Raw genomic sequence first — 57,671 nt, forward strand, 5'->3', positions numbered from 1 at the left:
ACGCCCGGTTACATTCCGAACCCGGAAGCTAAGCCTTTCAGCGCCGATGGTACTGCAGGGGGGACCCTGTGGGAGAGTAGGACGCCGCCGAACAACCCGCCCTTTTAGCTCAGTCGGTAGAGCGTCTCCATGGTAAGGAGAAGGTCAACGGTTCGATTCCGTTAAAGGGCTCCAAAGAAAAGGCCCCCGCCTCATGGCGGGGGCCTTTTTGCGTTTCCGGGAGTTGGCTCGACCGCTGGACGGGCGGGCTGCACCACCACTCTCTAACATGGGCGGCAAGGGTGGACAAGGCACGACCGGCAGCTTCGAGGTGCCCCTGAGGGGCGCCCGGAAGGCCTGGGAGGCGTGATGACCGTACCCTCTGACGCGGCACCGCAGCACACGCAGAGCGACCCCGAGGACGTCCTCAAGCAGGTCGGAAGCACCTGGCACTGGGCACTCGGCTTCGCCCTCGCGACCCTGATTCCCGGCATCCTGGTACTCGTCTGGCCCGACGAGACGCTGCACATCCTGGCCGTCATCATCGGTCTGCAGCTCCTCGTGGCGGGTGTCTTCCGTTTCGTCACGGCCTTCTCGCAAAGCAGCGACGGCGGCGGCAGACTCGCGGGCGTCCTGGTCGCCATGCTGGCGTTCCTGGCGGGCGTCCTGGTACTGCGGCATCCGATGCAGACGATCGGCGCGCTGTCCCTGATCATCGGGGTGTTCTGGTTGCTGACCGGAGTGCTCACGGCATACACGGCGATCGCAGATCGTGCGCTCCTGCACCGGGGTCTGCTCTTCGGCCTGGGAGTTCTCGGCACCATCGCCGGAATCGTCGTGCTCTGCTTCCCGGTGGATTCCGCGGTCGCGCTGACACGGCTGCTGGGACTCTGGCTCGTCCTGCTGGGTGTGTTCGAAGTGGTGATGGCCTTCGCACTGCGCTCCTCCACCCGCCACACGAGGCCCGGCTAGTCGCCCTCGCGCTGGTGGGGGACGCGGAAGGCCAGGATGGCCATGTCGTCCGAGGCGGGTTCGGCCGCGAAGCGTTCCACCGCACGCAGGACACGGGAGGCGACGGCGCCGGCGGTCAGGCCGGTGCACGTCGTGAGGACCTCCGCGAGGCCGTCGTCGCCCAGCATGCGGGTGCCCTCGCGGCGTTCCGTCACGCCGTCCGTGACGCAGAGGAGGACGTCGCCCGGATCCAGGGTGAGGGTCTGCTCGTAGAGGTCGAGGTCGTCGATCACGCCGAGCAGGGGCTGCGGGTCCGCGGCCGGGGTGACTTGGCCGTCCGGGCGCAGCCGGAGCGGCAGCGGGTGGCCTGCGCAGACGACCTTCATCAGGGCGCCGCCGTCCGGCTGGGGGTGGAGCTCGCCGTACAGGAGGGTGAGGAAGCGGCTGCGGGCGCCCTCGTCGAGGATCGCCGCGTTCAGCCGTTCCAGTACCGCCGGGCCGCCGAGGCCCTCGCGGGCCAGGAGGCGCAGGGCGTGGCGTGCGAGGCCGGTGACGGCGGCCGCCTCGGGACCCGTACCGCAGACGTCCCCGATGGCGAAGCCGTACGCTCCGTCGCGGATCGGGAAGACGTCGTAGAAGTCGCCCCCCACCTCGTTGCCCTCGCCGGCCGCGCGGTAGATGACCTCGACCTCCATGCCGGGGATGGCGGGGGAGCCGGGCGGGAGCAGACTGCGCTGCAGGGATCGGCTGATGGCGGTGCGCTCGGAGTAGAGGCGGGCGTTGTCGAGGGCGAGCGCGGCGCGGCGTGAGAGGTCCTCGGCGAGTTCGAGGATCTCCTGGCGGAAGTGCTCCTCGGACGGCTTCCCGAGGGTGAGCATGCCGATCACTCGGTTGCGGGCCAGGAGGGGGAGGACGACGGTCTCCCCGCCGACCGCCGAGGTCGTCGTGGGCCAGGGGCGGGCGCCGGCCTCGCGGACCGGTTCGGGCGGGCTGACACGGGAGAGCAGGGCCTTGAGGCCGTCGATGCGTTCCTCGTCCTCGTGCAGCACGTACGAGAGGTACGGATCGGAGGACTGGTCGGCGATGGTGTAGACGGCGCACCAGGTGGCCAGGGTCGGGACGGTCATCTGGGCCACTAGGGCCAGGGTCTGGTCCCGGTCGAGGGTGCCGGCGAGCAGGTCGGAGGCCTCGACGAGGAAGGACAGGGAGCCGCGGCGCAGGCGTTCCAGCTCGCCGAGGCGGGCGGATTCGACGGCCAGGGCGATGCGGTCGGCGGCGAACTGGAGGCGCAGTGCCTCGGCGTTCGAGTAGCGGCCGGGGTTCTCGGTGGCGACGCCGAGCGAACCGGTGAGCCGGCCCTCGACCTTGAGCGGGACGGTGATCACCGACCGCATGCCGGTGGCCTCCAGCAGCGGGACGGCTCCGGGGACGGCGGCGAGGTCGTCGTGGACGGCGGGCATGCGGGCTGAGCCGTACCGGTTGGTGCCGGCCTCGACGGGGACGCGGGCGAAGCGCTGGCGGGTGGAGGGGAGCCCGGTCGTGGCGCGCACCTCGAGCTCCGTCTCGTCGTCGGTGGCCAGCAGCAGGAAGGCGGAGTCGGCGTCGAGCATGTCGCGGGCGCGTTCGACGGTGCGCTGGAGGAGTCCGTCGAGGTCGTCGGGGGCGGGAGAGCCGATGAAGACCTCAAAGGGGTCCGTGGGGCGGGGCTCGGTGAGCTGGAGGCTGTCGGCGGGTGCCACCCGTACGGGGGTCTGGAGCAGGGCCCGCTCGTCGTCGTGGACCAGTAGGCAGACGATGGAGGGCTCACCGTGGGCATCGCGGACCCGCAGGTGGGAGGCGTACACGGGGATCACGCGGCCGTCGGCGCCGCGGATGCCGTAGCTGCCCTCCCAGCGGGACAGGCGCAGGGCCTCGGCGATGCCGGTGCCGGTTCCGGGGGTTTGGGGCCAGGCGGCCAGTTCGGCGAGCTGGCGGCCCACGACTTTCTCGGCGGAGTAGCCGAAGACGTGCTCGGCGTCCTCGTTCCAGGCGGAGATGGAGTCGGAGGCGTCGATCTGGAGGACGGCGACGCGGACCCGGCTGTCGGCGAGCGGGAGGAGGCGGTCCGGGACGACGGGTCCGGCGGAGCGGGTACCGACCGGCCGGTCTGGCAGGTCGAGCCGGAACCACACGTGCTTGTGCGTGGCGGTGTACTCGACGCCCCAGCGGGTGGCGAGGGCGGCGCAGAGCATCAGCCCGCGGCCGCTCTCGCGGTCGGGGTCGGCGTACGGGCGCTCGCCGGGGTGCTGGAGCGGCAGCTCGCGTTCGGGATACCGGTCGGCGATCTCGACCCGTACCCCGTCCCCGGAGCGCAGGCACAGGACCTCGGCCTTGGTGCCGGCGTGGACCACGGCGTTGGTGACGAGCTCGCTGGTGAGGACCACGGCGTCGTCGACGATGTCCGCGAAGCCCCAGCCCTGGAGGGTGTCGCGGACGAACGCTCGGGCCGCGGCGACCGAGCGCCCGAGGGGGTCGAAGCTGGCAGCCGCCCGAGCCGTGATCACGAATCTCCTTCGACGCGGTTGGACATCGGATGCCAGGTTACTTACCTTCGCGGTCGGCTTGGTGCCGTCGTCCGGGATTCCCCCCGCAGGGTGCGGCCGGTGTGCGATGGTGCCGAAGTGTTATGGCCGGGTTCGGCCAGGGTGAAACACTGGGCAGGATCGGATAGCCGGGCGTGCGACTCGCCGGGTGTCGGTGGAACAGCGGTCGACCCTTTCGGGAGGGACACGGTGGAGTCTGGCGCAGCGGTGCGGCGAACGGGAACGCGCCCGAAAGGCGGGAGGTCCCGCCGGAACGGCACGACGGAAGTCGATACCGCCGCCCTGAACCGGCTGCTCACGGCCCTGGTGTCGATGCGGGACGGGAATTTCCGCAAGCGGCTGACGGTGTCCGGCGAGGGCGTGATGGCGGAGATCGCCGCCGTCTACAACGAGGTCGCCGACCGCAATCTCCATCTGACGGGAGAGCTCTCCCGGGTGCGGCGGATGGTGGGCCGCGAGGGGAAGCTGAGCGAACGGCTGGAAACAGGCGCCTGCGAGGGCTCCTGGGCGGCCGCGATCGATGCCTCGAACCAGCTGGTGGACGATCTTGCCCGGCCGGTGTCCGAGGTGGGCCGGGTGCTGTCGGCGGTCGCCGAGGGTGATCTGGACCAGCGGATGGACCTGCGGACGCAGACGGCGGACGGGGCCGGGCATCCGCTGCGCGGCGAGTTCCTCAAGGTCGGGCGTACGGTCAACAATCTGGTCGACCAGCTGTCCGCGTTCACCGACGAGGTGACGCGCGTGGCGCTGGAGGTGGGTACCGAGGGCAAGCTCGGCGGGCAGGCCCAAGTGCGCGGAATGTCGGGTTCTTGGAAGGATCTGACCGACTCCGTCAACACGATGGCGTACCGGCTCACCGCTCAGGTGCGTGATATCGCTCTCGTCACGACGGCGGTCGCGAAGGGCGATCTGTCGCGCAAGGTCACGGTGCACGTGGCCGGCGAGATGCTCCAGCTGAAGAACACCGTGAACACGATGGTGGACCAGCTGTCGTCGTTCTCCTCGGAGGTGACGAGGGTCGCCCGTGAGGTGGGTACGGAGGGTGAGCTCGGCGGCCAGGCGAAGGTGCCCGGGGTCGCGGGCGTGTGGAAGGACCTGACCGACTCCGTCAACACGATGGCGGGCAACCTGACGGCCCAGGTCCGCGGGATCGCTCAGGTCACGACGGCCGTCGCCAATGGTGACCTGTCGCAGAAGGTACGGGTCAGCGCTCGCGGCGAGGTGGCGCAGCTGGCCGAAACGATCAACCAGATGACGGAGACGCTGCGGACCTTCGCGGACGAGGTCACGCGTGTGGCCAGCGAGGTCGGGGCGAAGGGAACGCTCGGCGGCCAGGCGCAGGTGCCGGGGGCCGCGGGTACGTGGAAGGACCTCACCGACTCGGTGAACACGGTCTTCCGCAACCTCACCACGCAGGTGCGGGACATCGCAACGGTGACGACGGCGGTGGCCAACGGCGACCTGTCGCAGAAGGTCACGGTCGACGTGGCCGGCGAGATGCTGGAGCTGAAGAACACCGTCAACACGATGGTGGACCAGCTCCAGTCCTTCGGTGCGGAAGTGACGCGTGTGGCCCGTGAGGTCGGCGTCGAGGGTGAGCTGGGCGGTCAGGCGCAGGTGCCGGGTGCGGCGGGTACGTGGAAGGACCTCACCGATTCGGTGAACACCGCCTTCCGCAACCTCACCGGCCAGGTGCGCAACATCGCGCAGGTGACGACGGCGGTGGCCAACGGCGACCTGTCGCAGAAGGTCACCGTGGACGTCTCGGGCGAGATGCTCCAGCTGAAGAACACCGTGAACACGATGGTGGACCAGCTGTCGAGCTTCGCCGACCAGGTCACGCGGATGGCGCGGGACGTGGGCACGGAGGGCCGCCTGGGCGGTCAGGCCCGGGTCGAGGGGGTGTCCGGGACGTGGAAGGAACTCACCGACTCCGTCAATTTCATGGCCGGCAACCTGACCTCGCAGGTGCGCCAGATCGCCCAGGTGACGACGGCGGTGGCCCGCGGCGACCTGTCGCAGAAGATCGACGTGGACGCGCGCGGCGAGATCCTGGAGCTGAAGAACACCATCAACACGATGGTCGACCAGCTCTCCGCCTTCGCCGAGCAGGTGACCCGGGTGGCCAGGGACGTGGGTACGGAGGGCAGGCTCGGCGGTCAGGCGCAGGTGCCCGGCGTGGCCGGTGTCTGGCGCGACCTGACAGACTCCGTGAACGGCATGGCCGGGAACCTGACCTCGCAGGTGCGCAACATCGCACAGGTCGCGACGGCGGTGGCCCGTGGTGACCTGTCGCAGAAGATCGACGTGGATGCGCGCGGCGAGATCCTGGAGCTGAAGAACACCCTCAACACGATGGTGGACCAGCTCTCGAACTTCGCGGAGCAGGTGACCCGGGTGGCCCGCGAGGTGGGCACCGAGGGCATCCTGGGCGGCCAGGCGGAGGTGAAGGGGGTCTCCGGCACCTGGAAGGACCTCACGCAGTCCGTCAACTTCATGGCGAACAACCTGACCTCTCAGGTGCGCAACATCGCCGAGGTGACGACGGCGGTCGCCATGGGCGATCTCTCCAAGAAGATCACCGTGGACGCCAAGGGCGAGATCCTCGAGCTGGTCACGACCGTCAACACGATGGTGGACCAGCTGTCCTCGTTCGCGGAGCAGGTGACGCGGGTGGCCCGCGAGGTGGGTTCCGAGGGCATCCTCGGCGGCCAGGCCCGGGTGCGCGGGGTGACGGGCATCTGGAAGGACCTGACCGACAACGTCAACCTGATGGCCAACAACCTGACCTCGCAGGTGCGCAACATCTCGCAGGTCTCGGCGGCGGTCGCCAACGGTGATCTGACGAAGAAGGTCACGGTCGAGGCGCGTGGTGAGGTCGCGCAGCTCGCCGACACGGTCAACACGATGGTGAAGACCCTGTCCTCGTTCGCCGACGAGGTGACGCGGGTGGCCCGCGAGGTGGGTACGGAGGGCCGGCTCGGCGGTCAGGCGCACGTGCCGGGGGTCTCCGGTACGTGGAAGGACCTCACCGATTCGGTGAACTTCATGGCCTCGAACCTCACCGGTCAGGTGCGGCAGATCGCCATGGTCACCACCGCCATCGCCAAGGGCGACATGACCAAGAAGATCGACATCGACGCGCGCGGCGAGATCCTGGAGCTGAAGACCACGATCAACACGATGGTCGACCAGCTGTCCTCGTTCGCCGACCAGGTGACCCGGGTGGCCCGCGAGGTGGGCACCGAGGGGATCCTGGGTGGCCAGGCGCGGGTGCGGGACGTGGACGGCACCTGGCGCGACCTCACGGAGTCCGTGAACGAGATGGCCGGGAACCTGACCCGGCAGGTGCGTGCGATCGCGGCCGTGGCCACCGCGGTGACCCGCGGCGACCTCAACCTGAAGATCGACGTGGACGCGGCGGGCGAGATCCAGGTCCTCCAGGACAACATCAACACGATGATCGCGAACCTGCGCGACACCACCCTGGCCAACAAGGAGCAGGACTGGCTGAAGGGCAACCTCGCCCGGATCTCCGCCCTGATGCAGGGCCGCCGCGAGCTGGACGACGTGGCTTCGCTGATCATGAGCGAGCTGACCCCGGTGGTCTCTGCGCAGCACGGGGCGTTCTTCCTGGCGCTTCCGTCGGGCGGCACCACCGAGATCGGGACGGAGGGCGGTCCCGACGGCGCGTACGAGCTGCGGATGCGCGGGAGTTACGCGTACGCGGGCGGTCAGATGCCCACGTCCTTCCGGCCGGGGGAGGGGCTGATCGGCACCGTCGCCGAGGAGAAGCGGACGATCCTCGTCGAGAACACCCCGCCCGGCTACCTGAAGATCTCCTCGGGTCTCGGGGAGGCGCCGCCGGCGCACGTGATCGTGCTGCCGGTGCTGTTCGAGGGGAAGGTGCTCGGCGTCATCGAGCTGGCGTCCTTCCAGCCGTTCACGCAGATCCAGAAGGACTTCCTGAGCCAGATCGCCGAGATGATCGGTACGAGCGTCAACACGATCAGCGTCAACTCCAAGACGGAGATGCTCCTCAAGCAGTCGCAGGAGATGACCGAGCAGCTGCGCGAGCGTTCCGACGAGCTGGAGAACCGGCAGAAGGCACTCCAGGCGGCCAACGCCGAACTGGAGGAGAAGGCCGAGCTGTTGGCCCAGCAGAACCGGGACATCGAGGTGAAGAACACCGAGATCGAGGAGGCCCGGCAGGTCCTCGAGGAGCGTGCCGAGCAGCTCGCGGTCTCGATGCGCTACAAGTCCGAGTTCCTGGCGAACATGTCGCACGAGCTGCGTACGCCGCTCAACTCGCTGCTGATCCTGGCCAAGCTGCTCGCCGACAACGCGGACGAGAACCTGTCGCCGAAGCAGGTGGAGTTCGCGGAGACCATCCACGGTGCGGGCTCGGATCTGTTGCAGCTGATCAACGACATCCTCGACCTGTCGAAGGTCGAGGCCGGGAAGATGGACGTCTCGCCGACCCGGATCGCGCTGGTCCAGCTCGTGGACTACGTGGAGGCCACGTTCCGGCCGCTGACCGCGGAGAAGGGCCTGGACTTCTCGGTACGGGTTTCCCCGGAGCTGCCCGCGACCCTGCACACGGACGAGCAGCGCCTCCTCCAGGTGCTGCGCAACCTGCTGTCGAACGCGGTGAAGTTCACCGACACCGGGGCGGTGGAGCTGGTGATCCGGCCCGCCGGGTCGGACGTGCCGACGGCGATCCGGGAGCAGTTGCTGGAAGCCGGTTCGCTGCGGGAGGCGGACGGGGACCTGATCGCCTTCTCGGTGACGGACACCGGGATCGGAATCGCGGCGAGCAAGATGCTGGTGATCTTCGAGGCGTTCAAGCAGGCCGACGGAACCACCAGCAGGAAGTACGGCGGTACGGGCCTGGGGCTGTCGATCAGCCGGGAGATCGCCCGGCTGCTGGGCGGGGAGATCCACGCGGCGAGCGAGCCCGGCCGCGGGTCGACGTTCACGCTGTACCTGCCGCTGCACCCGAGCGAGCTGCCGCCGCAGGGGTACGCGCCGCCCACGCCCGGCGGCGGGCGCGGTGAGGTGTACCGCAGGCAGGTCGACGGGGCGCGGCCCGCGCTGCCGGCGGCCTCGGCGGCACCCGTCACCGCAGCGCAGGTGCAGCCGCAGCACGTACGGCCCGGGGTGTCGGCCGCCGAGGCGGCCGGTCAGGGACAGGGCGGAGCCGCGCTGTTCCGGCGGCGGCGCAAGGCGCTGAGCGACCTGGAGCCGCGTACGGCGGTGCCGGGGCAGCCGAACGCGCAGGGGCCCGAGGAGGGTTGGGTCAATCCGGAAGAGGAGCTTCCGGTGGTGCCCCGGACGTATGACTTCCACGGTGAGAAGGTGCTCATCGTGGACGACGACGTCCGGAACGTCTTCGCGCTCACTAGTGTCCTGGAGCAGCACGGGCTGGCGGTGCTGTACGCGGAGAACGGCCGGGAGGGCATCGAAGTCCTGGAGCAGCACGACGATGTGACCGTCGTGCTGATGGACATCATGATGCCCGAGATGGACGGGTACGCGACGACCTCGGCGATCCGGCGGATGCCGCAGTTCGCCGGGCTGCCGATCATCGCGCTGACGGCGAAGGCGATGAAGGGGGACCGGGAGAAGGCGATCGATTCGGGCGCTTCCGACTATGTCACCAAGCCGGTCGACCCGGACTATCTGCTGTCGGTGATGGAGCAGTGGATGCGCGGCAAGTGATCGACTGCAGAGCGCTCTGATACCAATTGCTGACTGACTGTGGCGAAAACGGTGTGGAAGGGCGGGAGACGGGGAACCTTCTGCTCTCCCACACCGTTTCTGCTTCGTGCACAGTGACATCTTGGTGACAGGGTGTGGCGATCTCGGGACTGGGGCTACGATGACCGGCACAAGGACGGACGGCGTAAGGATGCCGTCCTCTTCTGGGGCGGGGCCCGGCGTACAGGCCGGTGCCAGGAGCCGGGGAGGCCCCATGCCGGGGCGAGGAGGACAGGGCATGGTGCAGAAGGCCAAGATCCTCCTGGTCGACGACCGGCCGGAGAATCTGCTGGCGCTGGAGGCCATCCTCTCCGCGCTCGATCAGACACTGGTCCGGGCGTCGTCGGGGGAGGAAGCGCTCAAGGCGCTGCTGACGGACGATTTCGCGGTCATCCTGCTGGATGTGCAGATGCCCGGGATGGATGGATTCGAGACGGCCGCGCACATCAAGCGGCGGGAACGGACCCGGGACATCCCGATCATCTTCCTCACCGCGATCAACCACGGTCCGCACCACACGTTCCGCGGCTACGCCGCCGGCGCGGTGGACTACATCTCCAAGCCCTTCGACCCGTGGGTGCTGCGGGCCAAGGTCTCGGTGTTCGTGGAGCTGTACACGAAGAACTGCCAGCTCAGGGAGCAGGCGGCGCTGCTGCGGCTCCAGCTGGAGGGTGGCGGCTCGGGCGGTGACAGCAAGGAGACGGCCAGCCTGCTGGCCGAGCTCTCCGCGCGGCTCGCGGCGGTCGAGGAGCAGGCCGAGGCGCTGACCAAGCAGCTCGGCGAGGAATCGGCCGATGCGGCGGTCGTGGCGACCGCGGCCCATCTGGAACGCAAGCTCACCGGTCTGCGGCGGGCGCTCGATGCGCTCGAGCCCGGGACCGGCGGGGGAACGCCGGTGCTGCCCGCCCAGAGCTGACCGCTTCGCGGGCCGGTGCCAGGTCTGGCGGTGCGTCAAAGCACCGACACGGCACGCGACACGAACGGGTGAAGGGGTGGGCACGCGTGTCCACCGGCGCGCGCACCGGTAACCTCGGCCCCATGGCCTCACGTACGTCCGGCAAGGGTTCCCAGAGCGCTGCGGGCACCGCGAAGGGCCGCACCGGCCGGACGACGGCGCCGGCGAAGAAGGCGGCCCCCGCCCGCAAGCCTGCCGCGAAGAAAGCCGCGGCGCCCCGGCGCGCTCCCGTCAAGAAGGTGGCGCCCAAGCCCGCGCCGTCACCGACCGGGGGCGTGGTGCGGCTGGTGCGCGCCGTGTGGCTGGGCTGTGCACACGCCGTCGGCGCGGTGTTCCGCGGGATCGGCCAGGGGGCCAAGAACCTCGACCCCGCCCACCGCAAGGACGGCGTCGCGCTGCTGCTGCTCGCCCTCGCGCTGATCGTCGCCGCCGGTACCTGGTCGAACCTGAGCGGTCCCGTCGGGGATCTGGTCACCATGCTGGTCACCGGCGCTTTCGGGCGACTGGATCTGCTCGTGCCGATCCTGCTCGGCGTCATGGCGGTACGTTTCATCCGCCATCCCGAACAGCCCGACGCCAACGGCCGGATCGGCGTCGGCCTCTCCGCGCTCGTCATCGGTGTGCTCGGCCTCGTGCACATCGCCTGCGGGGCGCCGGGCCGGGACGAGGGCACCACCGCCATGCAGAACGCGGGCGGGCTGATCGGCTGGGGCGCCTCGAAGCCGCTGATCTTCACCATGGGCGCGCCGCTGGCCGTGCCGATGCTGGTGCTGCTCACGATCTTCGGGCTGCTCGTGGTCACGGCGACCCCGGTGAACGCGATCCCGCAGCGGCTGCGGAGGCTCGGCATCCGGCTCGGGATCATCGCCCCGAACGAGTACGACGAGGGCTTCGGGGAGGACGGCGCCGCCGGCCGGCACGACCCCGAGCAGTGGCGGGCCCGCTCCGGCGCCGCCGACTCCGGTGACCCTGCCGACCTCGCCGGTCCTGCCGATTCCGCCGACACCGCCGAGGAGCAGGCGCTCGCCCGGCGGCGGCGCCCGCGGCGGACCCCGGTCCGGCCGGCCCGCGACCGGGAGATGGACGCCGTCGACGTGGCCGCGGCGGCCGCCGCCGCGCTGGACGGGGTGGTCTACGGCGGAATGCCGCCCTCCCCGCTGGTGGCCGACCTGACGCACGGCATCGCCGCCGACCGCGCGGGCGTGGAGATCACCGCTCCGGTGCCGCCCGCCCGTGAGGAGCGGCCCAAGGCCGCCGCCCCGGAGCCGGCCGAGCCGCCGCACGCCACCACCGCCGCGGCTTCCGGGACCTTGTCCGTGCCGGACCTCACCAAAGCCCCTCCGCCGCACCAGCCGCTGCCGCCCCGCGCCGAGCAGCTCCAGCTGCGGGGGGACATCACGTACGCACTGCCCTCGCTCGACCTGATGGAGAAGGGCGGGCCCGGCAAGACCCGCAGCGCCGCCAACGACGCGGTCGTCGCCTCGCTGCGCAACGTGTTCACCGAGTTCAAGGTCGACGCGGACGTCACCGGCTTCACCCGGGGGCCGACGGTCACCCGGTACGAGGTCACCCTGGGCGCGGCGGTCAAGGTCGAGCGCATCACCGCGCTGACCAAGAACATCGCGTACGCCGTGGCCTCGCCGGACGTCCGGATCATCAGCCCGATCCCGGGCAAGTCGGCGGTCGGCATCGAGATCCCGAACACCGACCGCGAGATGGTCAACCTGGGGGACGTGCTCCGCCTGGCGGACGCGGCCGAGGACGACCACCCGATGCTGGTGGCGCTCGGCAAGGACGTCGAGGGCGGCTACGTCATGGCCAACCTCGCGAAGATGCCGCACGTGCTCGTCGCCGGCGCCACCGGCTCCGGAAAGTCCTCCTGCATCAACTGCCTGATCACCTCGGTAATGGTGCGGGCCACCCCGGAGGACGTCCGGATGGTGCTCGTGGACCCCAAACGGGTGGAGCTGACGGCGTACGAGGGCATCCCGCACCTGATCACGCCGATCATCACCAACCCCAAGCGGGCCGCCGAGGCGCTCCAGTGGGTCGTCCGCGAGATGGACCTGCGCTACGACGACCTGGCCGCCTTCGGCTACCGGCACATCGACGACTTCAACCAGGCCATCCGGGACGGCAAGATCAAGCTGCCGCCGGGCAGCGAGCGGGAACTCAGCCCGTACCCGTACCTGCTGGTGATCGTCGACGAGCTCGCCGACCTGATGATGGTCGCCCCGCGCGACGTCGAGGACTCGATCGTCCGGATCACCCAGCTGGCCCGCGCGGCCGGCATCCACCTGGTGCTCGCCACCCAGCGGCCCTCGGTGGACGTGGTAACCGGCCTGATCAAGGCGAACGTGCCCTCGCGCCTCGCGTTCGCCACCTCCTCGCTCGCCGACAGCCGGGTCATCCTCGACCAGCCGGGCGCCGAGAAGCTGATCGGCAAGGGCGACGGGCTGTTCCTGCCGATGGGCGCGAACAAGCCGGTCCGCCTCCAGGGCGCCTTCGTCACCGAGGACGAGATCGCCGCGATCGTGCAGCACTGCAAGGACCAGATGGCGCCCGTCTTCCGGGACGACGTCACCGTCGGGCAGAAGCAGAAGAAGGAGATCGACGAGGAGATCGGCGACGACCTGGACCTGCTGTGCCAGGCGGCCGAGCTGGTGGTCTCCACCCAGTTCGGGTCGACCTCGATGCTCCAGCGCAAGCTCCGGGTGGGCTTCGCGAAGGCCGGCCGGCTCATGGACCTGATGGAGTCGCGGGGGATCGTCGGCCCGAGCGAGGGGTCGAAGGCGCGCGACGTGCTGGTCAAGGCGGACGAGCTGGACGGGGTCCTCGCGGTCATCCGGGGAGAGACCCAACCGTAATTCGCGGGCGGGCAACCGTTTCCCTTGGGGCCGCGTCAAGTTGAGGGAGGTGGCGGCACCGCACCTGGTGCCGGTCCGCCGCAGCACCCGGACTTCCTGCACTGTTCGGATTGCCATTCGGATGGCGTAGGAAGTCCACCCTCCGGTTGCTCCACCCTTTCGTCACCCCCCTAGACTGGACATCCAGCAGGTGGCTACACGCTCGAAAGGCGCCCTCGTGTCCATCGGCAACTCCAACTCCCCCGAAGATGAGCGGCCTTCGACCGACGACCGGTCCGAGGACCGCATCATCGAACCCACAGTCGAAGGACCGTCCATCGGGACGGCCCTGAAGAAGGCCCGGATCGCCGCCGGGCTCACTGTCGACGAGGTCAGTTCCACCACTCGCGTGCGCATCCCGATCGTGCACGCGATCGAAGCTGACGATTTCACGCGGTGCGGCGGCGACGTCTACGCCCGCGGTCACATCCGTACGCTCGCCCGCGCCGTCCACCTCGATCCGGAACCCCTGGTCGAGGCGTACGACGACGCCCATGGCGGCCGGCCGGCGCCCACGCCCGCCGCGCCGATGTTCGATGCCGAGCGGATCCGTCCCGAGCGGCAGCGGCCCAACTGGACCGCGGCCATGGTCGCCGCCATCGTCGCCGTGATCGGCTTCGTGGGCTTCACCGCCTTCGGCGGCGACGACGCGAAGGACAAGCGGCCGGTGGCGGAAGGTTCCGCCTCCCCGCAGGCCGCACCCAAGCAGTCGGCCGGCAAGCCGGCCGCCCAGCCCCCGCAGACCCCGAAGGCGCCCCAGCCGGAGCCCTCGGACAGTGCCATCGCCGCCGCGCCCAAGGACCTCGTCACGGTCGTCCTGACGGCCAACGAGGGCGAGAGCTGGATCTCCGCGAAGGACCACAGCGGCCGGCTGCTGTTCGACGGGACGCTGGCCCCGGGCGAGTCCAAGACCTTCACGGACAAGGAATCCATCGACCTCGTCCTCGGCGACGCCGGGGTCGTGAAGCTCTTCGTGAACGGCAAGGAGATCAAGGACGATTTCCAGCCGGGTCAGGTGGAACGCCTCACATACACCAAGGACGACCCCCGCCAGGGAGCCGCACAGGCGGGCTGATATGGCGCTGAATCCTTGATTCCGGGTCCCCGGGGTGCTGCGCCGCACTCCGGGGATCTTGGTTTACCGGGACTTGGGGCGGGGGGCGGCGTTTGGACAAAGTAGTCTTGAGTCCATGCCCGAACGCCGTACCGTCGCCCTTGTCACTCTTGGCTGCGCCCGTAACGAGGTGGACTCGGAGGAGCTCGCAGGCCGCTTGGCGGCGGATGGCTGGGAGCTCGTCGAGGACGCCGCCGATGCGGACGTAGCCGTCGTCAACACCTGCGGCTTCGTCGAAGCCGCCAAAAAGGACTCCGTAGACGCCCTGCTGGAAGCCAACGATCTCAAGGATCACGGCAAGACCCAGGCCGTCGTCGCCGTCGGCTGCATGGCCGAGCGCTACGGCAAGGAGCTCGCCGAGGCGCTCCCCGAGGCCGACGGTGTGCTCGGCTTCGACGACTACGCCGACATCTCCGACCGCCTGCAGACCATCCTCAACGGCGGCATCCACGCCTCCCACACCCCGCGTGACCGGCGCAAGCTGCTGCCGATCAGCCCCGCGGCGCGCCAGGACACCGAGGTGGCCCTCCCCGGCCACGCCCAGTCTGCGCCCGCCGAGGAGCCGGCCGAGGCCCCCGCAGACCTGCCCGACGGGCTCGCGCCCGCCTCCGGGCCGCGCGCGCCGCTGCGCCGCCGCCTGGACAAGAGCCCCGTCGCCTCGGTCAAGCTGGCCTCCGGCTGTGACCGGCGCTGCTCCTTCTGCGCCATCCCGTCCTTCCGCGGCTCCTTCATCTCCCGCCGCCCCGGCGACGTGCTGGGCGAGACCCGCTGGCTGGCCGAGCAGGGCGTCAAGGAGATCATGCTGGTCTCCGAGAACAACACCTCGTACGGCAAGGACCTCGGCGACATCCGGCTGCTGGAGACCCTGCTGCCCGAGCTGGCCGAGGTGGACGGGATCGAGCGCGTCCGCGTCAGCTACCTCCAGCCCGCCGAGATGCGGCCCGGCCTGATCGACGTACTCACCTCGACCCCCAAGGTCGTGCCGTACTTCGACCTGTCGTTCCAGCACTCGGCCCCCGACGTGCTGCGCTCCATGCGCCGCTTCGGTGACACCGACCGCTTCCTGGAGCTGCTGGACACCATCCGCAGCAAGGCCCCGCAGGCCGGTGTCCGGTCCAACTTCATCGTCGGCTTCCCCGGCGAGAAGGAGTCGGACTTCGCCGAGCTGGAGCGGTTCCTCACCCACGCGCGGCTCGACGCGATCGGCGTCTTCGGCTACTCCGACGAGGACGGCACCGAGGCCGTCACGTACGAGGGCAAGCTGGACGAGGACACGATCGCCGAGCGGCTCGCCCACATGCAGCGGCTCGCCGAGGAGCTCACCTCGCAGCGCGCGGAGGAGCGGATCGGAGAGACCCTGGAGGTACTCGTCGAGTCCGTCGAGGCGGTCGACGACGAGGGTGACGGCGCCTACGGGCGTGCCGCGCACCAGGCCCCCGAGACCGACGGCCAGGTCGTCTTCACGGACAGCACGGGCCTGGTGCCCGGCCGTATCGTGACGGCCAAGGTGGTCGGCACGCTGGGCGTGGACCTGGTGGCCGAGCCCCTGCATCTCGAGGAGGCGGCCGGATGACCGGAGTCCCGGCATCTGCGGCGGGCGGGACCGGCCGCCGGCCCGCGCCCGGCGCGAAGCTGGGGGCTGCGGCGGTCGATCAGGCCAGCCTGTGGAACATCGCCAACATCCTGACGATGATCCGGCTCGTCCTGGTGCCGGGATTCGTGTTGCTCCTCCTCGCCGACGGCGGGTACGACCCGGTGTGGCGCGCGTGGGCCTGGGCCGCGTTCGCCGTCGCCATGATCACGGACATCTTCGACGGGCACCTGGCCCGTACGTACAACCTGGTCACGGACTTCGGGAAGATCGCCGACCCCATCGCCGACAAGGCGATCATGGGGTCGGCTTTGATCTGTCTCTCCTGGCTGGGTGACCTGCCCTGGTGGGTGACCGGGCTGATCCTCGGGCGGGAACTCGGGATCACGCTCATGCGTTTCTGGGTCATCAGGTACGGAGTGATTCCCGCCAGCCGGGGCGGCAAGCTCAAGACCCTGGCCCAGGGGACGGCGGTGGGCATGTACGTGCTCGCGCTGACCGGGGCGCTGGCGACCATGCGCTTCTGGGTGATGGCGGTCGCCGTCGTGCTGACCGTGGTCACCGGTTTGGATTACATCCGCCAGGCCGTGGTGCTGCGGCGCAAGGGTCTGGCTGCGGAGCAGGCCGCGAGGTGACACAACCGGTGGGGGAATCTCCGGTGGCCGGTGGGGCGGCTGCGGACGTCGCGGGGGCGGCGGCCGGGACCGGGGACACCGCCGCGATCGCTGCGGAGGTGCTGCGTCTCCTTGCGGAGAGTGACCAGACCCTTGCCGTCGCCGAGTCGCTGACGGGCGGGATGGTCGCCGCGGAGCTCACGGCCGTCGCCGGAGCCTCCCGGTCCTTCCGGGGTTCGGTCACCGCCTACGCGACGGAGCTGAAGCACCGGCTCCTGGGGGTGGACGCCGGGCTGCTGGCCGCCGAAGGTGCGGTGAACGCGCAGGTCGCGGCTGAGATGGCGGCCGGGGTACGGCGCGTGCTGGGGGCTTCGTGGGGGATCGCGACCACCGGGGTGGCCGGTCCGGACCCGCAGGACGGGCAGCCGGTGGGCACCGTTTTCATCGCCGTGGCAGGGCCGGCGGGCAGGAAAACCGTCCCGCTGAGGTTGAACGGCTCCCGTACGGAAATCCGTAGGGAGAGTGCACGGACAGTGCTCGAACTGCTCTCGAGCGAACTCCGCGAGAATGTGCGGGGGCAGGATACGGAACAGAACGGGGGGATTTGATGTTTGCAGCCCTGAGTGAACACGACATAGCTCCCCGCACGGCCGCGGCGCGAGGCGGTACGGTGGGGCGTGAAGGATGCGGCTACACGGTCAGAGGAGGGAGCCACCGATGATTCTGCTCCGTCGCCTGCTGGGTGACGTGCTGCGTCGGCAGCGCCAGCGCCAGGGCCGTACTCTGCGCGAAGTCTCCTCGTCCGCCCGAGTTTCTCTCGGCTATCTTTCCGAGGTGGAGCGGGGGCAGAAGGAGGCATCCTCCGAGCTGCTCTCCGCGATCTGCGACGCGTTGGACGTACGGATGTCCGAGCTGATGCGCGAGGTCAGCGACGAGCTGTCGCTGGCTGAGCTGGCGCAGTCGGCCGCGGCAAGCGAACCGGTGACGGTGCCGGTCCGCCCGATGCTCAATTCGGTCTCCGTGACTTCGGTCGCGGGTGGCCCGGAGCGGGTGACCATCAAGGCGCCTGCGGAAGCGGTGAATGTCGTAGCCGCGTGAGCTCGATGCGCGAGCTGTGAAGAAATGAGCGTGGCCGGAGCCCCGGTCGGTGCGTGATGCACCGGCTGGGGCTCCGTGCCTTTGCCGCGCCCGCTCGTACGGGGCTCGTGGCGGACTCCAGTCCGGGGTCCGGTGCCGGGTCCGGCCCGCTGCGTGCCGTGCTGTTCTGGGTGCGGGGGCGGAGGGGTTGCGGGACGATGGTCCCGTCCGGTTCCCCGGCCGCTGGGAGGTAGCCGTGCGGCGGTTACTCATACCCCTCGCGCTGGCGATGGGTGTGCTGTGGTGGTGGGCGGTGCTGCGGCTGGCGCTGGCACCGGGCGAGTCGGGGCCGGTGGAAGGCGCGGTGGCCGTGGGCGGCTGGGGGCTGGGCCTGCTGCCGGTGCACTGCACGCCGCGGCCCGTACGCAGGGCCCGGAGGGCGGCGGACGGCGCCGCGGAGTCCGATGGGGCGGCGGCCGACCGGGCGGCTACCAGGGCATCGACACTCCCCCGTTCGGGCGGAGGATCTGGCCCGTCATGAAGGACGAGGCGTCCGAGGCGAGGTAGAGCACGGCCTGGGCGATGTCCGCGGGTTCCCCGACGCGGCGCAGGGGGGACATCCGGACCATCGCGGCCTCGGTCTGCTCCTGGACCTCGGGGCTGTGCCGGCCGGTCATCGGGGTGCGGATCCAGCCCGGGGCGACGGCGTTGACCCGGATGCCGTGGGGGCCGGCCTCGGTGGCCAGGGTCTTGGTGAGCTGGATGACGGCGGCCTTGGCGGCGCTGTAGCAGAGCAGGCCGGGCTGGGCGGCGTCCACGGCGCCGGAAGCCATGGTGACGATCGAGCCGGGGCGGCCGGCCGCGATCATGGCACGGGCCGCCTCCTGGCAGGTGCGCAGGACTCCCTTGAAGTTGATGTCCAGGACCCGGTCGAGGTCCTCGTCGGACGTCTCCAGGACGCTGCTGGTGTGCATGATCCCGGCGATGGCGGCAGTGATGTCGAGCGGTCCGGAGGCTGCGACGGCGGCGCGCAGGGCTGCGCGGTCGGTGACGTCGAGGGGGTGGACGGTGGCGGATCCGCCGGCCTTGGCGACGAGGTCCGCCGTCTCGGCGAGGCCGGGCCCGTCGCGGTCCGCGCAGTGCACGGCGGCGCCCGCCTCGGCAAGGAGGACGGCGGTGGCGCGGCCTATGCCGCTCGCGGCGCCGGTGATCAGGGCGGTCCGGCCGGTGAGGTCGTACGGGGCTCTGGGTGTGGGCATGCCGGGACCGTACGACCAGATCTGACGGAGCGTCAACTATGCGGTCGGGCCGGGTTGGCAGCGGGGGCACCAGTAGGTCGGACGGTCGTCCTGCGGGGCCTCGCGGACGGGGGTGCCGCAGCGCAGGCAGGGGCGGTGCGTGCGGCCGTAGACGAAGAGTTCCCGGCCGGGGCGGCGGCTGCCGGTGGTGTTGCGGATCCGGCGGTCGCCGATGTTGGCGCGCAGCAGGCGGTGGGCGGCGCCGGCGAGGCGGACGGCGGTGGTCGCGGGGTCGGGGAGGTCGCCGACCGGGGTCCAGGGGGTCACCCGGGCCAGGAAGCAGAGCTCGCTCTTGTAGATGTTGCCGATGCCGGCGAGGTTGCGCTGGTCGAGCAGGGCCTCGCCGAGGGGGCGCCCGGGGGTGGCGAGGAGGCGGGCGGCGGCCTGGTCGGCGTCCCAGTCCGGGCCGAGGAGGTCGGGGCCGAGGTGGCCGACGGCGCGGTCCTCGTCGGCGGTGCGGAGCAGTTCGACGACGGGGAGGCGGTAGCCGACGGCCGTGTGTCCGGCGGTGGCGAGGACGGCGCGGATCTCGTGGGCGGGGCCGCCGTGCCACTTCTCGTGCGCGGCGAAGACGCGCCAGGCGCCGTCCATGCCCAGGTGGGTGTGGAGGGTGAGGCCGCCCTCGAAGCGGGCGAGGAGGTGTTTGCCGCGCGGGGTGACGTCCAGGGTGGTGCGGCCGGTGAGGTCGGCGGTGGCGAAGCGGGGGACGCGCAGGTCGCAACGGGTCAGCTCATGGCCGGCCAGGGCCGTGTGCAACCGGGCCGCCGCGCGCCAGACGCTGTCTCCTTCGGGCATGGCGCCATTGTCGCCCCGCGGGGGCCGGGGGTGCGCAGGGGGCCGGGACGGCCGGAGCCCCCGCCGCGCTGTGGCGCGGCAGGGGCCCGGTCGGGAAGGGGAAGGTGCGGAGGGAACCGCCACTGCTTCCGGTGCGCCACTACTTCCAGTAGAGGGCCTTGCCCTGGGCCAGGCCGAACGGGTCGCCCCAGTACATGGCGCCGGCGACCTTCGTCTGCGCGGACGGGGCCAGCGCGATCGCGCAGCCGGTCTGCGTCTTGCCGTTGGTGAAGCCCTTCGGCAGCGACTCGTGCGGGCACTTCTCGTAGTTGCCGATGACCGACACCTCCTGCGCCTCGCTGCCGTCGCTGAGCGTGCCCTTGATGTGGCCCACCGAGGTGAAGGACAGGTCCGTGGAGCCGACGTTCTTGACGGTGTAACGGACGAAGTAGGGCACCATCCCCTTGACCTTGTCACCGAGCTTGAGGGCGTCAAGGTCGGAGGCCTGACCCTGCTCGACCGCGGTCACGGTGAGGGCGATCTCCCCCGTGGTGCTTCCGCTCTTGAACGGGAACTGCGCGGCCTCGCCGAACTTGAACGTCTGGCCGGCCTTCGCAGTGCCGCCGGCCGGGGCGCTGCCGCCGCCGGTCGAGGCGCCGGTGCTGGCGCCGGCGCTGGGCTGCGCGGATTCCTGCCCGCCCTGGCTCGGCTGGGCGGCCGGCGCGCTCGACTGCGCGGGGGCGGCCTCCTCGTTGCCGTTCTTACAGCCGGTCAGGGTCAGGGTTCCGGCAACCGCCAGACCGATGACGCCCGTTGCTGCTCGTCGCATACCGGTGGTGCTCATTTTCTGGTCCCCCATGAGTGTTCATCTTTGACGTGGCATCGTCACGTTCGATGCCTGCGGGGATCTTGATAGTCCAGAAAAGCGGGCGGATGCCAGCCGAGAGGGGCTTCGTGACGTGCTCCGTACATAAGCGGGACGTAAGTGCAACGCTCGAGACCGGACTGCCGGATTCAGGAGCGAAGCCGCAGGCCGCGCGGGGTGGCGTGGAATCCGGCGGTCTCGAGGACCTGGCCCAGGGGAGAGGTCAACGCCGGGGTGGCGTTGATGCGTTCCACCGTGAGTGCCGGGAGGGTGCCGATCCGGGACCCGGCCGCCAGTGCCGCGGTGGCCGCCGCGAGACGGGGGTCGTCCGCCGGGGGCCAGGCCAGCAGCGTCTTGCCGCCCCGCTCGAGGTACAGGGTGAGCTCGCCGTCGACCAGGACCACCAGCGAGCCCGCCTTGCGGCCAGGCTTGTGGGTGGCCCCGGCCGGGGGCTCCGGCCACGGCAGGGCCGCGCCGTACGCGTTCGCCGGATCGGCGGCCGCCAGGACGACCGCCGCCAGCGGGGGCGGGTTCCGTTCCGCCGACCGCAGCCGGTCCACTGCGCCGTCCATCGCGAACTGGGCCGCGCCCAGGCCTTCCACCACATAGCCCCGGCGGGCCTGGCCGCTGTCCTCGAAGGCCGACAGCACGCGGTACACCGCGCTGAAGCCGCCCTCCACGCCTTCGGCGGCCACCGCGCCCCGAGTGACCACGCCGTGCCGGTCCAGCAGGGTCCGGGCCAGTGCGTGGGCCCGGTGGGTCGGGTCGGGGGCCTGGGCGGGCAGCAGCGACCAGCGGCCGGAGACCGTGGGCGGGCCCGGGCGGGACACCTGCGCGCTGAGCGTCCCGTACCGGCCGCGCGGGATCGTGCGCCGGGCGCGGTGGGCGGTGGCGCCCGCCGTACGGCCCGAGCCGAGCAGGGAGCGCAGCGGGGACAGCGTGTCGTTCGTCAGCCGGCCCGACCAGGCCAGGTCCCAGACGGCCTCGGACAGTTCGAGGTCCGTGGCCTCGGACCACTTGGCGCGCACCGATTCCGCGAGCTGGCGGAAGAACAGCCCGTACCCGCCGGACAGGGTGTCGAGGATCGACTGGTGAAGGGGCGTCAGCTCCAGCGGGTGCGGCGGCGGCAGCAGCAGCGGGGCCGCGTCCGCCAGGTACAGCGAGACCCAGCCGTCCTTGCCCGGGAGGGCACCGGCGCCCGCCCAGACCACCTCCCCGGTGGTGGTGAGCTCGTCCAGCAGGGTCGGGGAGTACCCCGAGACCCGCGAGGGCAGGATCAGCCGCTCCAGCGCCGATGCGGGGACCGGGGCGCCCTGCAGCTGTTCGACGGCCCGGGCCAGGCCGTCGATGCCGCGCAGGGCACCTCCCAGGTGCTGCCACTGCGGCAGGAACGTGGCCAGGGAGGCCGGCGGCACCGGCTCCAGCTCCTGGCGCAGCGCTGCCAGGGAGCGGCGGCGCAGCCTGCGCAGCACGGTCGCGTCACACCACTCCTGGCCGATGCCGGCCGGGTGGAACTCGCCCTGCACCACCCGGCCCGCCGCCGCGAGCCGGTGCAGGGCGCCCTCGGTCACTGCCGCGCCCAGGCCGAACCGGGCGGCCACCGCGGTCGTGGTGAACGGCCCGTGGGTGCGGGCGTACCGGGCCAGGAGGTCGCCGAGCGGGTCCTTGACCGGCTCGGTGAACGCCTCCGGGACCCCGACCGGGAGCGCCGTGCCCAGCGCGTCGCGCAGCCGGCCCGCGTCCTCGACCGCCGCCCAGTGGTCCGTGCCGCCGATCCGGACCACGATGGCCCGGCGGGCCTGGGCCAGCGCCTTCGGCCAGGCCGGGTCGGCGCCCCGCTCGGCCAGTTCGGCCGTGGTCAGCGGGCCGAGCAGGCGCAGCAGGTCGGCGACGGACTCGGCGTCCTTGGCCCGCCGGTCCCCGGTCAGCCACTGGAGCTCCCGCTCCAGCTCCTCCAGTACCTCCGCGTCGAGCAGTTCGCGCAGCTCGGCCTGGCCGAGCAGCTCCGCCAGCAGACGGGAGTCCAGCGAGAGCGCGGCCGCCCTGCGCTCGGCGAGCGGCGAGTCCCCCTCGTACAGGAACTGGGCGACGTACCCGAACAGCAACGAGCGTGCGAAGGGGGACGGTTCGGGGGTGGTGACCTCGACCAGGCGGACCCGGCGCGCCTCGATGTCCCCCATCAGCTCCGTCAGGCCCGGCACGTCGAAGACGTCCTGGAGGCATTCCCGTACGGCTTCCAGCACGATCGGGAACGACCCGAACTCCGAAGCCACCTGGAGCAGCTGGGAGGCGCGCTGGCGCTGCTGCCACAGCGGCGTGCGCTTGCCGGGACTGCGGCGCGGCAGCAGCAGGGCGCGCGCCGCGCACTCGCGGAACCGGGAGGCGAACAGGGCGGAGCCGCCCACCTGGTCGGTGACGATCTGGTTGATCTCGCCGTGGTCGAAGGCGACGTCCGCGGCGCCCAGCGGGGCCTGTTCGTCGTCGAACTCGAAGGCGTGGGTGTTCGCCGGATCGTGGTCGAGCAGGTCCATGGACAGCAGGTCGGCGTCGGGCAGCCGCAGCACGATCCCGTCGTCCGCGTGCATGACCTGAGCGTCCATCCCGTACCGCTCGGCGAGACGGGCGCCGAGGGCCAGCGCCCAGGGGGCGTGCACCTGGGCGCCGAACGGGGAGTGGACGACGACCCGCCAGTCGCCGAGCTCGTCGCGGAACCGCTCGACCACGATGGTCCGGTCGTCCGGGACGTGGCCGCAGGCCTCGCGCTGCTCCGCGAGGTACGCCAGCACGTTCTCCGCGGCCCACGCGTCGAGGCCGGCCGCCAGCAGCCGCAGCCGGGCGTCCTCCTCGGGCAGGCCCCCGAGCTCGCGCAGGAACGCACCCACCGCGCGGCCCAGTTCCAGGGGCCGGCCCAGCTGGTCGCCCTTCCAGAACGGCAGCCGCCCGGGGACCCCGGGGGCGGGGGAGACCAGGACCCGGTCGCGGGTGATGTCCTCGATCCGCCAGGAGGTGGTGCCCAGGGTGAACACGTCGCCCACACGGGACTCGTAGACCATCTCCTCGTCGAGCTCGCCCACCCGACCGCCGCCCTTCTTCGGGTCCGCGCCCGCGAGGAACACGCCGAACAGCCCGCGGTCGGGGATCGTGCCGCCGGAGGTGACCGCGAGCCGCTGCGCGCCGGGCCGGCCGGTGATCGTCCCCGCCACCCGGTCCCAGACGACCCGTGGCCTGAGCTCCGCGAAAGCGTCGGACGGGTACCGGCCCGCCAGCATGTCCAGGACCGCGGTGAACGCCGACTCCGGCAGCGCCGCGAACGGCGCCGCCCGCCGCACCAGCGCGAGCAGATCGTCCAGCTGCCAGGTGTCCATCGCGGTCATCGCGACCAGCTGCTGCGCGAGGACGTCGAGCGGGTTCGACGGGATGCGCAGCGACTCGATGGACCCGCTGCGCATCCGTTCGGTGACCACTGCCGCCTGGACCAGGTCTCCGCGGTACTTGGGGAACACGACCCCCGTGGACACCGCGCCCACCTGGTGCCCGGCCCGGCCCACGCGCTGGAGCCCGGAGGCCACCGAGGGCGGGGACTCCACCTGCACCACCAGGTCCACGGCGCCCATGTCGATGCCCAGTTCCAGACTGGAGGTGGCGACCACGGCAGGCAGCCGGCCCGCCTTCAGGTCCTCCTCCACCAGCGCCCGCTGCTCCTTGGAGACCGAGCCGTGGTGCGCCCGCGCCAGCAGCGCCGGGGCACCCTGGGCGGCCCCCGACTGGGCCATGATCTCGGCCGGCGGCGCGCCGTCGGGCAGCTTCTCGCCCATGGCGCGCTCGTACGCGATCTCGTTCAGCCGGTTGCACAGGCGCTCGGCGAGGCGGCGGGAGTTGGCGAAGACGATCGTGGAGCGGTGGGCCTGGACCAGGTCCGCGATCCGCTCCTCCACGTGCGGCCAGATCGAGGGCTTGTCCCCGCCGTCCTTCCCCTCGGAGGCCGGTGATCCCCCCAACTCGCCCATGTCCTGCACCGGGACGACCACCGACAGGTCGAACTCCTTCGCCGAGGGCGGCTGGACGATCTCGACCTTGCCGCGCGGCGCGAGGTACCGGGCCACCTCGTCCACCGGCCGGACCGTCGCCGACAGTCCGATCCGGCGCGCCGGGCGCGGCAGCAGCTCGTCCAGCCGCTCCAGGGACAGGGCCAGGTGCGCGCCGCGCTTGGTCCCCGCGACCGCGTGCACCTCGTCCAGGATCACCGTCTCGATCCCGGCCAGTGCATCCCGCGTCGCCGAAGTCAGCATCAGGAACAGCGACTCGGGCGTGGTGATCAGGATGTCCGGCGGCCGGGTGGCCAGCGCCCGCCGCTCGGCCGGCGGGGTGTCCCCCGAGCGGATCCCCACCCGGATCTCCGGCTCGGGCAGGCCCAGGCGGACCGACTCCTGGCGGATCCCGGTCAGCGGGCTGCGCAGGTTCCGCTCCACGTCGACCGCGAGGGCCTTCAGCGGGGACACGTACAGCACCCGGCAGCGCTTCTTCGGCTCGGCCGGAGGCGGGGTGGACGCGAGCTGGTCGAGGGCGGCGAGGAAGGCGGCCAGGGTCTTCCCGGAGCCGGTCGGCGCCACGACGAGCACGTCGGAGCCCTCCCGGATGGCCCGCCACGCCCCCTCCTGCGCGGAGGTGGGCTGGACGAAGGCCCCCGTGAACCAGGAGCGGGTCGCGGGGGAGAACGAATCGAGCGCAGAGCCGGCCATGCCCCCATCCTGCACCCGGGCACCGACAACGACCCGGACCTGGGGAAACGCCCGGACCCCCCAAGGCGGAGAATGGGGGGATGACGGACGAGGCGGTCGAGCGGGAGTGGGCCAGGCACTGGCAGTACGCGGAACTGCCCGGCCTGGACCTGCTGCGCGCCCACTACGTACGCCACACCTTCCCGCGCCACGCCCACGACGGGTACGTCATAGCGGCGGTCACCGGTGGCATCGAGGAGGTCGGCCTGCCCGGCGGCATCGTGCGGGCCGGGCCCGGGAGCGTGGTCCTGATCAACCCCGAGGTGCCGCACACCGCGCGGTCCGGGGTTCCGGAGGGCTGGGCCTACGCCACCTTGTACCCCTCCCGGGAGCTGATCGCCGAGGTCGCCGCGGAGATCGGCAGCCTGCGCGGAACCCCCGGCTTCACCGCCGACTCGGTCACCGACCCGCAGACCTCGCACGTGATCACCGAGGTGCACCGGGCCGCCGAGGAAGGGAACGCGCTCGCCGCCGACACCCTGCTGCGCCGCGCGGTGGCGCGGATGCTGACCCGGCACGCCGGGCCGCTGCCCGTCCGTACGGTCCGCAGCGCCGGAGCCGCCGACGCCGCGGCGGCCCGGGCCGTGCTCCAGGAGCGGATGGCGCAGCCGCCGTCGCTGGAACGGCTGGCCGCCGAGCTGGGGACCAGCCCGTTCGCCCTGCTGCGGGCCTTCCGGGAGCGGTACGGGATGCCGCCGCACACCTGGCTGACCGACGCCCGGGTCCGGCAGGCCCGCCGGCTGCTGGACGCGGGCACCCCGCCCGCGGAGGCGGCCGTAGCCGTCGGCTTCACCGACCAGCCGCACCTGAACCGGCACTTCACCCGCATCGTCGGCGTCCCGCCGGGCGCGTACCGGCGGGAGCGGGCGGGCGGTTAGGCTCCCGCCGTGGACGGCGTGGAGCAGGCCGGGGTGTGGGGTACGTACACGGCCCAAGTGCGGGGGCGGGTACCCGAGTGGCCGCCGACGGGCGCTGTGGTGGAGCAGGACGGGCCCTTCGTACGCACCCACTACGGCACCCACGGGACGGTCGGGCACCGGCCGCTCACGGACATCCCGCACGCCGAGCTGGCAGGGATGGTGCGGCGGCAGCAGGAGGCCTTCGCGGCACGCCGCGAAGGCGTGCGGTGGAAGGTGTACGGGGAGGACCCGCCGGATCTGGCGGAGGAGCTGGCCGCGGCCGGGTTCACGGCGGACGCCCCGCGCTCGCTGCTCGTCGCGGACCTCGCGCGGCTCGCGCCGGGCCGGGAGACCGGAGTCCGTTCGGTCCCCGGCGGTCTGCCGGGGGATTCCCCGTGGCGGGCCCTGGCCGCCGCGAGCGGGCCGCACGCCAAGCCGCTCGCCGAGTTCGAGGCCGACCGCGGGTGGCGCTGCGACCCGGGGGACCTCTCCGTGCTGGTCGAGCACGGGCGGGTGGTGGCCGCGGGCTGGCTGGAGGTCGCCCGCGGCACCGACTTCATGCTGGTCGGCGGGCTGACCGACCCCGCGACGGCCGCGGCCTTCGTACGGCACTGGACGCCGCCCGGCGATGCGGACCGCCGTCGGCCGGGCGCGGCGGCGTACTGCGCCGCCGAGGCCGGCGGAGAGCTGCGCGACGCGCTCCTCGCGGCGGGCTTCGCCGAGCTCACGACCGTACGCACCTTCCGGCTGGACCCGGTCGAACCCCCGGCCCGGACCCGGCCCGTCCGGGAACTCGCAGCGGCGGAGGACGACGTGCTGTGGGACCGGCTGCGCAACGAATTCGGCTTCCGGACCAAGGTCGCGGACATCCCCGGCTTCGCCGCCCCTGGCCCGTCCGCCACCTGGCCCCTCGGCGACCCCCACGAGGCGCTGGTCGCTGCGCTGGACCGGATCGTCCTGCGCGGGCTGAGGGCCGTCACCCCGCCCGGGGAGCAGGTGCGCTGGCTGGACTGGCAGCACCCCTGCTACGCCTTCGACCCCCACCGGGTCGGCGGTCCCGGGGAGCCGGAGTGCCCGGGCCAGGCGTATCCCGACGGCGATTTCTACCTCTACGTGGACCCCGGGCTGCGCTTCGGCACCTTCGGCCACCCCTGGGAGCACACGCTGACCGTCTTCGGCGCGGGGCTGCTCGGTGCGGTGGGGGCGGAGCTGACCGCCCTGCTCGGCGAGCCGGTGCGGCGCCGGGGCTGATCCGCCGGGACCTGCAAGACGTACGAGCCCCGCAAGACATACGGGACCTGCAAGGCATACGGGACCTGCAAGACGTACGAAACCTGCAGGACGTACGAGATCCGCAAGAACGTACAAGACCCGGCCCCCCTGGCCTGCGTACTTTCGCCGGGTGGGAGAACAACGGATGGTGATGCAGGAGACCCCCGAGGGGGTCGCCGGGCGGCCGCGCGGCGCCGTCGTGCGGGACGCGCTCGGGGTCGGGGTGGCCGTCGGGCTGTCGGGGTTCGCGTTCGGGGTGACCGCGGCCGGGTCCGGGATCAGCGTGCTGCAGGCCTGCGTGCTGAGCCTGTTCGTGTTCACCGGAGCCTCGCAGTTCGCGCTGGTCGGGGCGCTGGCCGCGGGCGGGAACCCGTTCACCGCGGCCGCCGGTGCCTTCTTCCTCGGTACGCGCAACGCCTTCTACGGGCTGCGGCTTTCGCAGCTGCTCGCCCTGCCCGGGGCGGTGCGGCCCTTCGCCGCCCACTGGGTGATCGACGAGACCACCGCCGTGGCGCTGACGCAGCCCGACCGAAGGTCGGCGCGGCTCGGGTTCACCGTGACCGGGCTGAGCCTGTACGTCCTGTGGAACCTCACCACCCTGCTCGGTGTCCTCGGCGCCGAAGCCCTCGGGGACACCGCCGCATGGGGGCTGGACGCCGCCGGGCCGGCCGTCTTCCTGGCCCTGCTCGCGCCGATGCTGAAGACCGCCACCGAGCGGGCCGTCGCCGCGCTCGCCGTCGTCCTCGGGCTGGGCCTGCTCCCCGTGCTGCCCGCCGGGCTGCCGGTGCTCGTCGCCGCCCTCGCCGCCCCCGTGATCCTCTGGCTGAAGGGACGCCGCTCGTGAACGTCTGGCTCGCCATCGGGCTCACCGCCGTCGGCTGCTACGCCGCCAAGCTCGCCGGGCTGCTCGTACCCGCCGGGGCACTGGAGCGGCCGCTCGTGCGCAGGCTCGCCGCGCTGCTGCCGGTCGCGCTGCTCGCCGCGCTCACCGCCCAGCAGACCTTCGGCTCCGGGCACGAGCTCGTGCTCGACGCCCGCGCCGCCGGGCTGGCCGCCGCCGGGCTCGCGCTGCTGCTGCGGGCCCCGTTCCTGCTCGTGGTCGGCGCTGCCGTGGTCGTCACCGCGGGCGTCCGGGCTCTGGGCGGGTAGCCGCTCCGGGGGGATCGCCGGCCAGGGGGCGTCCGTACGCCCGCAGGGTCAGCAGGGCCTCCAGTGTGGCGATCGGGCGGCGTTCCAGCGAGCTGCCCGGCGCCCAGGCGAGGCGGCGCACCGGCCAGCCGCCGTCCGGCTGCTGCGCGGCGGCCAGGAAGTCCAGCGAACGCCTCAGCTCCTCGTCGGTGAACCAGCCGCGCGCCAGCGACTCCGGCCGCCGGGCGACGTCGTGCGGGAACAGCTGCTCGCCCGGCGCGTGACCGGGGTACGGCGGGTACTCCCGGCGGCGGCGCGGATCGAGCACCACGAGCCGCTGCTCGCGCACGAGCCGCCCCAGCCGGTCCGCGGCCGCCACCGCCCGCGGCCGGTCGGGGGCGCCGTCGAGGAAGGCCACCGCGCTCTGGATCTCGTACGGGTCCGCCCGGCGCAGGGTCTCGACCCGGTCCCAGCAGAACTCCGTGGCCCGGAACAGCCACGCGTGCCAGATCCGGTTGCGGTGCAGGACGCCGACGACCGGGCCCGTGATCAGGAGCTCGGCCGGCGGATCGTCGTACAGCCGGTGGTACGGGGCCCCGGGATAGCCGCGCGGGGCCGGCAGGAGCACCGGAAGCGCGCCGTCCGCGGTCGAGACCCGGGTGAGGTGGCGGCAGAGCCGCTCGATCCGCTGCCCGGCGCACCGGCCCAGGCTGTCCAGGACCCGCAGGGCGTGGGCGGTGTGCAGCGGCTGGCTGAGCGGACCGCGCAGATCGGGATCGAGGGCGTGGCCGTAGCCGCCGTCGGCGTTGAGGTACGAGCCGAGCGCGGTGTCCACCGCGTCGGGGTCCCCGCCGAGGAAGTGGAACGCGAACCGCCGCTGCTCCAGCACCCGGGCCGTGAGCCAGATGAACTGCTCGGCGCGGGCCAGCGGGGTCGGCGGGGTGGGTGGGGCCAGCGAGGAAGCTTCGTCTCCAGGCATGCGTGAAACCGTAGGGCGCGGTGGCGCGGGGCCGGGGGGCGAACAGCACCGGTGCACTCTCCCGGGGCGGGATACTGGGGGCATGCGGTTGACGATTTTCTGGGAGCGGATGGCGGAGCACTTCGGTGCGGGCTACGCAGACTCCTTCGCGCGGGACCACGTCATGACGGAGCTCGGCGGACGCACCGTCCACCAGGCGCTGGAGGCGGGCTGGGAGGCCAAGGACGTGTGGCGCGCGGTGTGTTCGGCGATGGACGTGCCGGCTTCGCTGCGCTGACGCAGGCGGCCGTTTCCCCGTCCGCGGGGCGGTTGGGACAGACTGGGGCGCGTGGCAGCCACCGATGAGACGACCGTGACGACGACCGGCACCGCCGATACCACCGCCTCGGCCGGTACGGCCGAGGCGGCGACGGGCAGGACCGGGCCCGGCCCCGCCGGTCCCGCAGGGCCTCCCGGTGGCGCCACCGCCCAGGCGGCGCCCGGCGCCCGGATGCCGCGCTGGCTGCCGCGCGCCGTCGTCCTCGTCCTGGCCCTCGTCGCCTGCTTCCAGCTCGGCAGCTGGGCCTTCCACCAGCTGACCGGGCTGCTCGTCAACATCCTGATCGCGTTCTTCCTCGCGCTCGCGATCGAACCCGCCGTGGCCCGGATGTCGGCCCGCGGCATGCGCCGCGGGCTCGCCACCTTCCTGGTGTTCCTCGGGGTGTTCGTCGCGGCCGTCGGCTTCGTCGTGCTGCTCGGCTCGATGCTCGCCGGGCAGATCGTCGCCATGGTGCAGGGCTTCCCGGGCTATCTCGACTCGGTGATCGGCACGATCAACACCACCTTCCACACCAAGCTGTCCCGGCTCGCGATCCAGGACAGCCTGCTGCACTCCGACTGGCTCCAGAAGTACGTACAGAACAGCGCGACCGGCGTGCTCGACGTGTCCGCCACCGTGCTCGGCGGGCTCTTCAGGCTGCTGACGATCGGGCTCTTCTCCTTCTACTTCGCCGCCGACGGGCCGCGGCTGCGGCGCGCGCTGTGCTCCGTACTGCCCCCTGCGAAGCAGTCGGAGGTGCTGCGCGCCTGGGAGATCGCCGTCGCCAAGACGGGCGGCTACCTCTACTCGCGCGGCCTGATGGCCCTGGTCTCCGGCATCGCGCACTACGTCGTCTTCGTGGTCCTCGACGTGCCGTACGCGCCCGCCCTCGCGGTGTGGGTGGGGCTGGTCTCCCAGTTCATCCCCACCATCGGCACCTACCTGGCGGGCGCGCTGCCGATGCTGATCGCCTTCCCGGACTCGCCCTGGTACGCGCTGTACGTCCTCGGATTCGTGGTGGTCTACCAGCAGTTCGAGAACTACGTGCTGCAGCCGAAGCTGACCGCGAAGACGGTCGACATCCACCCGGCGGTGGCCTTCGGCTCCGTGATCGCGGGCACCGCCCTGCTGGGCGCGGTCGGGGCGCTGATCGCGATCCCGGCCGTCGCCACGCTGCAGGCGTTCCTCGGCGCTTACGTGAAGCGGTACGAGGTGACGGAGGGGGCGGCCGGGGCCGGCGGGGCTAGCGGGGATCCGGCTACTTCTTCTCCTCGGCTGTGGCGAGGAAGGCTGCCAGGGCCTCGGTGACGGTCGCCTCGACGGCGGCCTTGTCCACGCCGAGGCCGCTGAAGACGCCCTCGCCGTTCTCGAGTTCGAGGAGCGCGAGCAGGATGTGCTCGGTGCCGACGTAGCTGTGGCCGAGGCGCAGGGCCTCACGGAAGGTGAGCTCCAGGGCCTTCTTGGCGGAGGCGTCGAAGGGGACGAGCTCGGGGACGTCCCCGGCGGCCGGGGGCAGGGCGGCGGTCGCGGCGGCACGTACGTCGTCCGCCGGGACCTGCTGGGCGCGCAGGGCGAGTGCGGCGAGGCCCTCCGGCTCGGCGAGCAGGCCGAGGACGAGGTGCTCGGTGCGGATCTCGGTGTTGCCGGCGGCGCGCGCCTCGTTCTGTGCGGTGACGACGACGTTGCGGGCGCGGGGGGTGAAGCGGCCGAAGCCCTGGCCGGGGTCGATGCCGGCTTCGCCCTCCTTGTCGGCCTTGGGGACGAAGCGCTTCTGGGCGGCCTGGCGGGTGACGCCCATGCTGCGGCCGATGTCCGTCCAGGAGGCGCCGGAGCGGCGGGCCTGGTCCACGAAGTGGCCGATGAGGTGGTCCGCGACGTCACCGAGGGACTCGGCGACGACGACGGCGCCGCTGAGCTGCTCCAGGGTGTCGGTGTGGACCTTCTTGATGGCCTCGATCAGGTCGTCGAGGCGTACCGGATTGGTCATGCGAACGGGTTCCACTGAAGGGTTCGTCATGAGTGCAACCGTAGGTTGACAGTCAAAGGAGTGTCAACCCTGGGTTGTCAGTTGGGGGGCCGAGGTCAACCCGGGGTCTCGTGGAGCGGGCCAGGGCGGCGGGGGCGCGGGAGATGCCGTGGCGGACGACCTCGACCAGCGTGGACCGGACCTCCGCGGGGACCGGGGCGTCGGGCAGCGGCCATGGGATCCGCGGCGGCCACGTCCCGTCCGCGCCGACCTCGCGGCTGCGGCGCCGGCCCGCCGCGGTGGCGTGGTCGGGCACCGGCCCGGCGCACAGGGTGGTGAGCCCCGTCACCGCGCCGAGCGCGGCGAACGCCAGGAACGGCCTCAGGCCGTTGCCCTCCCCGGTGGCGGAGTCGACGGCGCAGGCCGCGACCGTTGCCGGGACCGCGAGCGCCAGCAGCACCTGCTGCGCGGCCTGGGTGCGCGCGGCCCGCTCGCGGCGCCCGGGGCCGACGGCCAGGCCCCGTGCGGCCAGGCCCTTCCCGGCCGCGGCGGTGGCGGGGGAGGCGGCGACGAGCTTCCGGAGCCGGTCCACGCGCGGCGCCGGGGACCCTGCTGCGCGGCGGAGGGCGTCCGCCTGGACGGGGTCGGCCGGCGGAGGCTGCTCGCGTACGCCGGCCCCGACCCGGCCGTCGGCGCCGACCGGCAGCATCCCGGCCAGGTGCAGCGCGGTGAGCGCCACGTCGGCGACGCGCTGCCGGCCGCCGTCCAGGTATGCGGCCTCGTGCAGGTCGAGCCCCCCGGTGTCCGCCCGGCCCCCGGGATCGAGCCCGCGCTGCAGCGGGATGCGGGCGAGGGTCACGCCGAGCAGCGGCACGGCCGAACCCAGGAAGATGTAGACCCACACCGTCGCCCCCGACTCCGTGTCCTGCCCTGCCCTGCCCTGCCCGGTCCCGCTCCGTTCCGCCTGAGTGTGGGCCCGCCCGATGGCCGGGGCAATGCGCCGGACCGGACCCGTCGACCCGCGGGCCGACGGGTCCGCCGGGTGGCCCGCGCCGGGTGGGGCGTGGTGCGCTTGACAGGAAAATCGAACATCCATTCTGATGAGTTATCCACAGCCGAACCGGACGTGGGAGCGCATTGTCAGTGGCAGGCGTTAGCGTCAATGGCGTGAAGCGATCGACTCAAGCAAACCGGGTGGAACCCATGGCAGGCACCGACCGCGAGAAGGCTCTCGACGCCGCGCTCGCACAGATTGAACGGCAATTCGGCAAGGGTGCGGTCATGCGCCTCGGCGACAAGCCGAACGACCCCATCGAGGTCATCCCCACCGGGTCGACCGCGCTGGACATCGCCCTCGGCGTCGGCGGGCTGCCCCGCGGCCGCGTGATCGAGGTGTACGGCCCGGAGTCCTCCGGCAAGACGACCCTGACCCTGCACGCCGTGGCCAACGCACAGAAGGCCGGCGGCACCGTCGCCTTCGTGGACGCCGAGCACGCGCTCGACCCCGAGTACGCGAAGGCCCTCGGCGTCGACACCGACAACCTCATCCTGTCGCAGCCGGACACCGGCGAGCAGGCGCTGGAGATCGTGGACATGCTCGTCCGCTCCGGTGCCCTCGACCTGATCGTCATCGACTCCGTGGCGGCCCTCGTGCCGCGCGCCGAGATCGAGGGCGAGATGGGCGACTCGCACGTGGGTCTCCAGGCCCGTCTGATGAGCCAGGCACTCCGGAAGATCACCGGTGCGCTCAACCAGTCCAAGACCACCGCGATCTTCATCAACCAGCTCCGCGAGAAGATCGGTGTGATGTTCGGCTCGCCGGAGACCACCACCGGTGGCCGCGCGCTGAAGTTCTACGCCTCCGTACGCCTCGACATCCGCCGTATCGAGACCCTCAAGGACGGCACCGACGCGGTCGGCAACCGCACCCGTGTCAAGGTCGTCAAGAACAAGGTCGCGCCGCCGTTCAAGCAGGCCGAGTTCGACATCCTCTACGGCCAGGGCATCAGCCGCGAGGGCGGCCTGATCGACATGGGCGTGGAGCACGGCTTCGTGCGCAAGGCCGGCGCCTGGTACACGTACGAGGGTGACCAGCTCGGCCAGGGCAAGGAGAACGCCCGCAACTTCCTGAAGGACAACCCCGACCTCGCCAACGAGATCGAGCGGAAGATCAAGGAGAAGCTGGGCGTGGGCGTGCGCAAGGACGCCGCCGCCGACGAGGCGGCCGCAGGCGCGCCTGCCGAGGCCGCGGCCGTGCCCGCCCCCGCATCGAAGGCCAAGACGACGGCCAAGGCCGCCGTCGCCAAGAGCTGACCCGTGCGGGAGCAGGAAAGGGGCGGCGGCAACGGCGGCCGGGAGGGCCGTCGCGAAGGCAGCCGCGAACGCGGCCGTGAAGGCCGTCGCGAGGGACGTGGCGAAGGCCGCCAGGAACTGCCGCCCCAGAGTCCCGAGGAGCAGGCGCGGGCGATCTGCCTGCGCCTGCTCACCGGGATGCCGCGCACCCGGCGCCAGCTCGCGGACGCCCTCGACAAGCGGGGCATCCCCGAGGAGGTGTCGCAGGCGGTCCTCTCCCGGTTCGAGGAGGTCGGCCTGATCGACGACGCAGCCTTCGCCGGGGCCTGGGTCGAGTCCCGGCACCGCGGCCGCGGCCTCGCCCGCCGGGCGCTCGCCCAGGAGCTGCGCACCAAGGGGGTGCACGCCACCCTCGTCCAGGAGGCCCTGGAACAGCTGGACTCCGACCAGGAGGAGCAGACCGCCCGGGAACTCGTGGAGCGCAAGCTCCGCGCCACCCGGGGCCTGGAGCGGGACAAGCGGATCCGGCGGCTCGCCGGGATGCTCGCCCGCAAGGGGTACCCGGAGGGCATGGCCCTGCGGGTGGTGCGGCGCGCGCTGGAGGAAGAGGGCGACGACGGCACGGACACGGACGACCTGGGGTACCCGGGGTTCTGAGCTGCGCCGCAGGACCCGGGGGTGGGGATAGCCCCCGGGTGCGGACGCCGGGGTGCTCCACTGCCAAGAAGCGGGCCCGGCGGCAGAGTTGCCCGCATGATGCTGCGTTACGCTCTCCAGACCGTCAGGGACCGCAAGGCCGGATTCCTCGGCGCCTTCGTCGCACTCCTGTGCGCGGCGGCCCTCATCACCGCCTGCGGCACGCTCCTGGAAACCGGACTCCGCGGAAAGATCGCCACCGAGCGCTACGCGGCCGCGCCGGTCGTCGTCTCCGCGGACCAGAACGTCCACCAGACCACGGTCAAGGAGAAGAAGGGCAAGGCCAAGACGAAGCACAAGGCCAAACCCGTCGCCGAGCGGGCGTGGCTCCCCGCCTCCACGGTGGACGCGGTCCGGTCCGTGCCGGGCGTCGAGCGGGTCGTACCGGAGCTCAGCTTCCAGGCCGTCCCGCTGGTCAAGGCCCCCGGCGGCGCGAAGCCCTCGTACGGACACGCCTGGACCTCCGCCGCGCTCACCCCCTTCACGCTCACCGAGGGCCGCGCCCCCCAGGGCGGCGGCGAGGTCGTGGTCGACCGTGAACTGGCCGCCCGCGCGGGGCTGAAGACCGGCGCCCCGCTCACCGTGCAGGCCACCGGCGAGCCGAAGACGTACACCGTCAGCGGGATCGCGCAGACCGCCCGCGGCGATCTCGCACGGCAGAACGCGCTGTTCTTCGGCGACGCCGAGGCGCAGCGGCTGGCCGCCCGCGACGGACAGGTCACCGCCATCGGGGTGCTGCCGGCGCCCGGGACCGACCCCGGAGAGCTGGCCGGGCGCGTCGAGCAGGCACTGGGGGGCACCGGCGCGCAGGTCGCCGTGGGCGACGCACGCGGGCCCGTGGAGTTCCTCGACGCGGCGGGTGCACGCATCAAGCTGGTCTCCATGGGCGGGGCCATGGGAGGCACCTCGCTGCTCGTCGCGATCCTCGTGGTCGTCGGGACCTTCGCCCTCTCCGTCCAGCAGCGCTACCGCGAACTCGCCCTGCTGCGCGCCATCGCCGCCACGCCCAGGCAGCTGCGCCGCATGATCGGCCGCGAGGCCCTGGTCGTGGGCCTGGCCGCCGGTGTCGCCGGGGCGCTCGCCGGGCTCCCGCTCGCCGCCTGGCTGCACGGCCGGTTCATCGAGAGCGGGGTCGTGCCCGCCAACCTGGAGCGCACCGCCGGGATCTTCCCGATGTTCGCCGCCGTCGGCGCCAGCCTGCTCGGAGCCTGGGCCGCGGCCCGGATCACCGGGCGGCGGATCGCCCGGATCCGCCCGGCCGAGGCGCTGGCCGAAGCCGCCCTCGAACGGGGGCGGCCCGCGTGGATCCGGATCGCGACCGGGATGCTGCTGCTCGCCGGCGGTGTGGTGCTGGTCGCCGTGCTGAGCGTGCTGCGCACCGAGCCGGCGTCGACCCCGGTGACCTTCCTGGCCGTCGTGGTCCTCGCCGGCGCGGTCTCGCTGCTCGGCCCGCTGCTCGTACGGGGCGCGACCGCGCTGCTCGCCGGGCCGCTGCGGCTGGCCGGCGCGGGAGGGCACCTGGCCACCGCGAACCTGCGCGGCAACGCCACCCGGATGGCCTCCGCGGTCACCCCGCTCGCCCTGTTGACCGGCATGACCTGCACCGTCCTGTTCATCACGCCGACGCTGGGCAACGCCGCCCGGGCACAGGCCCGTGACGGGGTCCGGGCCGGCTGGGTGCTGGCCGCGCAGGGGCCGGGTGTCACCGGCGCCGCCGCGGAGCGGATCCGCCGGACCCCCGGGGTCACGGCGGCCACCGAGATCGTGCACACGTCCGTACGGGTGGGGCTGACGAAGTACGGCGCGCAGGGGGTGACCCCGGCCGGGCTGGCCCGGACCTGGGACCCCGGTGTGACGAGCGGGAGCCTGGACGGCTTCGGCGAGAAGAGCGTGGCGGTGAGCGAACTGGCCGCCGATCAGCTGGGGCTGAAGCCGGGGAGCCCGCTGAAGCTGGCGCTGGGCGACGGGACCCCGGTCACCCTGACCGTCTCGGCCGTGTACGCGCGGGGGCTGGGCTTCGGGGACCTGACGCTGCCGCACGACCTCGTCGCGGCGCACGTGGACAACCCGCTGGCGAGCAGCGTGCTGGTGGCGGCGGAGCCGGGGACCGGGCGGGAGCAGCTGGCCGCGGCGGTACGGGAGTTCCCGGGGGTCGGGGTGCTGACGGCGCGCGACGCGGACGAGGTACGGGCGGAGCGGCAGCAGGCCGGTGCCGAGATCAACCTGCTGGCGATGGGGCTGGTGCTGGCGTTCACCGCGATCGCGGTGGTCAACACGCTGGCGATGTCCACGGCGGAGCGGTTCCGGGAGTTCGCGATGCTGAGGCTGGCGGGGGCCAAGCGGCGTCAGGTGCTGCGGATGCTGCGGACGGAGGCGCTGGCGGTGCTGCTGATCGGGGCGGTGCTGGGGTCGGGGATCTCGCTGGCCGTGCTGACCGCGTTCAGCGTGGGCATGACGGGGGCGGCTGCTCCGGCGGTGCTGCCGGTGGTGTACGTGGGGGTACTGGGGGTGGCGGGGCTGCTGGCCCTCGCGGCCACCGCCCTGCCGGGCCGGGTGGCGCTGCGGGTCCCTCCGGTGGAGGTGGCCACCTCGAGGTAGCGGCCACCACCTGCGGGCCCGCCGCCCGCCGCCCGCGGGCCCGGGGCCGCACCGCTCCGGTGGTGCCGGTCCCGGGCCCGGGGTGGGCGTGGCCTGCGGCGCTGGTCCCCTACCCGCCCTTCTCCCGATCACCGGGCGCTGCCCGGACCCGGTCCTCAAACGCCGGACGGGCTGAAAGATCCGGGCGCTGCCCGGACCCGGTCCTCAAACGCCGGGCGGGCTGGGAGGTCCCGGAGGGTGCCCGGACTCGGCGTTAGGTAACGGGGAGGCCTGCGGCCTTCCAGGCCTGGAAGCCGCCGGTCAGGTCCGTGGCGCGGTGCAGGCCCAGGGTGTGGAGCGAGGCCGCCGCCAGGGACGAGGCGTAGCCCTCGTTGCAGATCACCACCACCCGGAGGTCGTGCGAGGTGGCCTCGGGGGCGCGGTGCGAGCCCTGGGGGTCCAGGCGCCACTCCAGCTCGTTGCGCTCGACCACCAGCGCACCCGGGATCAGGCCGTCGCGCTCGCGCAGCGCCTGGTAGCGGATGTCCACCAGGAGGGCGTCGCCCGCCCGGAACGCGGCGTACGCCTGCGCCGGCTCGATGCGGGTGTACGCCGAACGGACCCGTTCCAGCAGGGCGTCGATACCGATCGGGGCGCTCACTGCCAGTCCGCCGGGCGCTCGACCTGCTCCAGCGTCAGCACCTGACCGGTGCGGCTGTAGCGGCGGATCAGGGGCAGCGGCGGGTAGTACGCGTGCACCGAGACCGCGTGCTCCGCCTCCGACTCGTTGAGCACCTCGTGGACGTGGTGCTCGCCGAAGGCCCGGCCCGTCCCCGCGCCCAGGCTGCGGCTGCGGTCCAGATCGGCGGCGAGCTCCAGGCTCCGCCAGCCCTCTGACGGCAGCCGGACCGCCAGGGAGTGCTCCCGCAGGCGCCCCCGGGCGGTGGCGAACGCGCCCAGCGACTCGGCGTGGTCGTGCCAGCCGGTGCCGGTGCCCGGCGGCCAGCCGATCACCCAGGCCTCGCTGCCGCCCGGCCCGTCGAGGCGGATCCAGGTGCGGCCCTCGGGGTCGAGGGGGAGGGAGTCGATGACCGCCGGGTCGGCGGCGGTACGCAGGGCGAAGTCGAGGAGTTCCGCAGCCGTCACCGCACCGGCGCGCGCGGGGGCGTGCGGAGGTGAGAGGGGCGCAGTGGGTGCACTGGGTGCAAAGGGCGCATGCATGGGGGCGTGACCGTCCTGTGGGTTCGCGAAAGTGCGCGCGGAGCGCGGAGGGATCGGCGAATCAGCAGGAAGGGCGACACACGCAGCCCGCGTAGCGGAGCAGGTCCATATGGACCCTCCGCCACAGGCGTACGTCGTTGCCGGTCATGTCGGCGAGTGAAGCATGCGGACCGGAGACCGGTCAATCGATCACGGCCGGATGAGTCGAAGACGACTCGAGCGGGGCTGGCGCCCCCAGCCGGACGGTGTCCGCCGCCTCGTACAGCTCGGCCGGCCGCACGCCCGCGAAGGTCGCCGCCAGGTGTCCGTCCGGCCTGACCAGGAGGACGGTGTGCGCCGGAGCCCCCGGGTAGCCGTCCGCGACCAGCAGTTCCGTGCGGACCGGGAGGGCGCTCACCGCAGCCGCGAGCCGGGGCATCAGCCCGGCGCCCAGCCAGTGCCGCCGGTCCCAGACCCCGGTGCCCGGGGCGACCAGGACGACCAGCAGGCGGCCCCGTCCCAGCAGGTCGCGCAGTGGCACGGTTGCCCCGTCGGGCGCGGTGACGGGAACGTTGGCCACCTGACCGCCCGGCTCCGTGTCGGTGGGCACCTCGCGCACGGCCACCGGCGGGGCGTACGTCGGTGTCGCGCCCAGCGGCCCCCGCCCCAAGTGGCCATCGGTCAGCAGCAGCTCGCCGGAGCGGGTGGCGCCGGGCAGGTACGTCCGCAGCCCGCCGCCCCCGCGCAGTACGGGCATCGCCTGGTCGGCGGCGCGCAGCCGGGCCGCGACGGCGGTGCGGCGCTCGCCCTCGTAGCTGTCGAGCAGGGCCTCGGAGGCGCCCTGGTGCCAGGCCAGGGACAGCTTCCAGGCGAGGTTCTCGGCGTCCCGGAGCCCCTCGTCGACCCCCTGAGTGCCGAGCGCGCCCAGCAGGTGGGCGGCGTCCCCGGCGAGGAACGCGCGGCGGTCGCGCCAGCGGCGGGCGAGCCGGTGGTGCAGCGTGTGCACCCCGGTGTCGAGGAGGTCGTACGGGGGAGTGGCGCCCCCGCACCACACGGCCAGGGTGTCCCGGATCAGGGTCACGAGGGCGTCGGGCGTGACCAGTTCCCCGCGGGCCGGGAGCAGCCAGTCCAGCCGCCACACCCCGTCGGGCAGCGGCCGGGCGCTGACCTCGGGCACGCCGGGCGCCGGGGCGCGGTGCAGCAGGGCCTCGCCGGGCCAGGGGAGTTCGGTGCGCAGCGCGGCCACGGCGTGCCGTTCGACGGCGGTGCGGCCCGGGAAGCGGATGCCGAGCAGCTTGCGCACGGTGGAGCGCGCTCCGTCGCAGCCGACCAGGTAACTCCCGCGCCACCACGTGGTCTCGGCGCCCCGGGTGTGCGCGGTGACCCCGCGCTCGTCCTGTTCGAGGGAGTCCAGTTTGCTGTCGGCGACCAGCTGGACCAGCGGATGTGCGGCCGCGGCGTCGCGCAGCCCGCGCGTGAGGGCGTGCTGCGGCAGGTGCAGGGGGGCCTGACGGTCCTCGAAGGTGATGCGCCGGGCGTCGTCGGTGCGGCTGCGGCGCCGCATGGTGCGCCAGGCGGCGAAGAGCGCGCCCTCGTCGCGCAGCGTCGTACAGCCCAGCCGGTGGACCATGGCCGAGGTGTCCTCGTGCAGGACGACCGTACGGGCAGGCCGGGGCAGGTCCTTGCCGGGCCCCTCGTCGAGCACGACGCTGGGCACGCCCGAGCCGGCCAGGGCCAGGGACAGGGACAGTCCGACGGGCCCCGCGCCGACGACGATCACCGGGTCCATGATGCGGCTCCCGATGTCCGGTATGTGATCACAGAACGTATGCAACCCACTGGAGGTGCCTGCGTCAAGTGACACCCGGCCCCGCCAACGCCGTGTGGTGCGGCGGATGAGTTCCGCCGCACCACAGGTGTCACGCCAGTGTACTGACCGGGTGTCAGGCTCGTGCCGTCGGGGAGCCGTGTCGTCCGGATGCCGGGCCGGGGGTCAGGGAGCCTCGCCCACGCCGGCCGCACCGCCCGCGTCGACCTCGGCCACGTCCCCGGCGACGACCGCGCCGGTGCCCTTCTTCGACTTCCTCAGCCGCCCTTCGATCCAGGAGGCGAAGGAGGTCAGCATGAAGTTCACCACGATGTAGATCAGTGCGATCACGACGAGGGTCGCGATGGTGTTGCTGTAGTTCGCCGAGATCTGCCGGTTCATCGACAGCAGCTCGGCCAGGCCCAGCACCGCACCGCCGATCGCGGTGTCCTTGATGATCACCACGAGCTGGCTGACCAGCGCCGGCAGCATGGCCGTGACGGCCTGCGGGATCAGGACGTTCGTCATGATCTGGCCCTTGCGCATGCCGATCGCCTTGGCCGCGTCGGTCTGGCCCCGGGGCAGCGACTGGATGCCGGCGACGACGATCTCGGCGATGACCGCGGAGTTGTACAGGACGAGGCCGGTGACCACCGCGTACAGCGGGCGCAGTTCGGAGCTGACGGTGCTGAACTTCACGTACAGCGCGGAGCCGAACAACATCAGCATCAGCACCGGGATGGCGCGGAAGAACTCGACCCAGGCGCCCACCGGGATCCGTACCCACCGGTGGTCGGAGAGCCTGCCCATGCCGAGGACCGCACCCAGCGGCAGCGAGATGACCACGGCGATGAGGCCGGCCTTCAGCGTCTCGGCGAGCCCCGGCAGCAGGAAGGTCGTCCAGACCTCGCTGTCGGTGACGAACGGGCTCCACTTGTCGGCGTCGAGCTGGTTGTTCTCGGCCATGATGGCGAGGACCCACCACATGACCAGGCCGAACACGACCAGGAAGGCCGCCGTGTAGATCCAGTTACGCGCCTTGGCCTTGGGGCCGGGGGTGTCGTACAGCACGGAGCTCATCGCTTCACCGCCACTCGCTTGGCCACCCAGCCCAGCAGCAGGCCGGTGGGCAGGGTCAGCAGGACGAAGCCGAGAGCGAAGATCCCGAAGACGGCGAAGAGCGCCTGCGGCTCGTTCTCGATCATTTCCTTCATCAGCAGGGCCGCTTCGGCCACGCCGATGGCCGCCGCCACCGTGGTGTTCTTGGTGAGGGCGATCAGTACGTTCGTGAGCGGCGCGATGACCGCCCGGAAAGCCTGGGGGAGCACGATCAGGGTGAGTACCTGGAAGAAGCTCAGGCCCAGCGCGCGGGCGGCTTCGGCCTGGCCCACGGGCACCGTGTTGATGCCCGAGCGGATCGCCTCACAGACGAAGGTGCCGGTGTAGGCGATGAAGCCCAGGATGGCGAGCCGGAACCCGGTCTCCTTGAACGTGCCGCCGCCGAGCGAGATGCCGAGGGTCTGATTGAGACCCAGCGAGCAGCCGATGATGATGACGGTCAGCGGGGTGTTGCGCACGATGTTGACGTACGCCGTGCCGAAGGCCCGCATCAGCGGGACCGGGCTGACCCGCATCCCGGCCAGGACGGTTCCCCAGATCAGGGATCCGACCGCCGAGTAGAGGGTGAGCTGAACCGTCACCCAGAAGGCTCCGAGCACGTCGTACTGCCCGGAATTAAGAAAGTCGAACACGTTGCCCTGCGCTCTCCCCAGGATGGCCGGTGAGAGGGGCCGCCGCCCGTGGCAGGCGGGCGGCGACACCCCTCACCGATGAATCAGCTGCCTTCGGTGATCTGCGGGGCCGGCTCGGCCTTGTAGTTGGCGGGGCCGAGGTTCTTGTCCACGGCCTTCTGCCAGGAGCCGTCCTCGACCATCTTCTTGAGGGCGGCGTTGACCTTCGTCTGGAGGTCCTTGTCGCCCTTCTTCAGGCCGATGCCGTACGGCTCGTCGCTCAGCTTCAGGCCGACGAGCTTGAACTTGCCCTTGTTGTTCTCCTGCGCGGCGTATCCGGCCAGGATCGAGTTGTCCGTGGTCAGGGCGTCGAGCTTCTTGTTCTCCAGGCCGGTGAGGCACTCGGAGTAGCCGCCCTGCTCCAGCAGGTCGGCCTCAGGGGCCAGCTTGGTCTTGACGTTCTGCGCCGAGGTGGAGCCGGTGACCGAGCAGAGCTTCTTCTTGTTGAGGTCCTCGGCCTTGGTGATCGAGGTGTCGTCGGCGCGGACCAGCAGGTCCTGGTGGGCCAGGAAGTACGGGCCGGCGAAGTCGACCTTCGCCTTGCGCTTGTCGTTGATCGTGTAGGTCGCGACGACCAGCTTCACGTCACCGTTCGAGATCAGGTTCTCGCGCTCGGCGCTGATGGCCTGCTTGAACTCGATCTGGTCGGGCTGGTAGCCGAGCTCCTTGGCCACGTACGTCGCCACGTCGACGTCGAAGCCGGAGAACTTGCCGTCGGGGCTCTTGAGACCCAGACCCGGCTGGTCGAACTTGATGCCGATGACGATCTTGTCCTTGGCGCCGCCGGACGCGCCGCCGTCACTGCTCGCCTTGTCGCTGCTGCCGCCGCAGGCGGTCGCGGTCAGAGCGAGGACTGCGGCCACGGCCGCGGCCGCACCGGCCTTGAAAACCTTCATGGTGAACTTCCCTCGGATGAGACGTTGTTGGACGACGAGCGACACGTGTGCTCTGAGCCGCCAGGGGATCACTACCAGACAAGACCGTCAGTGGTGCAGGATCTTCGAAAGGAAGTCCTTGGCGCGGTCACTGCGCGGGTTGCTGAAGAACTGCTCGGGTGCGGCCTCTTCGACGATCTTTCCGTCGGCCATGAAGATGACCCGATTGGCCGCAGAGCGGGCGAAGCCCATCTCGTGCGTGACGACCACCATCGTCATCCCCTCCCGGGCGAGCTGCTGCATGACCTCCAGCACCTCGTTGATCATTTCCGGGTCGAGCGCCGAGGTCGGCTCGTCGAACAGCATCACCTTCGGGTCCATCGCCAGCGCGCGGGCGATCGCCACGCGCTGCTGCTGGCCGCCGGAGAGCTGCGCCGGGTACTTGTCGGCCTGCGAGCCGACGCCCACCCGGTCCAGCAGGGACTTCGCCTTCTCGAGCGCCGCTGTCGGGTCCGTCTTGCGGACCTTGAGCTGACCCAGCATCACGTTCTGCAGCACCGTCTTGTGCGCGAACAGGTTGAAGGACTGGAAGACCATGCCCACATCGGCACGCAGCCGGGCCAGTTCCCGTCCCTCCGAGGGCAGTTCCTTGCCGTCGACCGTGATGGTGCCCGAGTCGATCGTCTCCAGCCGGTTGATGGTCCGGCACAGCGTGGACTTGCCCGATCCCGAGGGACCGATCACCACGACGACCTCACCGCGGGCAATGCTCAGATCGATGTCCTGAAGCACGTGCAGCGCGCCGAAGTGCTTGTTGACGTTGCTCAGTACGACCAGGTCGTCCGCGGCCCCGGCCGCATCCTGCACGTCCTTGGTCACTGATACTCCGCTCATCGGCAACTTGCTCCGTCCTCCTCGGTTGGGAGGACAGTAGTGACGTGGTGCGCACACCGTCATCACATCTGAGGGAGAATTGAGCATAACGAAACGGCCTCGCTCCGATACGCTCCGTGCGCACCACGGCAACCGGGCCGGTCTGCCCGTACCGGGTGCATAACGGAAGACGCGCCGGACCGGAACCCCCTTGACGTGGGCCCCTCCATCGGCATGGATGCAGGGTGGCCCTGACCGCGGGCCCTGATCAGAAAAAACAGGAAAGGGGGACGCAATGAGACTGCTGCTCGTCGAGGACGACGACCACGTCGCCGCCGCCCTGTCCGCGATCCTCGCCCGGCACGGCTTCCAGGTGACCCACGCCCGCAGCGGCGAGGAGGCCCTGCAGGCCCTGCTGCCCGCCGGAGCGCCGCCCTTCGGCGTCGTCCTCCTGGACCTCGGCCTGCCCGACCAGGACGGTTACGAGGTGTGCGGAAAGATCCGCAAGCGCACCGCGACGCCCGTCATCATGGTGACCGCGCGCGCCGACGTCCGCTCCCGCATCCACGGCCTCAACATGGGCGCCGACGACTACGTGGTCAAGCCCTACGACACCGGCGAGCTCCTCGCACGCATCCACGCCGTCGCCCGGCGCACCGGCGCCTCCGAGGAGGCCGCCGCCACCGGGACGGGCGCCCTCGACGTGGTCCGGCTCGGCCCGGTCAGCATCGAGCTGCCCACCCGGCGGGTCAGCGTGGACGGCACCGACGTACCGCTCACCCGCAAGGAGTTCGACCTGCTGGCCCTGCTCGCGCAGCGCCCCGGTGTCGTCTTCCGCCGCGAGCAGATCATCAGCGAGGTGTGGCGCACCAGCTGGGAGGGGACCGGGCGGACCCTCGAGGTCCATGTCGCCTCGCTGCGCTCCAAGCTGCGCATGCCCGCCCTCATCGAGACCGTCCGCGGGGTGGGCTACCGGCTCGTCACCCCGGCCGCCTCCTAGCGGGGCCCCGTCGTGCGCGCCCGGCTGCTCCCGCTGCTCGTCGTCCTGATGGCGGGCGTGCTGCTCGCCCTCGGCTTCCCGCTCGCCGTGAGCCTGGCCGCCGGCCAGCAGCAGCGCGTGGTCGTGGACCGGATCGACGACAGCGCCCGCTTCGCCGCCCTCGCCCAGTTCGTCATCGACGCCGAGGGCTCCGGGTCCACCGGCGCCGCCGACCGGCGCGACACCCTGCAGCTCGAACTCGCCCGCTACCAGCAGCTGTACGGCATCCGGGTCGGCATCTTCTACCGCGACGACAACGCCATGGTCCGGGCCCCCGGCTGGTGGCAGCTCCCGGAGACGGAAGATGCCCGCCGGGCCTTCGGGGAGGCCCTCGCCGGGCGGCGCAGCCACGACCCCGCCCAGGTGTGGCCCTGGCAGACCCACGGCAAACTCCTCGTCGCCTCCCCGGTCGTCCTCGACGGCGACGTCGTCGCGGTCGTCGTCACCGAGTCGCCCACCGACCAGATGCGGGCGCGGATCCTGAGCGGCTGGCTGCTGATCGTCGCCGGGCTCGGCGCCGCCATGCTGGTGGCCTTCGGCGCCGCCCTGCGCCTCACCAGCTGGGTGCTCAAGCCCGTACGGACCCTGGACGCGGCCGCCCACGGCATCGCCACCGGGCGGATGAACTCCCGGGTCGCAGCGGCCGGCGGGCCCCCGGAACTCCAACGCCTGGCGCACTCGTTCAACGAGATGGCCGACAACGTGGAAGAGGTCCTGGAACAGCAGCGGGCGTTCGTCGCCGACGCCTCCCACCAGCTGCGCAACCCGCTCGCTGCGCTGCTCCTGCGGATCGAGCTGCTCGCCCTCGAACTGCCCGAGGGCAACGAGGAGATCGCCTCCGTGCGGACCGAGGGCAAGCGCCTGACCCAGGTCCTCGACGACCTGCTGGACCTGGCGCTGGCCGAGCACACCTCCGCCGAGCTCAGCCTGACCGACATCGCAGCGCTGACCGCCGAACGGGTGACCGCCTGGCGGCCGTACGCCGAGGAGAAGGGCGTACGGCTCACCGAGACGGGCCGGGCCGCCGTCACGGGCTGGTCCGACCCCATCGCGCTCTCCAGCGCGCTCGACGCCGTCATCGACAACGCCCTCAAGTTCACCCCTGAGGGAGAAGAGGTCGAGGTGTCCGTCGCGGCGGCCGGGCCCTTCGTGCAGGTCGTCGTCGCCGACCGCGGTCCCGGTCTGACCGACGAGGAGCTGCTCCGCGTCGGCGACCGGTTCTGGCGCAGCGGCCGCCACCAGAACATCAAGGGCTCCGGGCTCGGCCTGTCGATCTCCCGGGCCCTGCTCGCCGCGGGGGGCGGGTCCCTCTCGTACGAGACGAACCCGCCGCACGGGCTGCGGGTGACGGTGGCTGTCCCGCGCAGCGATCCGCACACGCCCTGAGCACTGCCGCTGCGGGGCGGGGCGGAGCCAGGGCCGGTCAGGCGGATCCGGCCCACGGGAGGGTGGTGCCCGCCGGGGCGGAGGTCGCGTGCAGCTCGTCCACGGCCCGGACCTCGAAGGCTGCCGCCCGCTCCCGGCCGGCGCGGGTGACGGCCGGAAGGTGGAGGGCCGTGCCGCAGGTGCCGCCGAGGAAGCGGCGGGTGCCGTCCGGGAGCAGGCGGTACAGCTCGTAGTGGCGGACCGGGCCGGCTGCCCGGCGCCAGGACAGTCGCACGGAGGCCTTGCCGTCCTGCTGGGTCTGGGCGTCCACGGTCAGCGCACTCGGAGACGCCGGGCGCCGCCGCGCGGTGTCGTCGCGTACCGACAGGGCGCCGAGCCGCCAGACCACCGCCGTGTTCCCGCGGGCCGTGATCCGTACGGCGAGCCCGTACGCGGTCCGGCCCGCCAGACTCGTGAGCCCGACCCGGGAGGTGCGCCAGCCGCCCCGGCCGGAGCCCTGGGCCGGCGTCTTCAGCCAGGTGTACGGGACCGGCTCGCCCGGAGCGGCCGGCTCGCGCGTGGCCACGCCCACCTCGACGGTGAGCGCGCCCGCCTCGGTGGCGTGCACCAGCTCCAACACGGTGGAGCCGGTCAGGGGCAGCCGGGTCGAGTGCAGCCCGACCGCGGCCGGGGCGGTGAGTCTGCCCGCCACGAGGAGGCTGGAGCCGCCGCGCCAGGCCTTCGCGAAGTCCAGGCCGACGGCCGGGCGCTGCCCGGCGCTCTGCACGGCCCAGCGGCGGCCGGGGAGGCGGTCCTGGAGCCCGAGGTGGTTCCAGGCGGTGTCGGAGGTGACCTTGCCGTCCTCGTACCAGCGTTCCCCGTGCCCGGTGTTGAAGGCGCAGGCGAAGGGCAGGGCGGCGACGGTGGACCGGTCCGCGACGGCGGTGGCGGGCGCCCGCCAGGTGCCCTCGGGCGCGGGGTGGGCCGGGTCCAGGGACTCGCCCGTCCAGAACCGGTCGTCGGCGCGGTGGAAGGCACCGGGGGAGCGGTCCGTGAGGTGGTTGCGCGTCCACTCGGGCCGGTAGAAGCCGATGCTGACGACGTGGTCGCGGTCGCGAGGGATGACCGCATCCCAGCGGACGGTGGAATTCCAGCCGTTGGACTCCATGTCGAGCGCCGCCCACAGCTCGTGGCGGGAGCGGCCCAGCCGGTCGGCGAGCGCGCCGGAGGCGGCCAGGGTCTGCTGCGTCCAGCGGAAGTCGACGAACATCGTGTCCGCGACCCGGCCCGCCCGGTCCTCGAAGAACTCCTGGTTGAGCTGGTTGAGCGCGCCCTGCCAGCCGACCCGGCCGGTGCTGTTCATGGCGTCGTACCAGGTGATCCGCAGGCCGTGCGGGGCGCCGGCCGCCCGCAGGGCGCGCAGGAACTCCCGCATCCGGGCGGCGAGCGAGCTGTCCCCGCCGTCGGTCTCGGCGTTCACGAACCAGCCGTCGAACCCGTACGTCCGGGCCACCTGGACGAGCTTCCCGGCGATCGGGAACCGGCCGAGGGCGTCCTGCTGCACCAGGTCCCGCGTCCACCGGAGGTCGCCGCCGTACGCGACGGGCGGCAGGAAGATGTTGCCCAGCACCGGGACGCCGTTGCGGTGGGCCGCGTCGACCACGGGCGCGTTCGGGGCGAGCACGATGCCCTCGCCGGAGGAGCCGCCCCAGAACACCAGCTCGTCGAGGTACGCCCAGTGCGTCAGCGCGTAGTAATCGGCGGTCGCGGAGCCCTGGGAGGGGTTCTGGGCGGTGGGCCCGAAGGACACGAGGGAGGAGATCCGCGCCTGGCCACTGCGGGCGCCCGCGTTCGGCGGCACCGGGGTGAAGCGGGGCGCGAGCGGCACGGTCGCGGTGTTGTACGCGAGGTCCGGGTCGGACTCGGGGGTCCACTGCGCGAGCGAGCGCCAGGTGATGCCCGGGCCGGGGGAGCCCTGGGGGAGCGAGTCGGGGAACCAGTACGAGGCGTACGGGGCCAGGCCGGCCGGGGACGGGGTGGCGCCGCCCCGGGCGTCCGGGGCGGTTGCCGCGGCCTGCGCTCTCGTGGTGGCGCCGAGCAGCGCGGCGGCCCCCACCCCCGCTCCGGCGGCCAGCACCCCGCGCCGGGTCGGCGGCGCCGTACGGGCCGGATGCAACGGAGGTGCCGGAGGTGCCGGAGGTGCCGTACGGAGGGAACGGGCGGTGCGAGGGTCGGCGCCGTTGCCGGTCTCGGACATGCGGGGCTCCTCGGTGACGGGTGACGGGTGACGGGTGACGGGTGACGCGTGACGGGTGAGGTGGTGATCGTCAGGTGACGTCGTGCACGCGCAGCACCTCGGTGATGCCGCGCGCGGACAGATGGGCGGGGTCCTCGGCGAGCTCCGCCAGGACCACCGCAGGGCGGACCCCCTGGGCCGTCAGCGCGGCCCAGGCTTCGAAGAAGGCCCCGCCCGGGGCGCACACCGACCGCCTCGGCGCTGCCTCCGCCCCGCCGACGTCCACGGCCAGCGCGGTGGACCGGACGGCCGGGCGGTGCTCCCGGCCCCGCCACTCCGCGGCGATCCGGGCGACGGCGGCGCCGGCCGGCTTGGCCTCGCGGTCGTTGGTGAGCAGACCGAGCCCGTACTCCAGTTCCGGGAAGTCGGCCAGCTCCCGGGACACGTCGTGCGAGCACCACCAGGTCACGCCCCACAGGTCCGGGCAGTCCAGCACGTTCGCCACGGTCGCCTCGGTGAAGGCGGCCGCGTGCTCCGCCGGGATCAGCGGTGCGGGAGCCCCGACCTCCTGCAGCCACACCGGCCGGTGCGGATCGAGCGCCCAGGCCTTCGACAGCTCGACCAGGTACGCGGCGTGGTGCTCGGTCGCCGTCCCGGTCCGGCCGTGGCGCTGCGCGGTGCCGTTGAACACCCACGAGTGCACGGCGGTGGCCGCGCCCAGCCGGGCCGCCTGCGCGACCGTGAAGGGGTGTCCGTCCTGGTACCAGGCGGCGTCGTACTCGGCGTGCAGGTGGAACCGGCCCGGGGCGCCCTTCTCGCAGCCCGCGAGCATCCGCTCCAGCCAGCGGCCCGCCTGCTCGCGGGTGATCCGGTCCGGGTCCGGGTGGGGGGCGTCGGAGAACTGGTTGATCTCGTTGCCGACGGTCATGCCGAGGAAATTGGGCCGGTCGGCGAGGGCGGCGGCCAGCGTGCGCAGGTACTCCTCCTGCCCGGCGACGACGTCCGGGTCGGTGAAGATGTTCCGCCGGTGCCAGGTCCCGGTCCACGCGGGCAGGAAGTCGAAGCTCGACAAGTGCCCCTGCAGACCGTCCACGTTGACGTCGAGCCCGCGCTCGGCGGCCGCGTCGGCGAGCGCGACGAGCTGTTCGACGGCGCGCGGCCGGATGAGCGCCCGGTTCGGCTGGAACACCGGCCACAGCGGGAAGACCCGTACGTGGTCCAGGCCGAGCGCGGCGACGGAGTCGAGGTCGGCCCTGACCTCGTCGAGGTCGAAGTCGAGCCAGTGGTGGAACCAGCCGCGGGCCGGGGTGTAGTTGGCGCCGAAACGGAGCGGACGAGGGGCGGATTCGTCGTGCATAAGGCGTCCTGGAGTTCTCGGAAATGCGCCGGGGTGACGCACAACCTGCCGGGTGTCACGGGGTAAGTCAACAGGGCCTCCGGAACGGGGACTTATGCGCTTCAGTCCCGTTGACAGAAGGGCTCCGGCCCTCCCAAGCTGATCGAGCTAATGCGGTTTAGTTCTGCCACAGGAAAGCGTGTGGAAATGGACAGCGGTATTTCGGTCACCGAGGTCGCCACCCCGGCCCTCTTTACCGGTTCTACGCAAAGCCCTGCGCAGGTGGTCCGCGTGCGGATCCGCAGAGAGCGTCCGGCCGGCCCGCTGTACGTCACGGTGCACGGCCCCGGAGTCGGCACCCCGCACCCGCGCATCCTGCGCGCCGACACCGCCGACGCATGGGACACCGCCGGCGCCGGGACCGGCGCGGCGGTGGAGTCCACCGTCGAGGTCGCCGTCCGCACGGGAGCCGCCGCGCCGGGTGCCGTACTGCCCGCCACCGCCCGCGTCGCCACCCCCGACGGGCGGCCGCTCGCCGAGCTGCCGTTCGGCCTGGCCGTCGCCGAGCCGGGCTGGACCGTCCGGCTCGTCCCGCACTTCCACTACGACCCCCTGTGGTGGAACACCCAGGCCGCGTACACTGCCCTGTGGGACGCCCCGCTGCGGCCCGGCGAGCCCGAACACGGCTGGGAGTACACCGGCGTCCCCGCCTTCACGCTGATCCCGCTCCACCTCCAGCAGGCGCGCGAGGACCCCGCGTACCGCTTCGTGCTCTCCGAGGTCGACTACCTCAAGCCGTACTGGGACAGCCGTCCCGAGGACCGCGCCGAGCTGCGCGCCCTGATCGCCGAGGGCCGTGTCGAGATCGTCGGCGGCACGTACAACGAGCCCTCCACCAACCTCACCTCCGCCGAGAGCACCATCCGCAGCGCCGTCCACGGACTCGCCCTGCACCGCGGCACCCTCGGCGCCGACCCGCGCACCGCCTGGCAGCTCGACGTGTTCGGCCACGACCCGTCCTTCCCCTCCCTGATGGCCGGCGCCGGGCTCGACTCCGCCGTCCTCGCCCGCGGCCCGCACCACCACTGGGGGCCGATGCAGGACACCTGGGGAGACACGCTCCGCGCCCCGTCCGCGATGCAGCTGCCCGCCGAGTACGAGTGGATCGCGCCCGACGGCAGGGGGCTGCTGCTGCACTACCTGCCCGCGCACTACTCGGCCGGCTGGCCCTCCCACCGGGCCCCGGACGCCGAGGCCGCCGCCGGGCAGCTCCTCGAGCTGTACGAACTGCTGCGGACCGGCGCCGCCACGCGGAACGTCCTGATCCCGATGGGCACGGACTTCTCCTGGCCGCACCGCTGGGGCCTGGACGTGCAGCACGCCTGGAACCGCCGCTACTGCTGGCCGCGCATGGAGCACACCGGCCCGCGCGCCCACTTCGAGGCCGTCCGCGCCGAACTGGCCGCCCGCGGGGAGCGGCCGCTGCCGGTGACCCGGGAGATGGGTCCGGTGTACACGGGCAAGGACGTCACCTACGCCGATGTGAAACAGGCCCACCGGGCTGCCGAGAACTTGCTCGAACAGGCCGAGACGTTCGCCGCGCTGGCCTGCGCGGAAGGACTGCTGCACTACCCGGAGCAGACCCTCGCCAAGGCCTGGCGGCACCTGCTGCACGCCGCGCACCACGATGCGGTCACCGGGACCTTCTCCGACCAGGTGTACCTGGACCTGCTCCCGACCTGGGGGGAGGCCCACGAACTGGCCGCCTCCGTACGGGAGGAGGCGCTGCGCGCGCTGACCCGGGCAGCCGACACCCGCGGGCCGGGCGCCCTCGCCGTGACCGTCCACAACCCGCTGTCCTGGACGCGGACCGACCTGGTCCGTACGACCGTGGACCTCGCGGAGCTGGGCCTGGGCGCGGGCGTGGAGGAGGCCCGGCGCATCACGGTCCTGGACGCCGAGGGGCGCGGCGCGGCCGTCCACCTCGAAGCCGTGGCCGGCGGCCGGGCGGAGCTGGCCTTCACGGCCGTCGACGTGCCGCCGCTGGGACACCGCACCTGGTGGCTCGCCGCTGCCCCGTCGCCCGTGTCCGGCGGCTGGGAGCCCGCGGCCGGCCTGGCCGTCGAGAACGCGTACTACCGGGCCGAGGCCGATCCCGCGCGGGGCGGCGGTCTCGCCCGGCTGCTGGACCGGCGTACGGGGGAGGAACTGCTGACGCCGGGTGAGGTGGACGAGCTCGTCGTGCAGGAGGAGTACGACCGGCACCCCTTCTTCGGGGAGGGCCCCTGGCATCTGCTGCCCAAGGGGCCGGGCACCGGCTCGGCCGGTGCGCCCGCCGACTCCTGCCGCGTGGAGCGGGGCCCGCTGGGGGCGCGGATCGTGGCCTCCGGGCACACCGGCCCGGTCCACTGGACCCGGACCACGACCTTGTGGGAGGGCCTCGACCGGGTCGAACTGACGACCACCGTGCACGAGTTCAGCGGCTCCGACCGGCTGCTGCGGCTGCGCATCCCGGCCGACGTGCCCGGGGCGCTGCCCGTAGCGGAGACGGCGGCCGCGGTGGTGGGGCGCGGGTTCGCGTTCCCCGGGGCGGATGCGGGGGCCGACCACACGCGGGCTCCGTGGACCCTGGACAGCCCGTGCCTGAACTGGTTCGGGCTCTCGGCGCCGCTGGTGGCGGGCGGTGGCCGGGGCGGGGGTCCGGGCCGGGCTGTGGGGGCCGGCGAGATCGTCCTCCCGGACGCGGGAACTCCCGACGGCCTGCGGGAGTTGGTCGTCGCGCTCGCCCGGTACGGGGTCACCGCCACCCCGACCCGGCCGGGCGGCCCGCGTTGGGGCGACCTGGCCGCGGACAGCAGCCTCCCGGACTTCCGGATCGCACTCGGCGGCCCCGAGCGGAACACCTTCACGGCGGCGGTGCTGGCGGCGGCCGGTCCCGCGTACGAGAAGGCCGTACGGGAACACGCGCAGGTCTGGGTACCGGCCCGGGCCGGGCTCCGCGCGCTGTGGAGCCCCGGCTGCGACCTGACCGGCATCCGGGACCTGCCGGTCCTGGTGCTCGCCGGGCCGGCGGGGGAGGCGGCGTCGGCGCGGGAGGCGGCGTCGGCCGTCGCCGCGTCGGGCCGGCTCGAAGCCGTGGACCCGTCGACCGGCGTGCCCGCGCCCGAAGCCCCGTACGCGGGCCGGACCGTCGGGATCCTGGTCAAGGGGACGCCCGGCTTCGCCGTGGACACCGAGGGCCGGCTGCACGGCAGCCTGATGCGCTCCTGCACGGGCCGGCCCGCCGGGGAGTGGATGGACCCGCCGCGGCGCACTGCCCCGGACGGCAGCTCCTTCCAGCTCCAGCACTGGACCCACGTCTTCGAGCACGCGCTGGTCGCGGGAGCCGGGGACTGGCGGCAGACCGACCTGGTCCGCCGGGGCCGGGAGTTCAACAAGCCGCTGACCGCCGTGACCGCCGCACCGGACGCCGGCCCGCAGCCGCCCGCCCGTTCACTGCTCGGCGTCGAACCCGCCGACCGGGTCCTGATCGAGGCGGTCAAGCGCGCAGCCGGCGGCTCGGGTGCTCTGGCGGTCCGGCTGCACGAGACCCACGCCCGCCCGGCGCAGGTCCGGCTGCACTGGCCCACGGCACCCGCCGCCGAGGCGGATCTGCTGGACCGCCCCCTCGGCCCCTTCCCCGGCGGGATCGGCGCCGCGGCGACGACGACGGTGCTGCTGCCCGCCGCATCGGGCATGCCGCTGCGGCGCGGCGAACAAGAGCCGCACCAGCCGGTGTTCAGCCGGTACTGGCTCCACAACACGGGAACGGCCCCGCTGGGCGACGCCCCGTACGCGGTGACCTGCACGGGCGTCCCGGCCGACGCCGCGGTGCGGGTCGCGGCGCACGGCGAAGGCGCCGGGGGCCCGGTCCGGCTGGCGGTCCGGGCCCCCGAGGGCTGGCAGGCTTCCTGGACCCGGCGCACGGTCGAACTGCCGCCCGGCGGGTACGAGCGGTTCCCGCTGGCGGTGACCCCCGCGGCCGGTGCCCGGCCCGGCACCCACCTGGTCCGCGTCCTCGCGAGCACCCCGGCGGGGGAGTTCGAGGACGTCCTCGCCGTCGACGTGCCCGGCGACCCGGACGCCCTGCCCGCGCTGTGGGTGGAGGCGCCCGATCCGGAGGTGGAAGTGGCCCCCGGCGGGCGGGCCCTCGTACGCGCCAGGATCGGCAGCACCGGGATCCGGAGCCCGCTGACGGGCCGGGCGTACGCCGTCTCCCCGTACGGGACCTGGCAGTTCACCGCTCCCGCCGGACAGCCCGTGCACGTACCGGCCGGCCAAGCGGCGGAGGTGGAGTTCGAGCTGCGGCCGCCGCCGGGAGCCGTGCCGGGCACGTACTGGATGCTGGTCAAGGCGGCCTGCCAGGGCAGGATCGCGTACGGTCCCGCCATCGCCGTCCGCGTATCCGGCGTGCCCGACGTACCCCAGGGATGAAGAAGAGGCAGGCAGGCCATGGCCCGCAGACCCACCATCAAGGACATCGCCCGCCGGGCCGGGGTGTCCGAGAGCGCCGTGTCCTTCGCGCTCAACGACCGGCCCGGCGTGTCCCGGGACACCCGCGCCCGGATCCGCCGGGTCGCCGAGGAACTCGGCTGGCAGCCCAACAGCGCCGCCCGCGCCCTGTCCGGCGAACGCTCCGGCGCGGTCGGACTGGTGCTCGCCCGGCCCGCGCAGACCCTCGGCGTCGAGTCCTTCTTCCTCCAACTGGTCTCCGGCATACAGGAGGTCCTGTCCGCAGGCCGGGTCGCCCTGCTCTTCCAGGTCGTCGACGGCATCGACGCCGAATGCGCCGTCTACCGCCGCTGGTGGGCCGAGCGGCGCGTGGACGGGGTCCTCGTCGTCGACCCGCGTACGGACGACCCGCGCCCGGAACTCCTCGCACAGCTCGGCCTCCCGGCGGTCATGATCGGCGCAGCGGGCGGGACCGGCCCCCTGCCGTCGGCCTGTGCCGACGGAAGCGGAACCGGTCCCTTGTCCTCCGTCTGGGCCGACGACGCCCGGGCCATGGCCCAGGTCCTGGACCACCTGTACGGGCTGGGCCACCGCCGGATCACCCACATCGCCGGGCTGCCCGGCCTCGCCCACACCGCCCGCCGGATGGCCTTGCTGCGCACCGAGGCCGAGGCGCGCGGGCTCGGCCCGGAGCACGTGCGCTCGGTGGTCACCGACTACTCCGACGCCGAGGGGGCGGCCGCCACCCGCCGGGTCCTCGCCGAACCGGAACCGCCGACCGCGCTCGTCTACGACAACGACGTGATGGCGGTGGCCGGCATCGCCGTCGCCGCGGAGCTGGGCATCGCGGTCCCCGGCCGGATCTCCATGGTCGCCTGGGACGACTCCGCACTGTGCCGGGTCACCCACCCCCGGCTCACCGCCCTCGTACGCGACACCGCCGGCTTCGGCCGGCTCGCCGCCGAGGAGCTCCTCGCCGTGCTCGCCGGTAGCCCGCCGCGGGCCCGCGAGAGCGAGCAGCCACGGCTGGAGCCCCGGGAGAGTACGGCCCCGCCGCGGCCGCATACTGAATCCGACCCCTTCCTGGAGCCGCTGCCGTGACGAGTCCCCACCCCGCCTTCCCCGCACCGCGGGCCACCGCCTCGGCCACCGGCCTGACGGTCGCGATCGACATCGGCGGTACGAAGATCGCCGGCGCCCTGGTGCACCCCGACGGCACGATGACGGCCACCACCCGCCGCCCGACCCCGCGGGGCGCGGACGGCGACGCGGTCTTCGCCGCCGTCGCCGAGGTCGTCGCCGACCTTGCGGCCTCCCCGCTCTGGCCCTCGGCGGTCCGCTGCGGGATCGGCAGCGCGGGCCCCGTGGACGCCTCCCGCGGCACGGTGAGCCCGGTCAACATCGGGGCGTGGCGGGAGTTCCCGGTCCAGGCCCGGATCGAGGCCGAACTGGCCCGGCACGGCGCGGCCCTCCCCACCGTGCTCGCCGGCGACGGGCCTGCGATGACCGCCGCCGAGCACTGGCTGGGCGCGGCCCGGGGGCATGCGAACGCCCTGTGCATGGTGGTCTCCACCGGGGTGGGCGGCGGGCTGATCCTGAACAACCAGCTCCACCCCGGCCCCACGGGCAACGCGGGCCACATCGGCCACATCAGCGTGGCCTTCGACGGTGAGCAGTGCGTCTGCGGGGGCCACGGATGCGTGGAGTCCATCGCCTCGGGCACCGCCATCGCCCGCTGGGCCAAGGCCCAGGGCTGGACCCCGGCGAGCCCGCACGGGGACGCCACCGCAGCGGGTGTGGCCGTGGCCGCCGAGGCAGGGGACCCCGTCGCCGTGGCCGCCTTCGACCGCGCGGGCCGCGCCCTGGCCGCCGCCATCGCGGCCACCGCGACCCTCGTCGAAACGGACATCGCGGTCATCGGCGGGGGCGTCGCCACCTCGGGCGACACCCTCTTCGCGCCGATCCGGGCGCACCTGGCCGACTACGCCGCGCTCTCGTTCGTGAGGGGCCTGCAGGTGGTCCCGGCGGCCCTGGGCACCCACGCGGGACTGATCGGTGCGGCTGCGGCGGCGCTGATGCTGCTGCCCGCCGAGTGAGCGTCTTTGCGGCTGGCCGTCCTACGGTTTGACCGAGCGGTAGTACCGCTGGGCCCCTTCGTGCAGGTCCAGCGGGTCCGTGTAGATCGCCGTGCGCAGGTCCACCAGCTGCGCCGCGTGCACCTGGTGACCGATCCGGTCGCGGCTGAGGATCACCGTCCGAGTGAACTGCTCGGTCAGCTCCGGGTCCTTCTCCTCGGTGGTGACCAGCAGGTTCGGTACGGCCAGGGTCGCCACCGCCGAGGTGTTCCGGGCCCGGGTGTACGCGTCCTGGGGCATCACCGCCGCCCGGTAGTACCGCGCCGGGCTACCGCTCGCCTGGAGCGCCTCCACCAGGTCGCCGAGCTGCACGAGCCGGATCTCGAACCGGTCCGACAGCTCGCGCACCGCGTTGGTCGGCAGGCCGCCGGACCAGAAGAACGCGTCGATCCGGCCGGCCTCCAGCTCGGCTGGCATGGTGTCGATGCCGATGGACACCGGGGTGATGTCCCGCGCCGGGTCCAGCTTGGCCGCCGCCAGCAGCCGCTCCGAGATCAGCCGCACCCCGGATCCCGGCTGGCCGATCGCGACCCGCTTGCCCTTCAGGTCCCGCGCCGACTGCACCGTCGAGCCGGCCGGCACCACGAGCTGCACGTAGTCGTCGTACAGCCGTGCGACGCCGCGCAGCCGGTCCGCGCCCGGCTTCCCGTCGGCCCGGTACTTGGAGACCGCGTCAGCCGTGGCGATGGTGAAATCGGCCTCCCCGGAAGCCAGCCGCCGGAGGTTCTCCTGCGAGCCCTCGCTGGTCTCCAGCCGCACCTTCACCTCGGGCATGTCCTGGGCGAGGGCCTGCTCCAGCAGCTGGCCGTAGCGGTGGTAGACGCCGGTACGGACGCCCGTGCTGAAGCTCAGCCCGCCCCTCAGCTCCGGCTCGCCGAAGGGCTTCAGCCACCATGCGAGCAGCGCGAGCACCCCGAGTACGGCCACCAGCCCCCACAGGGCGGTGCGCCTGCGGATGCGGGGCGGTACGTGAGCCATGGCCGCGATCCTGCCACCGACCCGCCGCGCTGTCACGGGCGGACCGGTCCCTGCCCCCCGGAGCCGGGGGCCTGAGCGGCCCCGGAGGCGAACCTGGTCCGCAGCCGTTCCAGCAGCTTGCGGGCCGCCGGGCCCGACGGCCCGTCCGCGGGCCAGGCCAGGGCGACGCGGCCGTGCAGCGCCGGCTCGGTGATG

General features: G+C 72.7%; 44 protein-coding genes, 1 tRNA gene and 1 rRNA gene (1 of these 46 running past the window's edge). 26 read left to right on the forward strand and 20 right to left on the reverse strand.

The genetic code is table 11. The annotated features are described in order from the left end of the window. The 3 genes from rrf to ACZ5WG_RS27785 all read left to right on the forward strand — a co-directional run. Positions 1 to 93 (forward strand): 5S ribosomal RNA (gene rrf / locus ACZ5WG_RS27775); the annotation flags it as partial. A gap of 5 nt (positions 94 to 98) precedes the next feature. Continuing rightward, positions 99 to 174, forward strand: a tRNA-Thr gene (locus ACZ5WG_RS27780). A gap of 174 nt (positions 175 to 348) precedes the next feature. Beyond that, positions 349 to 951 (forward strand): HdeD family acid-resistance protein, encoded by a 603-nt coding sequence (locus tag ACZ5WG_RS27785; protein ID WP_468726678.1) that lies wholly within the window; start codon positions 349 to 351, stop codon positions 949 to 951. Here the strand turns inward: ACZ5WG_RS27785 and ACZ5WG_RS27790 are convergent. Further along, a complete protein-coding gene (locus ACZ5WG_RS27790; protein ID WP_468726900.1) occupies positions 948 to 3,509 on the reverse strand; it encodes a SpoIIE family protein phosphatase in 2,562 nt (853 codons plus the stop codon). The genes ACZ5WG_RS27785 and ACZ5WG_RS27790 overlap by 4 nt on opposite strands. A gap of 192 nt (positions 3,510 to 3,701) precedes the next feature. Between ACZ5WG_RS27790 and ACZ5WG_RS27795 the strand changes: the two genes are divergently transcribed. From ACZ5WG_RS27795 to ACZ5WG_RS27835, 9 genes are all read left to right on the forward strand, one after another. Next, a complete protein-coding gene (locus ACZ5WG_RS27795) occupies positions 3,702 to 9,233 on the forward strand; it encodes a HAMP domain-containing protein (RefSeq protein WP_468726680.1) in 5,532 nt (1,843 codons plus the stop codon). Between the two features lie 277 nt (positions 9,234 to 9,510). Continuing rightward, the gene (locus ACZ5WG_RS27800; RefSeq protein WP_468726682.1) at positions 9,511 to 10,188 is read left to right on the forward strand and encodes a response regulator; all 678 of its coding nucleotides are present in this window, start codon (positions 9,511 to 9,513) and stop codon (positions 10,186 to 10,188) included. A 122-nt stretch (positions 10,189 to 10,310) separates the two neighbouring features. Further along, positions 10,311 to 13,094 (forward strand): FtsK/SpoIIIE family DNA translocase, encoded by a 2,784-nt coding sequence (locus ACZ5WG_RS27805; protein WP_468726683.1) that lies wholly within the window; start codon positions 10,311 to 10,313, stop codon positions 13,092 to 13,094. Between the two features lie 217 nt (positions 13,095 to 13,311). Next, positions 13,312 to 14,208: a helix-turn-helix domain-containing protein gene (locus tag ACZ5WG_RS27810; protein WP_468726684.1), complete on the forward strand. Its 897-nt coding sequence runs from the start codon at positions 13,312 to 13,314 to the stop codon at positions 14,206 to 14,208. Between the two features lie 115 nt (positions 14,209 to 14,323). Next, complete coding sequence (gene rimO / locus ACZ5WG_RS27815; RefSeq protein ID WP_468726685.1) at positions 14,324 to 15,820, forward strand: 30S ribosomal protein S12 methylthiotransferase RimO; 1,497 nt, start codon at positions 14,324 to 14,326, stop codon at positions 15,818 to 15,820. After that, a complete protein-coding gene (gene pgsA / locus ACZ5WG_RS27820; protein ID WP_468726686.1) occupies positions 15,817 to 16,473 on the forward strand; it encodes a CDP-diacylglycerol--glycerol-3-phosphate 3-phosphatidyltransferase in 657 nt (218 codons plus the stop codon). Before rimO ends, pgsA begins: the two co-directional genes overlap by 4 nt. Before the next feature lie 86 nt (positions 16,474 to 16,559). After that, the gene (locus ACZ5WG_RS27825) at positions 16,560 to 17,060 is read left to right on the forward strand and encodes a CinA family protein (RefSeq protein WP_468726901.1); all 501 of its coding nucleotides are present in this window, start codon (positions 16,560 to 16,562) and stop codon (positions 17,058 to 17,060) included. A 109-nt stretch (positions 17,061 to 17,169) separates the two neighbouring features. Beyond that, complete coding sequence (locus ACZ5WG_RS27830; RefSeq protein ID WP_030301503.1) at positions 17,170 to 17,550, forward strand: helix-turn-helix domain-containing protein; 381 nt, start codon at positions 17,170 to 17,172, stop codon at positions 17,548 to 17,550. 268 nt (positions 17,551 to 17,818) lie between these two features. After that, on the forward strand, positions 17,819 to 18,070 hold the full coding sequence (locus tag ACZ5WG_RS27835) for a hypothetical protein (RefSeq protein ID WP_468726903.1): 252 nt from the start codon (positions 17,819 to 17,821) through the stop codon (positions 18,068 to 18,070). Here the strand turns inward: ACZ5WG_RS27835 and ACZ5WG_RS27840 are convergent. From ACZ5WG_RS27840 to ACZ5WG_RS27855, 4 genes are all read right to left on the reverse strand, one after another. Continuing rightward, the gene (locus ACZ5WG_RS27840) at positions 18,018 to 18,788 is read right to left on the reverse strand and encodes an SDR family NAD(P)-dependent oxidoreductase (RefSeq protein WP_468726687.1); all 771 of its coding nucleotides are present in this window, start codon (positions 18,786 to 18,788) and stop codon (positions 18,018 to 18,020) included. The two genes, ACZ5WG_RS27835 and ACZ5WG_RS27840, sit on opposite strands and share 53 nt — an antisense overlap. Before the next feature lie 36 nt (positions 18,789 to 18,824). Continuing rightward, positions 18,825 to 19,622 carry an Fpg/Nei family DNA glycosylase gene (locus ACZ5WG_RS27845; protein ID WP_468726688.1) on the reverse strand — a complete coding sequence of 266 codons (798 nt, stop codon included), beginning with the start codon at positions 19,620 to 19,622 and terminating at the stop codon, positions 18,825 to 18,827. Positions 19,623 to 19,761: 139 nt separating this feature from the next. Beyond that, the gene (locus ACZ5WG_RS27850) at positions 19,762 to 20,445 is read right to left on the reverse strand and encodes a hypothetical protein (protein WP_468726689.1); all 684 of its coding nucleotides are present in this window, start codon (positions 20,443 to 20,445) and stop codon (positions 19,762 to 19,764) included. 170 nt (positions 20,446 to 20,615) lie between these two features. Beyond that, positions 20,616 to 25,205, reverse strand: a complete 4,590-nt coding sequence (locus ACZ5WG_RS27855; RefSeq protein WP_468726690.1) for an ATP-dependent helicase — start codon at positions 25,203 to 25,205, stop codon at positions 20,616 to 20,618. Between the two features lie 80 nt (positions 25,206 to 25,285). On the opposite strand from ACZ5WG_RS27855, the gene ACZ5WG_RS27860 reads away from it, so the two are divergent. The 4 genes from ACZ5WG_RS27860 (at position 25,286) to ACZ5WG_RS27875 (ending at position 28,564) form a co-directional block, all read left to right on the forward strand. Then, positions 25,286 to 26,122, forward strand: a complete 837-nt coding sequence (locus ACZ5WG_RS27860) for an AraC family transcriptional regulator (protein ID WP_468726691.1) — start codon at positions 25,286 to 25,288, stop codon at positions 26,120 to 26,122. Positions 26,123 to 26,131: 9 nt separating this feature from the next. Further along, the gene (locus ACZ5WG_RS27865; RefSeq protein ID WP_468726692.1) at positions 26,132 to 27,394 is read left to right on the forward strand and encodes a DUF2716 domain-containing protein; all 1,263 of its coding nucleotides are present in this window, start codon (positions 26,132 to 26,134) and stop codon (positions 27,392 to 27,394) included. A gap of 166 nt (positions 27,395 to 27,560) precedes the next feature. Beyond that, positions 27,561 to 28,259 carry an AzlC family ABC transporter permease gene (locus ACZ5WG_RS27870; RefSeq protein WP_468726693.1) on the forward strand — a complete coding sequence of 233 codons (699 nt, stop codon included), beginning with the start codon at positions 27,561 to 27,563 and terminating at the stop codon, positions 28,257 to 28,259. Beyond that, a complete protein-coding gene (locus ACZ5WG_RS27875) occupies positions 28,256 to 28,564 on the forward strand; it encodes an AzlD domain-containing protein (RefSeq protein ID WP_468726694.1) in 309 nt (102 codons plus the stop codon). The genes ACZ5WG_RS27870 and ACZ5WG_RS27875 overlap by 4 nt, the downstream gene beginning before the upstream one ends. Here ACZ5WG_RS27875 and ACZ5WG_RS27880 read toward each other — a convergent pair. Then, the gene (locus ACZ5WG_RS27880; RefSeq protein ID WP_468726695.1) at positions 28,533 to 29,522 is read right to left on the reverse strand and encodes a hypothetical protein; all 990 of its coding nucleotides are present in this window, start codon (positions 29,520 to 29,522) and stop codon (positions 28,533 to 28,535) included. The genes ACZ5WG_RS27875 and ACZ5WG_RS27880 overlap by 32 nt on opposite strands. Before the next feature lie 82 nt (positions 29,523 to 29,604). Here ACZ5WG_RS27880 and ACZ5WG_RS27885 point away from each other — a divergent pair, with 82 nt between their 5' ends. Both ACZ5WG_RS27885 and ACZ5WG_RS27890 read left to right on the forward strand, forming a co-directional pair. Continuing rightward, complete coding sequence (locus ACZ5WG_RS27885) at positions 29,605 to 29,799, forward strand: DUF3046 domain-containing protein (RefSeq protein WP_030650223.1); 195 nt, start codon at positions 29,605 to 29,607, stop codon at positions 29,797 to 29,799. Positions 29,800 to 30,012: 213 nt separating this feature from the next. Continuing rightward, positions 30,013 to 31,128 (forward strand): AI-2E family transporter, encoded by a 1,116-nt coding sequence (locus ACZ5WG_RS27890; protein WP_468726904.1) that lies wholly within the window; start codon positions 30,013 to 30,015, stop codon positions 31,126 to 31,128. On the opposite strand, the gene ACZ5WG_RS27895 is transcribed toward ACZ5WG_RS27890, so the two are convergent. Next, positions 31,079 to 31,837, reverse strand: coding sequence for a Clp protease N-terminal domain-containing protein (locus ACZ5WG_RS27895; protein WP_468726696.1), 759 nt, complete (start codon positions 31,835 to 31,837; stop codon positions 31,079 to 31,081). The genes ACZ5WG_RS27890 and ACZ5WG_RS27895 overlap by 50 nt on opposite strands. A gap of 22 nt (positions 31,838 to 31,859) precedes the next feature. Beyond that, a complete protein-coding gene (locus ACZ5WG_RS27900) occupies positions 31,860 to 32,690 on the reverse strand; it encodes a TIGR04222 domain-containing membrane protein (RefSeq protein ID WP_468726697.1) in 831 nt (276 codons plus the stop codon). A 299-nt stretch (positions 32,691 to 32,989) separates the two neighbouring features. Between ACZ5WG_RS27900 and recA the strand changes: the two genes are divergently transcribed. The 3 genes from recA to ACZ5WG_RS27915 all read left to right on the forward strand — a co-directional run bounded on the left by recA (position 32,990) and on the right by ACZ5WG_RS27915 (position 37,372). Further along, the gene (recA, locus tag ACZ5WG_RS27905; RefSeq protein ID WP_133896721.1) at positions 32,990 to 34,099 is read left to right on the forward strand and encodes a recombinase RecA; all 1,110 of its coding nucleotides are present in this window, start codon (positions 32,990 to 32,992) and stop codon (positions 34,097 to 34,099) included. A gap of 3 nt (positions 34,100 to 34,102) precedes the next feature. Beyond that, a complete protein-coding gene (gene recX, locus ACZ5WG_RS27910) occupies positions 34,103 to 34,735 on the forward strand; it encodes a recombination regulator RecX (protein WP_468726699.1) in 633 nt (210 codons plus the stop codon). A 96-nt stretch (positions 34,736 to 34,831) separates the two neighbouring features. Then, the gene (locus ACZ5WG_RS27915) at positions 34,832 to 37,372 is read left to right on the forward strand and encodes an FtsX-like permease family protein (RefSeq protein WP_468726701.1); all 2,541 of its coding nucleotides are present in this window, start codon (positions 34,832 to 34,834) and stop codon (positions 37,370 to 37,372) included. 253 nt (positions 37,373 to 37,625) lie between these two features. Here the strand turns inward: ACZ5WG_RS27915 and ACZ5WG_RS27920 are convergent, their stop codons facing one another. From ACZ5WG_RS27920 to ACZ5WG_RS27955, 8 genes are all read right to left on the reverse strand, one after another. After that, entirely contained in the window at positions 37,626 to 38,012 is a 387-nt protein-coding gene (locus ACZ5WG_RS27920) for a rhodanese-like domain-containing protein (RefSeq protein WP_468726702.1), read from the reverse strand. Next, the gene (locus ACZ5WG_RS27925) at positions 38,009 to 38,572 is read right to left on the reverse strand and encodes a cupin domain-containing protein (protein WP_468726703.1); all 564 of its coding nucleotides are present in this window, start codon (positions 38,570 to 38,572) and stop codon (positions 38,009 to 38,011) included. The genes ACZ5WG_RS27920 and ACZ5WG_RS27925 overlap by 4 nt, the downstream gene beginning before the upstream one ends. Before the next feature lie 61 nt (positions 38,573 to 38,633). Further along, positions 38,634 to 38,720, reverse strand: coding sequence for a putative leader peptide (locus tag ACZ5WG_RS27930; RefSeq protein ID WP_311318651.1), 87 nt, complete (start codon positions 38,718 to 38,720; stop codon positions 38,634 to 38,636). A gap of 33 nt (positions 38,721 to 38,753) precedes the next feature. Beyond that, positions 38,754 to 40,340: an FAD-dependent monooxygenase gene (locus ACZ5WG_RS27935; RefSeq protein WP_468726705.1), complete on the reverse strand. Its 1,587-nt coding sequence runs from the start codon at positions 40,338 to 40,340 to the stop codon at positions 38,754 to 38,756. 204 nt (positions 40,341 to 40,544) lie between these two features. Further along, positions 40,545 to 41,438, reverse strand: a complete 894-nt coding sequence (locus ACZ5WG_RS27940; RefSeq protein WP_468726706.1) for an amino acid ABC transporter permease — start codon at positions 41,436 to 41,438, stop codon at positions 40,545 to 40,547. Further along, positions 41,435 to 42,109: an amino acid ABC transporter permease gene (locus ACZ5WG_RS27945; RefSeq protein WP_468726707.1), complete on the reverse strand. Its 675-nt coding sequence runs from the start codon at positions 42,107 to 42,109 to the stop codon at positions 41,435 to 41,437. The genes ACZ5WG_RS27940 and ACZ5WG_RS27945 overlap by 4 nt, the downstream gene beginning before the upstream one ends. 83 nt (positions 42,110 to 42,192) lie before the next feature. Further along, entirely contained in the window at positions 42,193 to 43,044 is an 852-nt protein-coding gene (locus ACZ5WG_RS27950) for a glutamate ABC transporter substrate-binding protein (RefSeq protein ID WP_468726709.1), read from the reverse strand. Positions 43,045 to 43,131: 87 nt separating this feature from the next. Beyond that, positions 43,132 to 43,917 carry an amino acid ABC transporter ATP-binding protein gene (locus tag ACZ5WG_RS27955; RefSeq protein WP_468726710.1) on the reverse strand — a complete coding sequence of 262 codons (786 nt, stop codon included), beginning with the start codon at positions 43,915 to 43,917 and terminating at the stop codon, positions 43,132 to 43,134. Between the two features lie 274 nt (positions 43,918 to 44,191). Between ACZ5WG_RS27955 and ACZ5WG_RS27960 the strand changes: the two genes are divergently transcribed. Next, complete coding sequence (locus ACZ5WG_RS27960; protein WP_266663088.1) at positions 44,192 to 44,896, forward strand: response regulator transcription factor; 705 nt, start codon at positions 44,192 to 44,194, stop codon at positions 44,894 to 44,896. A 12-nt stretch (positions 44,897 to 44,908) separates the two neighbouring features. Next, positions 44,909 to 46,321 carry a sensor histidine kinase gene (locus ACZ5WG_RS27965; protein ID WP_468726712.1) on the forward strand — a complete coding sequence of 471 codons (1,413 nt, stop codon included), beginning with the start codon at positions 44,909 to 44,911 and terminating at the stop codon, positions 46,319 to 46,321. 37 nt (positions 46,322 to 46,358) lie between these two features. Here ACZ5WG_RS27965 and ACZ5WG_RS27970 read toward each other — a convergent pair whose 3' ends face one another. Both ACZ5WG_RS27970 and ACZ5WG_RS27975 read right to left on the reverse strand, forming a co-directional pair. Next, entirely contained in the window at positions 46,359 to 48,557 is a 2,199-nt protein-coding gene (locus ACZ5WG_RS27970) for an endo-beta-N-acetylglucosaminidase (protein WP_468726714.1), read from the reverse strand. A gap of 70 nt (positions 48,558 to 48,627) precedes the next feature. Beyond that, a complete protein-coding gene (locus ACZ5WG_RS27975; RefSeq protein ID WP_468726715.1) occupies positions 48,628 to 49,893 on the reverse strand; it encodes a glycoside hydrolase 5 family protein in 1,266 nt (421 codons plus the stop codon). 270 nt (positions 49,894 to 50,163) lie between these two features. Between ACZ5WG_RS27975 and ACZ5WG_RS27980 the strand changes: the two genes are divergently transcribed. Genes ACZ5WG_RS27980 through ACZ5WG_RS27990 form a run of 3 tightly spaced genes read left to right on the forward strand, consistent with a single transcriptional unit; the run spans position 50,164 to position 56,459 of the window. Continuing rightward, positions 50,164 to 54,345, forward strand: coding sequence for a glycoside hydrolase family 38 N-terminal domain-containing protein (locus ACZ5WG_RS27980; protein ID WP_468726717.1), 4,182 nt, complete (start codon positions 50,164 to 50,166; stop codon positions 54,343 to 54,345). Between the two features lie 18 nt (positions 54,346 to 54,363). Then, complete coding sequence (locus tag ACZ5WG_RS27985; RefSeq protein ID WP_468726718.1) at positions 54,364 to 55,464, forward strand: LacI family DNA-binding transcriptional regulator; 1,101 nt, start codon at positions 54,364 to 54,366, stop codon at positions 55,462 to 55,464. Next, positions 55,461 to 56,459 (forward strand): ROK family protein, encoded by a 999-nt coding sequence (locus ACZ5WG_RS27990; RefSeq protein WP_468726719.1) that lies wholly within the window; start codon positions 55,461 to 55,463, stop codon positions 56,457 to 56,459. The genes ACZ5WG_RS27985 and ACZ5WG_RS27990 overlap by 4 nt, the downstream gene beginning before the upstream one ends. 21 nt (positions 56,460 to 56,480) lie before the next feature. On the opposite strand, the gene ACZ5WG_RS27995 is transcribed toward ACZ5WG_RS27990, so the two are convergent. Both ACZ5WG_RS27995 and ACZ5WG_RS28000 read right to left on the reverse strand, forming a co-directional pair. Next, entirely contained in the window at positions 56,481 to 57,476 is a 996-nt protein-coding gene (locus ACZ5WG_RS27995; RefSeq protein ID WP_468726720.1) for a TAXI family TRAP transporter solute-binding subunit, read from the reverse strand. Positions 57,477 to 57,508: 32 nt separating this feature from the next. Next, positions 57,509 to 57,671: the 3' portion of a LysR family transcriptional regulator gene (locus ACZ5WG_RS28000; protein ID WP_468726722.1), read on the reverse strand. The gene runs 794 nt beyond the window's last position; the window shows 163 of its 957 coding nt (coding positions 795-957); its start codon lies beyond the right edge, outside the window; the stop codon is at positions 57,509 to 57,511.

The sequence above is a fragment of the Streptomyces sp. NPDC032745 genome, from assembly GCF_055579465.1.

Coding starts and splice junctions, on each gene's coding strand:
- ACZ5WG_RS27785 (WP_468726678.1), top strand. CDS start 349: ATGACCGTACCCTCTGACGCGGCACCGCAGCACACGCAGAGCGACCCC.
- ACZ5WG_RS27800 (WP_468726682.1), top strand. CDS start 9,511: ATGGTGCAGAAGGCCAAGATCCTCCTGGTCGACGACCGGCCGGAGAAT.
- ACZ5WG_RS27805 (WP_468726683.1), top strand. CDS start 10,311: ATGGCCTCACGTACGTCCGGCAAGGGTTCCCAGAGCGCTGCGGGCACC.
- rimO (WP_468726685.1), top strand. CDS start 14,324: ATGCCCGAACGCCGTACCGTCGCCCTTGTCACTCTTGGCTGCGCCCGT.
- pgsA (WP_468726686.1), top strand. CDS start 15,817: ATGACCGGAGTCCCGGCATCTGCGGCGGGCGGGACCGGCCGCCGGCCC.
- ACZ5WG_RS27830 (WP_030301503.1), top strand. CDS start 17,170: ATGATTCTGCTCCGTCGCCTGCTGGGTGACGTGCTGCGTCGGCAGCGC.
- ACZ5WG_RS27835 (WP_468726903.1), top strand. CDS start 17,819: ATGGGTGTGCTGTGGTGGTGGGCGGTGCTGCGGCTGGCGCTGGCACCG.
- ACZ5WG_RS27840 (WP_468726687.1), bottom strand. CDS start 18,788: ATGCCCACACCCAGAGCCCCGTACGACCTCACCGGCCGGACCGCCCTG.
- ACZ5WG_RS27845 (WP_468726688.1), bottom strand. CDS start 19,622: ATGCCCGAAGGAGACAGCGTCTGGCGCGCGGCGGCCCGGTTGCACACG.
- ACZ5WG_RS27850 (WP_468726689.1), bottom strand. CDS start 20,445: ATGAGCACCACCGGTATGCGACGAGCAGCAACGGGCGTCATCGGTCTG.
- ACZ5WG_RS27855 (WP_468726690.1), bottom strand. CDS start 25,205: ATGGCCGGCTCTGCGCTCGATTCGTTCTCCCCCGCGACCCGCTCCTGG.
- ACZ5WG_RS27860 (WP_468726691.1), top strand. CDS start 25,286: ATGACGGACGAGGCGGTCGAGCGGGAGTGGGCCAGGCACTGGCAGTAC.
- ACZ5WG_RS27870 (WP_468726693.1), top strand. CDS start 27,561: ATGGTGATGCAGGAGACCCCCGAGGGGGTCGCCGGGCGGCCGCGCGGC.
- ACZ5WG_RS27880 (WP_468726695.1), bottom strand. CDS start 29,522: ATGCCTGGAGACGAAGCTTCCTCGCTGGCCCCACCCACCCCGCCGACC.
- ACZ5WG_RS27885 (WP_030650223.1), top strand. CDS start 29,605: ATGCGGTTGACGATTTTCTGGGAGCGGATGGCGGAGCACTTCGGTGCG.
- ACZ5WG_RS27890 (WP_468726904.1), top strand. CDS start 30,013: ATGCCGCGCTGGCTGCCGCGCGCCGTCGTCCTCGTCCTGGCCCTCGTC.
- ACZ5WG_RS27895 (WP_468726696.1), bottom strand. CDS start 31,837: ATGACGAACCCTTCAGTGGAACCCGTTCGCATGACCAATCCGGTACGC.
- recA (WP_133896721.1), top strand. CDS start 32,990: ATGGCAGGCACCGACCGCGAGAAGGCTCTCGACGCCGCGCTCGCACAG.
- ACZ5WG_RS27915 (WP_468726701.1), top strand. CDS start 34,832: ATGATGCTGCGTTACGCTCTCCAGACCGTCAGGGACCGCAAGGCCGGA.
- ACZ5WG_RS27925 (WP_468726703.1), bottom strand. CDS start 38,572: ATGCATGCGCCCTTTGCACCCAGTGCACCCACTGCGCCCCTCTCACCT.
- ACZ5WG_RS27930 (WP_311318651.1), bottom strand. CDS start 38,720: ATGACCGGCAACGACGTACGCCTGTGGCGGAGGGTCCATATGGACCTG.
- ACZ5WG_RS27935 (WP_468726705.1), bottom strand. CDS start 40,340: ATGGACCCGGTGATCGTCGTCGGCGCGGGGCCCGTCGGACTGTCCCTG.
- ACZ5WG_RS27940 (WP_468726706.1), bottom strand. CDS start 41,438: ATGAGCTCCGTGCTGTACGACACCCCCGGCCCCAAGGCCAAGGCGCGT.
- ACZ5WG_RS27950 (WP_468726709.1), bottom strand. CDS start 43,044: ATGAAGGTTTTCAAGGCCGGTGCGGCCGCGGCCGTGGCCGCAGTCCTC.
- ACZ5WG_RS27955 (WP_468726710.1), bottom strand. CDS start 43,917: ATGAGCGGAGTATCAGTGACCAAGGACGTGCAGGATGCGGCCGGGGCC.
- ACZ5WG_RS27960 (WP_266663088.1), top strand. CDS start 44,192: ATGAGACTGCTGCTCGTCGAGGACGACGACCACGTCGCCGCCGCCCTG.
- ACZ5WG_RS27970 (WP_468726714.1), bottom strand. CDS start 48,557: ATGTCCGAGACCGGCAACGGCGCCGACCCTCGCACCGCCCGTTCCCTC.
- ACZ5WG_RS27975 (WP_468726715.1), bottom strand. CDS start 49,893: ATGCACGACGAATCCGCCCCTCGTCCGCTCCGTTTCGGCGCCAACTAC.
- ACZ5WG_RS27985 (WP_468726718.1), top strand. CDS start 54,364: ATGGCCCGCAGACCCACCATCAAGGACATCGCCCGCCGGGCCGGGGTG.
- ACZ5WG_RS27995 (WP_468726720.1), bottom strand. CDS start 57,476: ATGGCTCACGTACCGCCCCGCATCCGCAGGCGCACCGCCCTGTGGGGG.